The organism is Citrobacter sp. ANG330 (genome assembly GCF_047467925.1).
GTDB classification, from domain to species: domain Bacteria; phylum Pseudomonadota; class Gammaproteobacteria; order Enterobacterales; family Enterobacteriaceae; genus Citrobacter_A; species Citrobacter_A amalonaticus_G.
On sequence record NZ_JASJUI010000004.1, the window covers coordinates 230,686 to 288,356 of the forward strand.

A 57,671-nucleotide genomic window follows, 5' to 3' on the forward strand; every position below is an offset into this window, starting at 1 on the left:
CTGGCACGTCATCCGCGGCAGGCCAGGGAGGCAAATCGTCCTGCCGGACATTCAGCACCGCGCGCATCTCGTCTGAAATACTCGCCAGTACGGGAAGTTTATTCTCTGGTTTCATAAAACGCTCCTTGTGAAATCGAACCATTGTAAAAGCTTTCGTCGTGGAAACTGCGATCCGTTCGTCCGTTATTGAAACTCTGTCGTCCTGAGGGGAATGTGCTACCATGCACCGCTCCGTTAGCCACCCGTAAAAACAGCCATGAAATTTCCCGGTAAACGCAAATCCAAACACTATTTTCCTGTCAATGCACGCGATCCGCTGTTGCAACAAATCCAGCCTGAAAACGAAACCAGCGCCGCCTGGGTGGTGGGGATCGATCAAACACTCGTGGATATTGAAGCGAAAGTCGATGACGCATTTGTGCAACGCTATGGACTGAGCGCCGGGCATTCACTGGTGATTGAGGATGATGTGGCGGAGGCGTTGTATCAGGAACTGGTGCGTGAAAATCTGATCACCCATCAGTTTGCCGGTGGCACCATTGGTAACACCATGCACAACTACTCCGTGCTGGCCGATGACCGTTCGGTGTTGCTGGGCGTGATGTGCAGCAACATCGAAATTGGTAGCTATGCCTACCGCTATCTGTGCAACACCTCCAGTCGGACCGACCTCAACTATCTGCAGGGCGTCGACGGGCCAATAGGCCGCTGCTTTACTCTGATAGGCGAATCCGGTGAGCGTACCTTCGCCATCAGCCCCGGGCACATGAATCAACTGCGCGCAGAAAGCATTCCGGAGGCGGTGATCGCCGGGGCATCGGCGCTGGTGCTGACCTCGTATCTGGTGCGCTGTAAGCCGGGCGAACCGATGCCGGAAGCCACCATGAAGGCTATTGAGTATGCGAAAAAACACAATGTGCCGGTGGTGCTGACGCTCGGAACCAAATTTGTCATCGCCGATAACCCACAGTGGTGGCAGGATTTCCTCAAAGAGAACGTTTCAATCCTGGCGATGAATGAAGAAGAGGCTGAAGCGCTGACCGGGGAAAACGATCCGCTGCTGGCGTCTGACAGAGCGCTGGACTGGGTTGATCTGGTGCTTTGTACCGCCGGACCGGTAGGGCTGTACATGGCGGGCTTTACCGAAGAGGAAGCCAAACGCAAAACCCAGCATCCGCTGCTGCCTGGTGCGATTGCTGAATTTAACCAGTATGAGTTCAGCCGCGCGATGCGCCATAAAGACTGTTGCAATCCACTACGCGTCTATTCTCATATCGCGCCGTATATGGGTGGCCCGGAAAAGATCATGAACACCAACGGCGCAGGCGATGGTGCGCTGGCGGCGCTTCTGCACGATATTACCGCCAACAGTTACCATCGCTCGAACGTGCCGAATTCCAGTAAGCATAAGTTCACCTGGCTGACCTATTCATCGCTCGCTCAGGTGTGTAAATATGCGAACCGTGTGAGTTATCAGGTGCTGAATCAGCACTCACCGCGGCTGACGCGTGGGTTGCCTGAGCGTGAAGATAGCCTCGAAGAGTCGTACTGGGATCGTTAAGTCCTCATGCCGGATGGCGGTGTAAACGCCTTACCCGGCCTACCGTTGCCGTTATCGGTGTCATCACGTAGGCCTGATAAGCGAAGCGCCATCAGGCAAAAATCCTCATGCTGGATGGCGGTGTAAACGCCTTATCCGGCCTACCGTTGCCGTTATCTGTGTCATTACGTAGGCCTGATAAGCGAAGCGCCATCAGGCAAAATCCTCATACCGGATGGCGGCGAAAACACCTTATCCGGCCTACCGTTGCCGTTATCTGTGTCATTATGTAGGCCTGATAAGCGAAGCGCCATCAGGCAAAAATCCTCATGCCGGATGGCGGCGTAAACGCCTTATCCGGCCTACCGTTGCCGTTATCGGTGTCATCACGTAGGCCTGATAAGCGAAGCGCCATCAGGCAAGAATCCTCATGCCGGATGGCGGCGAAAACGCCTTATCCGGTCTACCGTTGCCGTTATCGGTGTCATCACGTAGGCCTGATAAGCGAAGCGCCATCAGGCAAAAATCCTCATGCCGGATGGCGGCGTAAACGCCTTATCCGGCCTACAGACAGGACTCACCGTGCTGGGTAACGATGATCACCCCGTAACCACGTCACCCGCGGGAGGTGTTTCCAGCAGTTCCAGCATCGTTCGGGCGATTTCGCGCTCGCCCATCACGACCTGATTCGCTCCGCGTTCGGTAATGTATTCCACTTCATCGTCATAATGGGCACGGGCGATAATTTCAATATTCGGGCATTTTTCACGGGCAGAAGCGACAATTTCGCCAGCCTCATAGCCATTCGGGATCGTGAGGATTAGCCAGCGTGCGCACTCAAGATGTGCCAGAGTCATAATCTCTTCATTGGCGGCATTTCCCAGCACCGCGCGGATCCCGCGCTCGCGTAGCTCATCAACCCGGGTACGTGATGTTTCAATCACCACCAGTGGAATGCCCGCCTTCATCAGCTTCTCACCAAGCAAACTGCCGACGCGGCCAAAGCCGACCAGCAGCGCATGATTGCAGATATCCACCGGAATTTGCTTCTCTTCTTCGATAGCCTCTTCCAGCGTCTGCTCTTCCAGCGTCTCGGTTTTTGCCAGATATTTTTCCAGCAGCGCAAACAGCACCGGGTTGAGCATTATCGACAGGATCGCTCCTGCCAGCACCAGATTCTGCCCTTCCTGCGGCAGCAGGTTCAGCGCCATCCCCAGACCAGCGAGAATAAAGGCGAATTCACCAATCTGCGCCAGGCTGGCGGCGATGGTCAGCGCGGTACGCGGCGAGTGGCCAAACAGACGCACCAGGAAAAAGGCGGCGACCGACTTACCAAAGATAATGATGGCAAGCGTTGCCAGTACGGCCAGCGGTTGTTGGATCAGAATCAGCGGATCAAACAGCATACCGACGGAGACAAAGAACAGGACGGCAAACGCGTCGCGCAGCGGCAGGGTATCGTGGGCCGCGCGGTGACTCAGTTCTGATTCATTCAGCACCATACCGGCAAAGAACGCGCCCAGCGCGAAGGAAACATCAAACAGTTCAACGGCACCAAAAGCAATGCCCAGCGCCAGCGCCAGCACGGAAAGAGTAAACAGCTCGCGCGAGCCGGTTGCCGCGCTACGCGCCATAATCCACGGCACCAGACGGCGCCCCACCAACATCATGATAGCGATAAAGGCGATAACTTTACCGATGGTCATGCCCATGTCGACCGCCAGCGAGGCGAAGCCGACGTCACCTTTTTCCACCATTCCGGCAACGGCGGGTAGCAGCACCAGCGTCAGGACCATTACCAGATCTTCAACAATCAGCCAGCCGATGGCTATCTGCCCTCGCTGACTGTCGACAAGCTGCCGTTCCTCAAGCGCACGCAGCAGCACCACGGTACTGGCGGTTGAAAGACATAAACCAAAGACGATGCCGGTCATCAACGACCAACCCAGCACGGCGGAAAGCGCCATACCCAACAGCGTCGCCACGGCTATCTGGGCGATCGCGCCGGGAATGGCGATTGACTTTACCGCCATCAAATCCTTCAGTGAAAAGTGCAGACCGACACCGAACATCAGCAAAATAACGCCAAGTTCAGCGAGTTCCGGTGCCAGTTTAGTATCAGCGACAAAGCCTGGCGTAAAAGGACCAGCCAGAACGCCCGCTAACAGATATCCCACCAGAGGAGAAATACGCAGTTTGTTGGCAAGCATGCCGAGTATAAAAGCGAGCACAAGGCCGCCAACAATGGTGGTGATAAGCGGGGTGGCGTGATGCATTCCGTCTCCTTTGGTAGCTGATTTCCACGATTTCAGGTAATAGTTTATGACAATTTTGATTATTATGTTTATGAATAATTGTTGAATTTTGAATAAAACTGCAATTCGAGGCGAAAAAGGCACGGATCGGAAAACGTGTGGGCTGGAGAGAGAGCAAAGGCTTATGGCAGCAGGCTGTGAGGGCGGCTAAAGTTTAGCTTTAGCCGCAAGAAATTCAGGATTTATGCCGGTTATCAGGCAGGAATATGGTCAGTATCCCAAGAAGTGGCAGGAAAGCACAGATTTTATAGACTAACTCGATACTGGTATGGTCTGCGATCAGACCTAATACCGCTGCTCCCAGACCACCCATTCCGAAGGCGAAACCAAAAAACAGACCAGAAACCATGCCGATACGACCCGGGAGTAGCTCCTGTGCATACACCAGAATGGCGGAAAACGCAGAGGCGAGGATAAAACCAATGATCACCGTTAAAATGCCGGTCCAGTGCAGCGTGGCATAAGGCAAAACTAGCGTAAACGGCGCAACACCGAGGATAGAGCCCCAAATTACATATTTTCTGCCAATCTTATCGCCTAAAGGCCCGCCGATTACCGTTCCTGCCGCTACTGCAAACAGGAAGGCAAAGAGGTGAAACTGGGCGTTTTGTACCGATAATCCGAATTTTTGCATCAGATAAAAGGTGTAATAGCTGCTGATACTCGCCATATAGAAGTATTTGGAGAAAATCAGAATTAGCAGGACGCTGACGGCGAGGATCACCTTATTGCGCGGCAGTGGATTGATAACCGTTGCTTTTGGTTTTCCCTTGCTCATGCGCTGCTGCGCAGCATACCAGCGGCTGATCTGCGCCAGCACGACAATGGCCAGTAGCGCGGCGAGGACAAACCAGGCCACATTGCCTTTACCGTAAGGGGCGATAATCACCGCCGCCAGCAACGGGCCAAGGGAGCTGCCGAAGTTACCGCCTACCTGGAAGATGGACTGGGCAAGACCGTGACGTCCACCCGAGGCCATACGCGCCACGCGAGAGGATTCCGGGTGAAATACTGAAGAGCCGGTGCCGACCAACGCGGCGGCCAGCAGCACGGTGGCAAAACTGCCCGCCATTGCCAGCAGCACCAGACCGCTCAGCGTAAAGCACATGCCAATCGGCAGTGACCACGGCATTGGGTATTTGTCGGTCCAGTAGCCAACCACCGGCTGCAGCAGCGAAGAGGCCAACTGGAAGGTCAGGGTGATCATCCCTATCTGCATAAAGGTCAGTGAGAATTCGGACTGTAAGAGCGGATAGATCGCCAGAATTAACGACTGAATCATGTCATTAAGCAGGTGAGAAAGACTGATCGCGCCTAAAATGCCGAACGACGTACGGGCTTTAGCCACTGGCGCGGACGCACCAGGTGCTGGCTGGGTTTGTTCACTCATTGCCATAAAAAGTCACTTCTGTCTGATTTGCGATGTATGCGCTTTAGCCTTCACGCTACCCGGATGCAGCGTGAATACGGTTGCGCACAGGGGAATATCGTCATTGTGATTATTACCTGACTAACATACCTGCGGACACGGTTTGAAGGAAGTCTCAATTCTGAAAACTTATTCGACTATTATTTCAGATAATTGTAATTTCAGCCGAGTGAAGGAATCAGGGAGAGAAACATGAAATTTTTGAAACGGGGTGTGGCGCTGGCACTGTTCGCCGCATTCACGCTGGCAAGTCAGCCTGCTCAGGCTTACGAAAAAGATAAAACCTATAAAATCACCATTCTCCATACCAACGATCATCATGGCCATTTCTGGCGCAGCGAATACGGTGAGTACGGTCTGTCGGCACAAAAAACGCTGGTGGACGGGATTCGTCGGGAGGTGGCTGCCGAAGGCGGGAGCGTCCTGCTGCTGTCGGGCGGCGATATCAACACCGGCGTACCCGAATCGGATCTACAGGATGCTGAACCTGACTTTCGTGGGATGAACCTGATCGGTTATGACGCAATGGCGGTCGGCAACCACGAATTTGATAATCCGCTCACCGTGCTGCGCCAGCAGGAAAAATGGGCGAAGTTCCCGTTTCTCTCAGCCAACATCTACCAGAAAAGCACCGGCGAACGCCTGTTTAAACCCTGGGCGATTTTCAAACGCCAGGATTTGAAAATCGCGGTCATCGGTCTGACCACCGATGACACGGCGAAAATCGGCAACCCTGAATTTTTCACTGATATCGAATTCCGCAAGCCAGCGGAAGAGGCAAAGGTGGTCATTCAGGAACTGCAAATGAATGAAAAGCCCGACATCATGATTGCGACCACTCATATGGGCCATTATGACAACGGCAACCACGGTTCAAATGCGCCGGGCGATGTCGAAATGGCGCGGAGTCTGCCAGCGGGTGCGCTGGCGATGATTGTGGGTGGTCACTCACAGGACCCGGTGTGCATGGCTGCGGAAAACAAAAAGCAGGTCGATTACGTTCCCGGTACACCTTGCGCGCCGGACAAACAGAACGGCATCTGGATTGTTCAGGCTCACGAATGGGGGAAATACGTGGGCCGCGCGGACTTTGAGTTCCGCAACGGCGAGATGAAAATGGTCAACTACCAGCTCATTCCGGTAAACCTGAAGAAGAAAGTGACCTGGGAAGACGGGAAAAGTGAGCGCGTACTTTACACCCCGGAAATCGCTGAAAATGCGCAGATGCTCTCGCTGCTGTCACCGTTCCAGAATAAAGGTAAAGCCCAACTGGATGTGAAAATCGGTACGGTGAACGAACGTCTGGAGGGGGATCGCAGCAAAGTTCGTTTCGAACAAACCAATATGGGACACCTGATTCTGGCGGCGCAAATGGCGCGTACCGGTGCGGATTTCGGCGTCATGAGCGGCGGCGGCATTCGTGACTCGATTGACGGCGGGGATATCACCTATAAAAGCGTGCTGAAGGTTCAGCCGTTTGGCAACGTTGTCGTCTATGCCGATATGAACGGTCAGGACGTGACGGACTACCTGACCGCTGTAGCACAGATGAAACCGGACTCCGGCGCCTATCCGCAGTTTGCCAACGTCAGTTTTGTCGCGAAAGACGGTAAGCTCAACGCTCTGAAAATTAACGGCGAACCGGTTGACCCGGCGAAAACCTACCGTATGGCGACGCTCAGTTTTAACGCCACCGGCGGCGACGGCTATCCGCGCATTGATAACAAACCGGGGTACGTCAATACCGGTTTTATCGATGCGGAGGTGCTGAAGGAATACATCCAAAAAAACTCACCGCTGGATGCGAACGCGTATGCGCCGAAGGGGGAAGTCAGCTGGCAGTAACCAGGCGGAGTGCCGGATGGTGGTGCGGGCACCTTATCCGGCCGACAGGTCAGTACGGTTTCCAGGCCGGATAAGACGCGTTCGTCGCCATCCGGCACAAATACGCATTTAGTCCCGGCGGGCGATATCGGCGAATTTCGCGCCCAGAATAGTGGCCAAATCGCCTGCCGCCAGTTCAATGTCCAGTCCGCGTTTACCGCCAGAGATAAAAATGGTGTCAAACGTCCGGGCTGGCGCATCGATCAGCGTCGGCAACCGTTTTTTCTGCCCCAGCGGACTGATCCCACCGACCAGATAACCGGTTGTGCGTTGCGCAACCAGCGGATCGGCCATATCAACCTTTTTTGCGCCCAGCTCCCTGGCGACTTTTTTCAGATCCAGTTGCCCGGCTACGGGGGTGACCGCAACCGCCAGATGTTTCATATCGCCATTCACGGCAACCAGCAGCGTTTTGTACACCTGATCGGCATTTAACCCTAACTTGCGCACTACCTCATCACCGAAGTTGGTCTCGGCGGGGTCGTGGTCGTAGGTATGGATCCTGAACGAAATATTATTTTTTTCGAGTAATTTAACGGCGGGTGTCATAACTATTTTTCCTGGCTAAACCAAATGACAAGTCAAGCGTATCTCTGACGAAGGTTCGAAATATAGTACCATCTTGCGCAATTATGTTGGCAGGATGCAGAGTTTGAGCGACAATCGACATACACCGTCGCATTAAGCGACGGGATAATAATAATGATGAAATTCCTCTTTGACGGGCCAATAGAAATATTGGCCACTTTTTTTATCGCATCAGCTCCACTAAATTCCCTTCTCCATAAAGGTGCAGTGCACCGACGGCGACTACATAGCGCCCCGCCGGCAGCGCCGACAAACGTTCCCGCCAGGCGATATTGCGCTGATGCATCAGCACATCGTACAGCGACTGACTGAAGGTGTTCGGCAGAGTCAGGTGATTGTCGTACGGCGGGGAGTCAAGCCACCAGCTCATCATCTGTTGCAACAGACGGGCATTGGTATGCCAGTGCGTTAGCGTATCCTCCAGCAGCGCCAGGCCGTTATCCGGCAACTCACACAACAGTGCAATCTGGCTGGCAGCACCTTCCAGTTCAATCACCGGTTTTGCTGCCTTTTTAGCGGCCTGCAACAGTTGATAATCAATACCGTACTCCGGGCGTAACCCCAACTGCTGCGCCTGAGTCGCCTGTAATACCATTGCGATTTGCCACAGCGGTTGCGTAGAGAACAGGGAAGGAGAGATCCCCAGTTCATCGGTCGCGCTATACAGATTGCGCAACTGCGCCTCGCTGATGCGTTCTTCCAGCGCGGCAAATTCGGGTAGGTCGGCAAAAGGGCTGTCATTGCCGGAGACGTCGGCTTCAACAATTAACGCATCGGCGTTGTGAAGCTTTTTGAGCAGCCTGGCAGGAAGAGGGGACATGTCGCGGCTGCCCATATGAATGCTGCCAATCAGATGGAAATGGCGGTGGCCGGGCAATGAAACATCAATGGCGGGCCAGGCATAGCGATTGCCGGATAACCCAGCGAAGAACGTTTTTACCTGGTAAAACAGATCCATGCGGCCTCCCTAAGTCATTCCCCATGCTAGCGCGTGGTCCGGGAGTGCGCAATGTGTGAATTGCCGGATGGTGGCGCTAAAGCGCCTCATCCGGCCTTGCCGTTTCACATTCACGCAGTAGGCCGGATAAGCGTCAGCGCCATCCGGCATCGCTTACTCTTTCGGTTTAAAACGCAGCAGTCGGTTCGCGTTGCTCACCACGGTAATGGAGGAGAGCGCCATTGCCGCGCCAGCTACCACCGGGTTGAGCAGCGTTCCGGTGAACGGCCACAGGATGCCCGCCGCAACCGGGATCCCGATGCTGTTGTAAATAAACGCTCCGAGCAGGTTCTGCTTCATATTACGCAGCGTCGCGCGGGAGATGGACAGCGCATCCGCTACGCCCATCAGACTGTGACGCATTAGCGTGATCGCCGCGGTTTCAATCGCCACGTCGCTGCCACCGCCCATCGCAATCCCAACATCCGCCTGTGCCAGCGCGGGAGCGTCGTTGATGCCGTCACCGACCATCGCCACCTGGCGGCCCTGACTTTGCAGACGCTTAATGGCATCGGCCTTACCGTCCGGCAGAACGCCGGCAATGACCTCATCAATCCCCGCTTCTTTGGCGATCGCATTAGCGGTTGTGGGGTTATCACCGGTTAGCATCACCAGACGATAGCCAGCGCGGTGCAACCGCTGAAGGGCTGCCACGCTGTCGCTACGCAAAGGATCGCGCACGGCCAGCAGTGCCGCTGCTTTGCCATCAATTGCCAGTAGCACCGGTGTAGCGCCCTGAGAGGCCTGGGCAGACATCTCGGCTTCCAGTTCGCGGGTATCCACCTGCTGTTCGTTCAGCAGAGCCTGATTACCTAACAGCAGCGTGTGACCTTGCGCTTCGCCGCTAACGCCTAATCCCCGCAGAGTACGGAAACCATTAACCTGCGGCAGTGCCACGTCACCGGCTTTGTCGAGAATTGCCCGTGCCAGCGGGTGGCTGGAACCTTGCTCAAGCGCGGCGGCGAGGCGTAACGCCTGTGCCTCGTCGATATCGCCAACGGTCTTAACCGCCACCACCTGCGGTTTACCTTCGGTCAACGTCCCGGTTTTATCAAAGACGACCGTGTCGAGTGTGCTGGCGCGTTGCAGCGCATCGGCATCGCGTACCAGTACACCAAACTCTGCGGCACGTCCGACGCCGGAAATGATCGACATCGGTGTCGCCAGACCCAGCGCACACGGACAGGCAATAATCAGTACCGTGGTTGCAATCACCAGGGTATAGACAATTTGTGGAGCCGGGCCGAAGAAGTACCAGATGCCCGCGCTGATCAGCGCAATCACGACCACAACCGGAACAAACACCGCGGAAATTTTATCGGCCATCTGACCGATTTCCGGCTTACTGCTCTGCGCCTGGCGCACCATACGGATAATGCGCGACAGGGTAGTGTGGCTGCCTACCGCGCTGGCGCGGAACAGCACGCTGCCATCCTGCACGACGGTCCCGGCATGCACGCTGTCGCCTTCCCCTTTTTGTTGCGGGATAGGTTCACCGGTGAGCATTGCTTCATCAAGCCAGGCTTCACCCTGGGTGATTTCACCGTCAACCGGGACGCGGTCGCCGGTGGTCAGACGCAACAGCATACCTGGCTGAACCTCTGCCAGCGGTACGCTTTTTTCACCGTCTTCTGTCACCACTCGCGCCGTTGGCGGCGTGAGATCGAGTAATTTTTCCAGCGCCTTAGACGAACGCTGACGCGCGCGGGCTTCCAGCATGTGTCCGAGGTTAATCAGACCAATGATCATCGCGCTGGCTTCATAATAAAGATGACGCGCTTCCATCGGGAACCACTGCGGCCACAGGTTAACGCTCATTGAGTACAACCAGGCGACGCCGGTCCCCAACGCGACCAGGGTGTCCATGGTGGCAGTGCCATTCATCAGGCTTTTCCACGCGCTGCGGTAAAAATGTCCACCGGCAAACACCATCACGGCGAGCGTCGCCAGACCAATCGCCAGCCACAGACTGCGGTTGTCGGCGGTCACCATCATGTTATCGCCCATCATTCCCCAGACCATCACCGGCACACCCACCAGCAGGGCGACAATCGCCTGCCAGCGGAAACGTTTCATCGTGGCGATGGCGGTTTCCTGCTGACGCTCCCGGCGTTTGATATCATCTTCAATCGCCTCCGCGCCATAGCCGGCTTTTTCCACCGCCTGGACTAAATCGGCGGCGGACGCACTGCCCATCACCAGCGCAGTACGTTCCGCGAGGTTTACCCGTGCCTGTGTGACCCCCGGGACGCTTTGCAGCGCATTCTGTACCCGGGAAACACAGCTGGCGCAGCTCATGCCGCTTAGCAGCAGCTGTTGGCTCTCATCTTCAACCGTTGCTGCCGGAAGCTCAGGAGGGACCGCTGCCAGCGCTTCCGACGGGATTGATGACTCCGTCAGCGGTTTAGCCTTTGGGTGGCTTAACTCTGCGCCGTAACCGGCTTGTTTGATGGTGTCGATAAGCGCTTCGGCGCTGGCAGTACCGGTGACATGCGCTTCGGTAATGGTGACTTCTGCTTGTTCAACGTCCGGGCGCTGTTCAAGACTCTCTTTTACGCGTTTGACGCAGTGACCGCAGGACAGGCCGTCCAGAGTCAGGTCGATAGTTTGAGACATCACTCCACTCCTTTATAACAGGGATTAACTGACTGTGATAAAGGTTAAACCTTCCAGCAAGGGGAAGGTCAAGTGTTTAAATTGCTGATTGACAGGAATTTAAAATTAGCGTCCATACTTCGACAAAAGTGTCCATATTACAATGACAAAGCTGTGAGCCGATGCGTAAGTCACAACAGTGATGATTCACCATTGATGAAAGAGATGTTAACATCCACAAAAGTAATGAGATTAAACAAGAAAAATAATGAAATATATACTTGAATATGGATTCTATCTTAGCATATTAATTGTGACCGTCTATATTACATCGAGGTCTTTGGGTATTAAACCGCAAAAGCATAAGTATGCTGCTCTTGATGGTTTGCGCGGAATTTGCGCTGCTATGGTTGCCGTCTTTCATTTATATTGGCGTGCTGGCGGGGAATCTGATTTCTATTGGTCTCTTGATTATATTGCTAGTAATATTAAAAGATCTATATATTTAACTGGTGAGTTATCTGTCGGTGTGTTTTTTATGCTTTCTGCATTTCTATTTTTTAGAAAAGCACTTGCGGAATCATTTAATGTTAAAGATTTCGCTATTTCACGGTTTATGAGGATATACCCACCAGTAATTGCAACGTTGTTTATAATTTACATTACAACATTTATCATGAGTGTGGGGGGACACACTCCTGTTTGGGAATGGTTTATATCGTCACTTCCTTTTATTTTCAAGGCACCCGGAGCGGATATCAATGGTATGTCTCTTCAGATTGCCACGTCTGGTGTTTTTTGGACATTAGTGTGGGAGTTACGCCTGTACTTTGCGATACCATTTATATATATAATTATGAAAAAAATAAAGTATAAGGAAGTATTTGTCGTTTCTCTAATGGTGCTTGTCTTAGGTTATAAATATCTCATTGGTAATGAGCAGTACTTGAGTTATATCATGTATTTTCTTGCGGGTTTTTTGGTTGCAACAATAAAAACCAACAAAAGGCCGTCAGATCTAATATGCGTATTGTTGCTTTTTTTAGCCTTATATTTTACCAGGCATGCTTATAACACAACAACTCCACTTTATATGTTTGTTGTGTTTTATACAATTAAGTGCGGGTGTGATTACTTTGGATTGCTAACTTCACGTCCCATTACTATGCTTGGAACATGTAGCTTTTCTCTTTATTTAATACACGGGATTACTCAAACAATATCGAAACATTATTTATATAGTTATGGTGATTATATTTGGCAAATTTGCGCCATGGTTACAGCGGGTATAGTTGCGCCTGTTATGTATAAGTATGTTGAGAGTAGAAGCACTGTGTTCAAACGGCGGTACGAACAGGCAGCAAAGCAATAAGCTTTTCCCTTTTGCCCTGTGTTGTGTAGGCATCAGTATGCGGTCAGTATGTTCCGCAAAACGACGCTAGCGGGCGCGGTTTAGCGCTACGCTGCACTGTTTACTGGATGCGGTGAGCTAGACTTCCCTGTGTGGAATGTCCGCATAGTGTCCTTACACTGGGACCAATACGGGTGTTTTGAGGGCGAGTTAAGTTTAAAAATACTGAATTGGCGCAGTGCCTTGCGGTACTGCGCTTCTTGAAAACCTTCCAGCAAGGGGAAGGTCAAGGGATTTATTGTCACCCTGTTTTTTTAATGTTCCAGTGCGATAGCGCAAACATGATCGAGCGTAGAAAGATTGTTGTAAAGTTCCGGTAAGGTCATTTTTTTTCTAATCACGACTTTAAGGTTAACTTCTATTTTTCCCTTTTTGACATCGCGGATGGTGATCGCTTCAATAATGTTTTTTTGCTGATTAATACTTTCTACCAGCGTTTGTAGCCCGGATTTTTCGTCAAGAATAACGCGAATTTTTACTTTACCTGGCAATTGATTTTTGGTTTGTAAAAAGATAACAAAATAGCTGAGTTTTATGGCCAGCAGGAATAAACCCGTGGCAAGCAGAGCATGCATATAAAAACCAGCGCCACTGGTAATTCCCACACCTGCTGAAGCCCAAACGATAGCGGCGGTTGTTAACCCGGATATGGCGTCATCATGGCGATGAAGGATAACTCCCGCACCGAGAAAGCCTACGCCGCTGATAATTTGCGCGGCCAGACGCATCGGATCGCTACGTATATTCATCGAGATTTCCGCGTAATACTCTGCGGACTGAATAGAGACAACTGTGAGAACGCAGCTGGCGACGGAAATAATGACGCACGTTTTAAATCCGACAGGCTTTCCTTTCGATTCCCTTTCCAGACCGATGATCCCACCGAGGATAAAAGCGACGCAAATTTTGCCCAGGGTAATTAACAGAGATTCTCCTTCACCGAATAAGAGGAAGGATAACGTATTCATATTTCCTCCGGAAAAACTCACTCCGAACAGCGTACAACGGTCTCCATTTCTGACCCGTAACGCTATGCGCGGTAGGTATGGATATAGTGCTCAATCAGCGAAAGAAGTCGCGGGTTATCGATGCTTTGCAGAATTTTTATCCGCTTACCTGTTGGTTCCGGGATCCCCACATTAAGGCGCAATGTGTCACGTCCATAGCGACAGGTCATACCGCGCGTAATGCCTTCAAGAGAAACATCCAGATAATCTTCCTCCATCGTGGCAAGAGAGGGTTCCAGTAACCAGGCAACGGTTAACGCGTCGTGGATCCAGCATCCGGGAAGATTGCGGGTTTGCATCGAGTAGGTGATCCACGGGCGAATGGTCTGCGCCAGATAGCGGCTAAGTCCGTTTTCAGCTTTTGCCAGACGATCCAAATCGGCGTGAAGCATTTGGGTTTTTGTTGTCACATCCATCGGCACCAGCGTGACGGGCGCACCGCTGGTGAGCACCGCATGAGCCGCCTCAGGGTCCAGACCAAAATTGGTATCTTTCAGGTAGCCCGGAACATTGAATACGCCGCCCATAACGACGATATTTTTGACCGAGTGAACAATCTCCGGGTAAAGCTGCAGGGCAATAGCCACATTGGTGAGAGGGCCGGTAGCAACCAGTGTGATTTCGCCGGGGTTATGACAGATGAGTTCACCCATTGCCTCAGGCGCATGGGGTTTCACCTTCTGGCACAACGCCGGGGCAGGAACATTCGACCAGAGTTGTCGTAAGCCAGCATAATCAACGCCATGATCCAATTTCTCACGCCACGGTTGCGGATCTTCCCGGAGCGCACGAGAGGCACCACGGTAGAGCGCGACGGGAATACCCAGTTGCGTAATCAGATCATTAGCGACGGCATATCCCACGTCTACCGGCGTATTTCCTGCAACAGTGGTGATCATCTCCAAATCGATTTGCGGAGCGGCAATCGCCAGCGCCAGCGCCAGGCCGTCATCGATATTGGCGCCGGGAATGCCATTGCCCGGATCACAGTCAATAATGATGCGCATCGATTCATTCTTCTGTTGTTTCGGGTTGTACTTTATGTCCCTGGCAGCCACACGATTCTCCTGTTCGTAAATAAAACTCAAATTCAACGCGGCGAACCTCGCCATCCCAATTCTTTAGCATGTCAATGGCTGCACGGGCCATCTTATCGACCGGTTGTCGGACAGCGGTTAAAGAAGGGACGTTGTAAGCCGATTCTTGTGTTGCGTTAAAGCAGACCAGAGCCACATCTTCAGGAACGCGCAACCCGTGTTCCGCCAGCGCGCGTAAACAACCGAGCGCCTGCTGCTCATTCGTCGCGAACAGCGCGCGCGGCGGCTGGCTCTGCAGCATACGTTTTGTCGCCTCGTAACCTCCGGCGCGGGTATAGTTGGTCGAAAAAATCCATGAGGGATTGACCACTAACGATGAGGCTTCCAGCGCCTGCTGCCAGCCCCGGATACGATCCTGCGTATTCAGCATTTCACGTGGACCACAAATGATACCGATGTCGCGGTATCCGTGATCAATAAGATGTTGTGTGACCTGCATCGCCGCCAGTTGTTCATCAACCTGGATAACGCTGACGTTAAGTCCGGGATCCACGCGATCGAGCATGACGCAGGGCGTACCGCTCTCCTGAATCAAATTGATATAAGGATGGCGATCAACGCTGGTGTAGATCAGTCCGTCAACCTGGCGGTGCAGCATATTATTAATCAGTTCACGTTCACGGCAGCTATTGTCGCCAGCATCACCCAGCAGGAGTACTTTGCCATCAGCAAATGCTTCGTGTTGCAGAGCATGAGCCATAGAGGCGATAAACGGGTTCGAGATGTCCGGTGCGACAAGCCCATACGTTTGTGTACTCCCTGAAGCGAGCGCGCGAGCGATGCCATTGGGTCGATAGCCGGTTTTCTTAATGGCCTGCAGGACACGTTGTCGGGTCGCCTCGGCAACGGGACGCGGACCATTATTAATAACGTAACTCACGACAGCGACGGATGTTCCCGCTTCTTTTGCCACGTCAGAACGTGTTACGCGTTGTGAATGTGATTGAGTCACGAGGCACCTACCTGATTGCGTTCAGAGTGATTTTTTCCAGACAGCATAAGGCGTTATGACCCAAAAATCTTGGGTAAAGAACGCGTATCTCACGTTCTGCGGCCTCAAATTGCATCCTCGGGTAAGTTAAGATCCCGCCCGCGGGTCTCTGGAGCAAAGAAAGTGGTTACCAGTCCAATTGCGGCCATCAGGGCAAAGTAAAGCGCGATCGGCCACCAGTGTCCGTAAAACGAGAGCAGTGCAGAGGCGATAAGCGGCGCCGTCCCGCCAGACATAATCGAACCGAGCTCTTTGGCAAACGCCATTTTGGTATAACGATTTGTGACACCGAAAAGCTCAACGCCCCATGCAGCCTGAACACCGAAAATACCCAGTGACGCGATGCCCATCCCGGTAATGATCGTTGGGATAACAATCCACGGCTCACGGGAATCCAGCAGCATAAATGCCGGAAAGGCATACAGGATCAGTAATAAGCAGAACCAACGATAGATGATCCGTCTGCCGAATCGATCGGAAAGCCAGCCCGCCAGAGGAATAATGGCGAATCCCAGAACCGATGCGATAAACACCGCCACGGTCGGCACAGACTTATCCACCATCAGCACTTTAGCGACGTAGCCAATGATAAATCCCTGAGCGAGGTAGGAGGGGCCATTCTCGCCTATGCGTAATCCAACCATGGTCCAGAACGCACGGGTCCGTTTCCAGAAGCTACGTGTGTCATGTTGTTGCTGCGCTTTTCCCTCGCGAAGAACCTTTTCTCGCTCGGCCTGCAGAAGGGCTTTTTGACGTTCAAAGACGGGCGTTTCGCGCATATGGCGACGAATTAATAGCGCTGCGGCGGCAATAAGAATGCTGCAAAGAAAAGGAATACGCCATCCCCAGCTTAATAAGTCATCTTTGTCCATTTGCAGGACGATGAGCCAAACCAGCGAAGCCAGTAATGTTCCGCTGTTCGAGCCCAGCGCGATAATCGAAGAAACCAGCCCACGGCGTTTTACGGGAGCATACTCACCGAGCATCACGGTACCGCCTGAAAGCTCCGCTCCGGCCCCCAGGCCCTGAGAAAATCGAAGAATTACCAGACATACCGGCGCCCAGACGCCAATCTGGGCGTAGCTTGGAATTAAACCGATTAGCATGGTCGACATGCCCATCAATCCAATGGTGATAACCATGACAATCTTGCGGCCATGTTTATCGCCTATCCAGCCGAACAGCAATGCACCGATAGGGCGAGCAATAAACCCAACAGAATAGGCGGCAAAGCTGGAAAGTAACGCCATGACCGGTGTCGCTTCCGGAAAAAAAACATCGCCAAAGATAATGCCTGCGGCAAGGCCGTACAGAGCAAAGTCGGCATACTCCATCGTGGTGCCTAACCAGCAGGAAAAGGTGGCTCGCCAAAACTCGCGGCGTCCCTCGGGGGTTTCCAGCCGCTCCTGAGCGGCCTGTTGGTTATCCGTCAGGGGAACAGAGGATGAATGCGTGTTCATAAGAACTCCTTGAAGTTATCTGTCGACATACGTCACAGGTTGATACGCTTCGTGTTCTACTCGCGTAGATATTATGTTTTTACCGGAGATAAATAAATCTACCCGCGTAGAATGACCAGCTAAAAGAACTGAAATTGCGAAAGCGATCACTTATAACAAGCCATTGTTACAAAAAAAGGTCTCACGGCTTCGATGTTCTTCACTGTTTATGACGTTCGAACGATCGGCGGTTTCGGGGAAAATTTGAACGTGGCAGAGATGTCGCTTATCGCGAATGAAATGAGATGGGGCTGTTGGCATCAACAGGGATGAGGGTGTGCGGTGTCAGCCACAAGTACGTTATAATGACGCCATGCCACAGCTTAAGATGCGGAGGATGTGTGAATATCAGCGATGTTGCTAAAAAAACCGGTTTAACCACAAAAGCGATTCGCTTTTATGAAGAAAAAGGGCTGGTCACGCCGCCGCTGCGTAGCGAAAACGGTTATCGCACTTACGGGCAACAGCATCTCAATGAACTGACGCTACTGCGCCAGGCGCGTCAGGTCGGATTCAACCTTGAAGAGTGTGGCGAGCTGGTGAACCTGTTTAACGATCCAGGACGTCACAGCGCGGATGTCAAAAAGCGGACGCTGGAGAAAGTGGCGGAAATTGAGCGCCATATCAGCGAACTACAGTCAATGCGCGTACAGTTGCTGACGCTGGCGGAGTCATGTCCGGGCGATGACAGCGCGGAATGCCCTATTATCGACAACCTTTCTGGCTGTTGCTACCACAAGGCGCAGGCTTAACGTCTGAGAAAATAAAAAGCGAATGCTCGTGGAGCACTCGCCTGTTGTGCCTAAGCGCCTGGTAGACCCTCACGTCATTTCTGTCATCGGGGAAGGGGTCTGATATAGAGCGTGATACCTTCAACGGCGATCACTTCAACGCGGGTTCCGGCAGGCAGATCTTCAATGGCATTTACCGGCCACGAACTGTCGCCAACTCTGATATGTCCGCGTCCGTTGACCAGATCGGTTTCCAGCACATACCGACGGCCGACCAGTTGCTGGCCGCGCTGGTTGAGCTGACTGTCCGCCGGTTTTTGTTCACGCACACGTTTTGCCAGCCACTTCCACCAGAGCCAGGCGGCAAGCAGCGTTAAGACGGCAAAGATAACGCCCTGCCACTCCCAGTCGACGGGCAACAGCCAGACCAGAATACCGGTAATGACCGCCGCGACCCCGCTCCATAACAGATAACCGTTGCCGCCCAGCATCTCAGCAGCCAGAAGCAGACCGCCGAGGCTGAGCCAGAAAATATGGGGATGCCCCACAATCATCTCGATCATTATTTCTTCCGTTCGCTGGCGCTGTCCTTGATCAGTTCAGTGATCCCGGCAATGGAGCCCATCAGGCTGCTGGCATCCAGTGGCATCATCACCACCTTACTGTTACTGGACGAGCCGATTTGTTGTAGCGCTTCGGTATATTTCTGCGCCACAAAGTAGTTCACTGCCTGAATATCACCGGAGGCGATCGCTTCAGACACCATTTTGGTCGCGCGGGCTTCCGCTTCGGCGGAACGTTCGCGGGCTTCTGCCTGTAAAAAGGCGGACTGACGTTCCCCTTCAGCTTTCAGGATCTGCGACTGTTTTTCCCCTTCCGCCTTGAGGATTTCCGCCTGGCGCACCCCTTCGGCTTCCAGAATATAGGCACGTTTGGTACGTTCCGCTTTCATCTGGGCGTTCATGGAGGAGATCAGTTCAGCCGGTGGGCGAACATCGCGAATTTCGATACGGGTGACTTTAATGCCCCAGGGATTGGTGGCCTCATCGACGATGTGCAGCAGACGCGTGTTGATACTGTCACGCTGGGAGAGCATCTCATCAAGCTCCATCGAACCCAGAACGGTACGGATGTTGGTCATGGTCAGGTTGATGATCGCCAGCTCCAGATTGCTAACCTCATAGGCCGCACGCGGCGCGTCGATCACCTGAATAAAACAGACGGCGTCGATAGTGACGTTGGCGTTATCTTTCGAGATAACTTCCTGTGAAGGAATATCCAGCACCTGTTCCATCATATTGATTTTGCGGCCAACGCGATCCATGAACGGTACGACAAGACTTAAGCCTGGTTGCAGCGTTTTGGTATAGCGACCAAACCGCTCGACCGTCCACTGGTATCCCTGGGGGACAATTTTCACGCCGGCTCCGACGATCACCAGCGCGACAAAAATGAGAATAGGAATAACGATAAGCATTGAAAAACCTCCTGTTGAACTGTCCATGATGTCGTGATTAGCGACGTTACTCTTGAAATTATACCTGATTCATTAAAGAGAGTTCCCCTCCCGTTAATTAGAGGGATACACTATTTTGCGATAAAACGCGAAAACAGGATAGACAATGCGTACAAATAGCATTTTGCTGCAGGTAAACAATGTGGGTTACCAGGTTGGGACCACGAAAATTCTGAATAACATCCGTTTTGACTTACGTCCCGGTGAATTTAAATTAATTACCGGGCCTTCCGGATGCGGGAAAAGCACTTTACTGAAGATTATCGCGTCATTGCTCAGTCCGAATAGCGGTGAGATCCTCTTTGCCGGAGAGAACATCACCACCCTCAACCCAGAGAATTATCGCCAGCAGGTCTCCTATTGCGCCCAGACGCCCGCGCTGTTTGGCGATACCGTCTACGATAATCTGATTTTCCCCTGGCAGATCCGACATCAGCATCCGGAATCCGGGGCCTTTGTGGCTGACCTGGCCCGCTTTCAGTTGCCGGAAACGATACTGACGAAAAATATCAACGAGCTCTCCGGTGGAGAGAAACAGCGTATTTCCCTGATCCGCAATTTACAATTTTTACCGCAGGTCTTACTGCTTGATGAAATCACCAGCGCGCTGGATGAAAGCAATAAGCGCAACGTGAATGAGATTATTCATCACTATGCTCGCGATAAGAAGATTGGCGTACTGTGGGTCACTCACGATAAAGACGAAATTAATCATGCGGATAAAATAATCACCCTGATGCCGCATGCCGGAGAAATGCAGGAAGCGTGCAATGAATGAACATAATATTACCAACGAGTCACTGGCATTAGCGATGATGCTGGTGGTAGTGGCGATGCTGATAAGCCACAAAGAGAAACTGGCGCTGGAGAAAGATATTCTCTGGAGCGTCGCGCGTGCGGTCGTTCAGCTTATTATTGTCGGCTATGTGCTGAAATATATCTTCGCGGTGAATCATGTCGTCCTGACGCTGCTGATGGTACTGTTTATCTGTTTTAACGCCGCGTATAACGCGCAGAAACGCAGTAAATATATTGATAAAGCGTTTCTTTCCTCGTTTATCGCCATTACGACAGGGGCGGGTTTAACGCTGACGGTACTGGTTTTATCCGGGTCGATTGAGTTTATTCCCATGCAGGTCATTCCGATTGCCGGGATGATCGCGGGCAATGCGATGGTGGCTGTCGGGTTGTGCTACAACAATCTCGGTCAGCGTTTCAGCAGTGAACAGCAGCAGATTCAGGAAAAGCTCAGTCTGGGCGCTACGCCGAAAATGGCGTCTGCCGGCTTGATCCGCGACAGCATTCGCGCCTCGCTGATCCCAACGATCGACTCCGCGAAAACGGTTGGACTGGTGAGTTTGCCGGGGATGATGTCAGGGCTGATCTTTGCCGGTATCGATCCGGTCAAAGCGATTAAATATCAGATTATGGTGACCTTTATGTTGCTTTCAACGGCGAGCCTGTCGACCATCATTGCCTGCTATTTAACCTATCGGAAGTTTTATAACTCGCGCCACCAACTGGTGGTGACGCATTTAAGGAAATCGTAACCGGGGCTTGCGTAGGCCCGATAAGCGTAGCGCCATCGGGCAACGTCAATCAGTACAACAGCGCGTAGAGCTGACGGCGATATTTCGATGCCAGCGCATCGCCAGTACCCAGCGCAGCGAGAATTTCCTGGAACGTTTTACGCGCCTGACCGTCGGCGGCGGCGAGATCTTTTTTCAGATGGCTGAACAGCAGTTCCAGCGCTTCTTCGTTACGTCCCACCTGATGCAGTTGCAGTGCCAGCTGCGCTGCCAGTGCGGCATCCTGCGGGTTATCCGCCACCTGTTGCTGCAACTGTTGGATCTCCGGCGTATCCGCTGCTTGTTTCAGTAGTTCAATCTGCGCGACCAGTCCCTGATAGCGGGTATCCTGATCCTGAAGCGGGATAGTTTTTAATACCGCTTCTGCCTCTTCAGAGCGATTGAGGGCAATTTGCGTTTCCGCCAGCAGGAGGCCAATTTCACCGTTCTGCTCAGACAATTGCCAGGCATCTTTCAGCAGTGGCAGGGCTTCAATGTAGTTGCCTTCCTGCATCAGTTGCATGGCTTGCTGCGCTTTCAGTTCTTCTTCACGCGGCAATACTTTGTCGAGCAGGGCGCGAATCGCCTCTTCTGGCTGCGGTCCCTGGAAGCCGTCAACCGGCTGACCATTCTGGAACAGATAGACGGTCGGAATAGCGCGCAGACCAAACTGCGAGGCGATCATCTGCTCAGCATCGCAGTCGAGCTTCGCCAGAATGAACTGGCCGTTGTACTGCGCGGCAAGACTTTCCAGCACTGGCGTCAGTTGCAGGCAGTGCTGGCTGCGTTCAGACCAAAAGTAAAACAGGACCGGCGTGGTCATCGACTGTTCTAAGGTCTGTTGCAGGTTCGATTCGTTAATGTTGACAATATTCTGTGTGGACATGGAGTCACTCTCTTGTGTCGATTTCTTTTTTACATGGGGGCTGAGACGTACGCTTCAACTCATCCGTGCAAAATTTTGTCCATCAGGCGTCCCGGCAGCAGGCGTTTGAGCAGCATAACGGCCCAGGTGACCAGCGTGACCGGATAACGGAGTTTGGGTTTATCGCTGATAAAAGCATGGCGCACTTTGGCGACCACGGCTTCAGGATCGAGCGTAAAACGGGCGGCAATACCGGGGTTTTCCACCGGTTTGTCGCTCTCGGTCTGGTTAACGTTTTCAGTAAAGCGCGTGCGGATGGGGCCTGGTTCAATCAGGCTGACGTTTATTCCGCTGTGGCGCAGCTCCATGCGCAATGCATCTGACCAGGCTTCCAGCGCGTATTTACTGGCCGCATAGGCACCGCGCCCGGGCGTTGAGATAAGCCCCATCACTGAGGAGGTCATCACGATACGACCTTCGCCGTGCGGCAGCATAGCCGGTAAAAGACGCATAGTAAGCTGATGCGCGCCAAAGAAATTGGTGGAAAATTGCTGCTCCATCTGCTCGCGGCTGATGGTGGTAAGCGGACCGTAAACGCCGTATCCGGCATTATTAAAGATCCCGTATAAGCAGTTATCGGTCAGGGCGATCACCTCGTCAGCGGCGCGATCCACGCTTTCGGGCGAGTCGAGATCAATCAACACGCCGGTGAAACCCATGTTATTCATGCGCGTGACGTCGTCGGGTTTGCGGCAGCCGGCGAGAACCTGAAAGCCCTGGCGCTTTAGCTCCAGCGCGCTTTCCAGACCGATTCCGCTGGAACATCCTGTTATTAAGACCGATTTTTGCATAACTTTACCTGTCAGGATCTCCGTTGAATTAAGACTCGTGGTTTACTAAAGGACTCAACTGCTTCGCCATCCAGTCGGCGATAAACGGCTGGGCATCGCGGTTAGGATGAATACCATCATCCTGCATCCATTGCGGTTTTAGATAGACCTCTTCCATAAAAAAGGGTAACAGAGGAATATCAAACTCACTGGCGAGCTTTGGATAGAGCGCGCTAAAGGTTTCATTATACCGACGACCGTAGTTGGCGGGCAGACGAATTTGCATCAGCAACGGTTTGGCGTTTGCCGCCTTAACCGCTTGCACAATGGTGCGCAGCGTCTGTTCGGTCTGTTGTGGCGCAAAGCCGCGCAGTCCATCGTTACCACCCAGCTCAATCAGCACCCAGCTCGGTTGATGCTGTTTTAGCAGTGCAGGCAGACGCGCCAGCGCTTGCCGGGAGGTGTCGCCGCTAATGCTGGCATTCACCACCGTGGTTTTGCTCTGCCATTTATCGTTGAGCAGCGCAGGCCAGGCGGCATTTGCGGACATGCGGTATCCGGCGCTCAGGCTGTCACCGAGGATTAACAACGTGTCAGCCGCAGCGGCCCGACAGGTAAACAGGATCAGGAACAGGAAAGGCAAATGCCAGCGGAAAACATTGTTGAAGTTCATCATCTTAAGAAGTCCGTCGGTCAGGGGGAGCACGAGCTTTCCATCCTTACCGGAGTTGACCTGGTTGTCAAACGCGCCGAGACCATTGCGCTGATTGGCGAGTCGGGTTCAGGTAAATCCACGCTGCTGGCGATCCTCGCCGGACTGGACGATGGTAGCGACGGCGACGTTTATCTGGTCGGTAAACCGTTGCATCAAATGGATGAAGAGGCCAGGGCCCAACTGCGTGCGCAACATGTCGGCTTTGTCTTTCAGTCGTTTATGTTGATTCCCACGCTGAACGCGCTGGAAAACGTCGAACTTCCTGCGCTGCTACGCGGCGAAAACAGCGGACAAAGCAAAGCCGGGGCGAAAGCGCTGCTTGAGCAACTGGGACTGGGTAAGCGTCTGGATCATCTTCCGGCGCAGCTCTCCGGCGGTGAGCAGCAGCGCGTGGCGCTGGCGCGCGCCTTTAACGGTCGTCCGGACGTCCTGTTTGCGGATGAGCCGACGGGGAATCTCGACCGACAGACCGGCGAGAAAATTGCCGATCTGCTCTTTTCTCTTAACCGCGAACACGGCACCACGCTGATTCTGGTGACTCACGATCCGCAACTGGCGGCGCGCTGCAACCGGCGACTGCGTCTGGTGAACGGGCAGTTGCAGGAGGAGGCATGATCGCACGCTGGTTCTGGCGCGAATGGCGTTCGCCGTCGCTGTTGATTGTCTGGCTGGCGTTGAGTCTGGCGGTGGCCTGTGTGCTGGCGCTGGGCAATATCAGCGACCGTATGGAAAAAGGGCTGAGTCAGCAAAGTCGTGAGTTTATGGCGGGTGACCGGGCACTGCGCAGTTCTCGCGAGGTGCCGCAGGCGTGGATTGACGAAGCGCGTCAGCGCGGTCTGAAGGTCGGAGAACAACTGACCTTTGCCACCATGACCTTTGCCGGCGACACGCCACAACTGGCGAATGTCAAAGCGGTTGATGATATCTACCCAATGTACGGTGAACTGGAAACCAACCCGCCAGGGCTCAAGCCACAGCAGGGAACGGTACTGCTGGCGCCGCGACTGATGGCGTTGCTGAACCTGAAAACCGGCGACACCCTTGATGTCGGTGATGCCACGCTGCGCATTGCCGGTGAAGTCGTACAAGAGCCGGACGCCGGTTTTAACCCCTTCCAGATGGCGCCGCGTCTGTTAATGAATACGGCGGATGTCGCGAAAACCGGCGCCGTGCAGCCCGGCAGCCGCGTCACATGGCGTTATAAATTTGGCGGCACGCCGCAACAGCTTGATGGCTATGAAAAGTGGTTGCTACCGCAGCTGAAGCCGGAGCATCGATGGTACGGACTTGAACAGGATGAAGGCGCGCTGGGGAAATCCCTTGAGCGTTCGCAACAATTTCTTCTTCTTTCGGCACTGTTAACATTGCTGCTGGCCGTCGCTGCCGTGGCGGTGGCGATGAATCACTACTGTCGCAGCCGTTACGATCTGGTGGCGATTCTGAAGACGCTCGGCGCGGGCAGGGCGCAACTGCGAAAACTGATTGTCGGGCAGTGGATGATGGTGTTGGCGCTTTCCGCCGTGACGGGCGGGGCAATCGGTCTGCTATTTGAAAAGATGCTGATGGTGCTGCTCAAACCGGTGTTGCCCGCCGCGCTGCCGCCTGCCAGTTTCTGGCCGTGGATCTGGGCGCTGGGCACCATGACGGTGATCTCGTTGTTGGTCGGTTTGCGTCCGTATCGCTTGTTATTAGCCACCCAGCCTCTGCGCGTGTTGCGTCGTGACGTGGTGGCCAACGTCTGGCCGCTGAAATTCTATTTGCCTGTCGTGACCGTGGTGGTGGTGCTGTTACTGGCCGGACTCATGGGTGGAAGTCCGTTGCTGTGGGCAGTGCTGGCAGGTGCAGTGGTACTGGCTCTGCTGTGTGGCGTATTGGGCTGGATGCTGCTGAACGTGCTGCGCGGGATGACGCTGTCGTCGCTGCCGCTGCGCCTCGCGGTCAGTCGCCTGCTACGCCAGCCGTGGTCGACGCTGAGTCAACTGTCAGCGTTTTCGCTGTCGTTTATGCTGCTGGCGCTGCTGCTGGTTTTACGCGGTGACCTGCTGGATCGCTGGCAGCAGCAGCTTCCGCCGGAAAGTCCCAACTATTTTCTGATCAACATTGCCCCGGATCAGGTGCCGCAGGTGAAAGCATTTCTCTCCGAGCATCAGGTGATCCCGGAAGCGTTCTACCCGATTGTGCGGGCGCGGTTAACGGCGATCAATAACACGCCGACCGAAGGCGGGCAGGATGAGTCCCTGAACCGTGAGCTGAATCTGACCTGGCAGGATGCCCGTCCCGACCACAACCCCATCACCGCCGGTAACTGGCCGCCAGAAAAAGGCGAAGTGTCGATGGAAGAGGGGCTGGCAAAACGGCTTAACATCTCGCTCGGCGACAGCGTAACCTTTATGGGCGACACCCAGGAGTTCAGCGCGAAAGTGACCAGTTTGCGCCGGGTCGACTGGGAAAGCCTGCGACCTAACTTTTTCTTTATCTTCCCCTCCGGCGCGCTGGAGGGTCAGCCGCAGAGCTGGCTGACAAGCTTTCGCTGGGAGAACGGCAACGGCATGCTGACGCAACTGAACCGTGAGTTCCCGACGATTAGTCTGTTAGACATCGGCGCGATCCTCAGGCAGGTCGGGCAGGTGCTGGAACAGGTCAGTCGGGCGCTGGAGGTCATGGTCGTTCTGGTGACCGCCTGCGGCATGCTACTGTTACTGGCGCAGGTACAGGTCGGTATGCGTCAGCGTCATCAGGAGCTGGTGGTCTGGCGTACGTTAGGCGCGGGCAAGAAACTTCTGCGCACTACGTTGTGGTGTGAATTTGCCATGCTGGGGCTGGTCTCCGGGCTGGTGGCGGCTATTGGCGCGGAAACGGCGCTGGCGGTGCTGCAAACCCGGGTGTTTGACTTCCCGTGGGAACCTGACTGGCGCTTGTGGATTGTCCTGCCTGTCTGCGGCGCGCTTTTGCTATCCGCTTGCGGCGGCTGGCTTGGCGTTCGTCTGTTGAAAGGGAAAGCACTATTCCGTCAGTTTACTGTTTAACCCCGTGATAATGACGCGCCGGTTTTTATGCTGGCGCGTACTTTCTTAGTAGCATAAATTGATAATCCCTCGCTGTTTAACGGCACAAATCATTAAAAACCCGCCAACACGTCAGTGTTAATACCAGTTAATATTCAATTGCTGAATAGTTAGCAGGAAATCTATCAAGGAAAAATAATGACTATAAAAACAACAGCGCTGGCGGCATCGATCGGCGCAGCAGTGGCATTGACGTCTTTCGCCTCTCAGGCGGAAATCACGATTCTGAAACAAGATCCGCTGGCGGGCAATCCGCTGAGCCGTCTCAACTTTACCGTTGGCGGGAGTATCCGTCCTCAGTTCCAGAATATGACGGGTGACGACGGCGCAAATGGCTATAAGCGTAATGGCTTCGATGGCGGCACCCGTTTCCGCTTCGCGGCAGATTACTATCTGTTTGATGACATCAGTTGGATCAGCTTCTATGAGCTGGGCGTGAACATTCCGGCGCAGTTCAACTGGGACAACCACTACGCAGACGGCGCGCACGATACCACCCGCCGTATGCTGTACACCGGTCTGAAGAGCGATACCTGGGGTACGCTGACCTTCGGTCAACAGAACAGCATTTACTACGATGTGGTCGGTGCGAAAACCGATATCTGGGACTACGACATGATTGGTCAGGCGCCGGGTAACGGGATTAACGGCGACTATGACGGTTCTTACCGTTCACGCAAGATGCTGAAATATAAGAAAACGGTCGGCGATGTTGATCTCTACGCCTCTTATCTGTTCAGCGACGACTACAACCCGAACAACGGCCTGAACTACAAGCGTAAAGGCGGTGGTTCACTGGGCGCGGATTATCATATTACTGACGATCTGAGCTGGGGTACGGCGTGGAACTACACCCGTGCGGAAATGCGCGGTAACGGCAACAAAACGTACGATCAGAACATCGTCGGTACGGCACTGAGCTGGACGCCGGATAACTGGACCTTATCGCTTGGCGGCGGCTGGTATCAGAACTTTATGACCACCAAAAAAGTGTCTGTTAACGACTACTTTGCCGGTGACGCATGGGGGCTGGAATACTTTGCGGGCTATACCTTCCCAATCAACCAGTATGCACTGAAATCCGTTCAGCCGTATTTCATGGGTGATCGCATTGAATACGTGAATGGCCGCAATTACCTGCGTACTGACAACGGCGTGGGTATCAGCTTCCAGCTGGATTACGGTTTCCGTGTTGATTACGAACACGTCTTTACCTCCAGCACTGACAACCTGGGTGATATGAACCTGGTGCGTCTGCGTTACGACTTCTGAGTCTGATGCCAGGCCCGGTGACGCTGACGCTTACCGGGCCTACAAATGATCACTATCCGGCATTTTTCAACCGCGCAACCACGCTTCAACCTCTTCAAACGTCCCGCGGAACACAATTTTCCTGGCTTTCTTTTCCAGTTGATAGCGATACATCGGATCGTAATACTCTTCCAGCAGCGGCACTAACCAACTGAAATGTGCTTCGGTGCTGCCGGTCTGACGCTGTGCCTCCAGCGCCACGTCCAGCCTGGCGGTTAACTCGTTAAACCGCTGCAACCCCAGGCGCCGTTGAATGGCAAAAAGCCCATGATGCAGATAGTTGCTGTATTCCTGCCATCCCGGCTCTTCGCCATAGGCATGGGTGAAATCATGATGCATACGCACAAAATACTCTTCCCGCAGACGCTCAAGACGCCGCTCGAACGGATCGTCAATTACCGCGATAGTGGCCTGCGTCATGCGCTCGCGCAGGCATTCCGGCAGATGGTTAGCGCCAATCATCCGGCCTTCATCTTCCAGTACCCAACGTGAAGCCTGCTTTTTAAGCAGCGTTACCGCCAGCAGATTTTCGAAACTCGCCTGACTGAGCTGGGGTTCCAGCGTGCGACCAAATGAGGAGCCGCGATGGTGCGCCAGACCTTCGAGATCTACTCCGTTTTCCTGCTTTTGCACCAGTTGCGTTTTGCCATTGCCGGTGCAGCCGCCAATCAGCACGATCGGTTTTTGGACCTGTTCTTCTGTGGCAACAATGGCGGCCTGGCGTAGCGCCTTGTAGCCACCCTTGATTAACGGGTAATCCACGCCAGACTCGCGTAACCATTGCTGGACAATGTGCGAACGCTGACCGCCCCGGGCGCAGCACAGATAACCCTGCGGGTGTTGACGGCAGGCTTCGCGCCAGGCATCCAGACGTTGCTGGCGAATCTCGCCGCTGACCCGTTGATGACCGAGTTCAAGTGCGGCCTCCGGTCCCTGACGTTTATAGCAAGTGCCTACGGCGGCGCGTTCCTCATCATTCATTAAGGGCAGGTTTATGGCGCCCGGCATTGCGCCCTGTTGAAATTCAACAGGCGCACGGACATCGATTAAGGGCGTACCGGCGATAAGAATCGCGCGATAGTCCGTTCCATCGTTCATGTGAAATCCTGAAAAGACAAACAGCAATGGACGGGATTTTACGCGCTGAAGGAGAGGGCGGGGAAGCAGAAGTTAAGCTTCTCCGCATGATAAAGCTTATTTGAGCTGCGTTTGCGCCCAGAGGATACCACTGGCGTATTCCGTCGGCAGCAGCGGTGCGAGGGCTTCCAGTGTGGCGCTCAGGCGCGCAGTATCACTGTCGGTCAGGTTCAGGTGACCCACTTTACGTCCCGGACGCACCTCTTTGTCGTACCAGTGCAGGTGCACTAACGGCAGTTTCAGCCAGTCATAATTGAGATCGCTGCCAATCAGGTTCACCATCACCGAGGGGCTATTGACGACAGGTGTTGGCAGCGGCAGACCGGTAATTGCGCGCAGATGCAGCTCAAACTGGCTGATGCTGGCACCGTTTTGCGTCCAGTGACCGCTGTTATGCACGCGGGGTGCCAGTTCGTTGATCAGCAGCCCGTCCGGTGTGACGAAACACTCCATCGCCATCACGCCAACGTAATCCAGTTCCTGCATGATGGCCGAAAGCATCGATTCGGCCTGAGCCTGTTGCTTCGCGTTAGCCTGCGGGAAGGCGACGCTGGTCCGCAGAATGCCGTCCTGATGCAGGTTACGGGTCAACGGATAGAACACGGCGCTGCCATCGTGCGCACGTGCGCCCACAAGTGACACTTCGCCTGAGAAATTGATCCCCTGCTCGACAATGCACTCGCCGTAGTTATCGTCCGGCAGCTGATCGGTTTCATCGGCGCGTAAACGCCACTGACCACGACCGTCATAACCGCCGACGCGACGCTTGACGATCGCCAGTTCGCCTAAACGGGCAAAGAGGGCAGGCCATTCGCTTTTGTCGGCCAGCAATTGCCACGGCGCGGTCGCAAGACCGAGCTTATCAAATAGCTGTTTTTGCGTCAGACGGTCAGCAATGATCGGAAATACGTCGCGGTTAACAAACGCGGGATGACGCGCCAGTTCACGCGTTAACGCGGTTTCCGGCCAACGCTCGATTTCTGCGGTGATCACGCTCTGCTGAACAGGCACGGCGGCGGGTTCTGCATCCAGCCCAACCGGCCAGACGGCGATGCCCAGCGGTTCACCGGCCTGACGCAACATACGTCCTAACTGACCGTTGCCGAGTACGCAAACCTGTTTCATGCCGCACCTCGCGGGTCCGGATTTTCCAGCACTTCATCCGTTTGCGCCTTGCGCCACTCGTTCAGGCGCTGATGTAATGCCTTATCATGCGTCGCCAGAATCTGCGCCGCCAACAGCGCCGCGTTAGCTGCACCCGCTTTACCTATCGCCAGCGTACCGACCGGAATACCGCGCGGCATCTGCACGATAGAGTACAGGCTGTCGACGCCGCTCAGCGCCGCGCTTTGTACCGGAACGCCCAGTACCGGCACCAGCGTTTTCGCCGCAATCATACCTGGAAGATGAGCGGCGCCACCCGCGCCAGCAATGATCACCTGATAACCGTTCTCTTCCGCGCTTTCGGCAAAGCTGAACAGCTTATCGGGGGTGCGGTGGGCAGAAACCACTTCAACGTGGTGCGGAACATCCAGGATTTCGAAAATTTCGGCGGCGAACTGCATGGTAGCCCAGTCGCTTTTGGACCCCATCACGATGGCGACACGCGCCGGATTATTGCGGGAAGACATGCGTCGGAAAACTCCTGTGGTGCGGGACACGCTGCTTTTGAGGCCACAGAGAATAACATGATACGACGGCAAGGAAAACGGTTGCGTAGCTGGATTTTAAGGCTTCCTGCAACGTCAAAAGAGATTTTGCTGGAAACGTACCGGTTCTAACAGAAGTGGATCAACCCCCTCTGTGCCCCCTGATAAAAAGGGACTCAGTGGATCATGCTTTTTGAAATTGCTGTTGGCTTGATTCTGATTGTAAGTCGCGTAGCAATATTGGCATCCATGCAGGCAGGTGTTGTAGGCACCGATGTCTGTACTTTTGACACATCCACAGGCCTCCCGTTGACCTGTATCTTTGTTATTGGGTATTAATAAGCCAAACAAGTCATTAATGAGCGCCTCATCAATACACTTACCGTGCTGAATTCCCTGCCCGGTAAGATTGACTTCTTCTGCACAGGAGTAAATATCCAGTCCGTGTTGCCGGGCAATATCCGCCAGTTTTTGCGACAGCGATAAGCAGAGTTCCTGGTTTTTCGTGATATCGCTGTAAATAAGTGAATCAATCGCCTTCAGGTTTTTTTCCGTCTTTTGATAAAAATCAGCGAAGCTAATCACGACGCGGCGGGTATGACCTTCTAATTCGGTGGCGATTTTACTGAACAACCGGATATGTTCATCAAACGGGAGGAGATTTGAAAACAAAATGGGGTCGTAGCGCCAGATGACTTTTTCAGGGCCTACTTTTGCTGACAGTCGTTTGAATACGTCGAGCGCTTTATGCGGATTTAAGGTTTTAGACTCAATCAGCCGCGGATAACCGGTGAGGGTGAACTGGAAATAAAAACGGTGACCGATGTCAGTGAGCTCATCGATATAGGGAAGCAGTTTCGTGGGGTTGCGTGTCCAGAATACTATCGCATCAACATCTTCTGGCAGCAATGACACCCGAGAAATCTGGTGATAGTTAAAGGGATTCCGGGTTAGCAAAAACCCCTCGCGAATGCGGTTCATTAACCACTCACTGTAGAAAGCGGGTATATCGGTGCGACGGCTGGCACTAATGATCATCGCGAGTATTCCAGTATTTGAAAATTCATGTAACTGTTGGTTAGTACCGGACTATGAACAACTCTACACTCACAGTCATATTTATCTTTGTCTTCACAAAGGCGTATATCTTGTGGGTAGTCGAAAGAACAATCAATTCCTTTTAATCCCTGGCGCTCACGAGTGCCAGAATAAAAGGTATCACCACTTTTGTCAGTGGTTTTAAATCCGGCGGCTAACATTGCCTCATGAAATTGTGAAAAAATATCAACATGATGTTTGTTTAGTTTGTGATCTACAGTTATAAAGGAATTTAGAAAATAAATAGTGTCATTTCTTGTTTTTGCAATTTTAGCAGCAAAAGAGGGAATGTCTATGTTTTCAGCAATGTCACCTAATGATTTCGGGAAGATAAAAACATCGATATCCTTAAGGAAACTCTCTCTAATTGAATCAATTGACTTAGTACGTAAGTATATATTATCTTCGCTTGCTGGCAATAGTGTTCTCGTTTTCCATTGGCAAATATCAAAACCATAATATTCGAAATCAATATTGCCTAAATTATGTAATAATGCAAAGTAGTCAGGGTATAGTCCACAACCAAACGAAGCAATTTCTACACGTTTTGTTTTTTTAAGTGCGAGTCTCTTTGAAAGTTTGTCTGCAAGTATGCAATATTCAAAATAATAAGCGGGGATATATTTTAAGGCATATATTTTTTGATAGATTGCATCATCGTAGTTTTCATTTACAGGCGAAATGTCTGAGTATTCACATAATACACCATCCTGCATGATGCTGGCATGAAAATTATAAACTACGTCATGAATAAAATCACGGTCTATGTTCATAATGATCTCTTGAAAATTATTTTCCCCAGCTTAGCTTTATGAATAAAATGTATTATGATCTAAATCATTAATTTAACGAAAAGTATTTCTAAAACGGAAACGTAACAAGCTCCACATCGTCCGGGGTGACTTTGACCATCGATCCTTCGGTATGCCAGGCTCCTAACACGATGCGAAAGGCGGGTTCGCCATTCGCCGTGAGCGGGTGAACATCAGGACGGTGAGTATGGCCGTGAATCAGCCACTGAACGTGGTGTTTTTCCATCTTTGTGATCACCGCATGTTGGTTGACGTCCATAATTTCCAGCGATTTGCTGCTGTTGGCGGCTTTGCTGTCGGCACGCATTCGGGCGGCCACGCGTTTGCGGATAAACAGCGGCAGGGCGAGAAACAGCGTTTGCAGCCAGCGCTGATGGACTTTTGCGCGAAACGCCTGATAACCCGCGTCATCGGTGCATAGCGTATCACCGTGCATAATAAGCACCGGGCGACCGTACAGTTCGAGCACTTTTTCCTCGGGGAGCAACGTCATGCCGCTTTCGCAGGCGAAGCGTTTGCCAATCAGGAAGTCACGATTACCGTGAATGAAGAAACAGGGGACGCCGGAATCAACAACCGCTTTAATGGCGGCGGCTATTTCATGGTGTAACGGGTTGGGATCGTCATCGCCAATCCAGGCTTCGAACAGGTCGCCCAGGATATACAATGCGTCGGCCTGACGGGCTTCACCCGCTAAAAAGCGCAGAAAACCGGCGGTGATCGCCGGTTCTTCCGTGCAGAGATGAAGATCTGCAATAAACAGTGTCGCCACGATTACTCGCTGACGGTCACGTTTTCGATAATGACGTCTTCTTTCGGTACGTCCTGGTGCATGCCGCTGCGACCGGTGGAAACCCCTTTAATTTTGTCAACCACGTCCATGCCTTCAACCACTTCGGCAAATACACAGTAGCCCCAGCCCTGCATGCTTTCGGCGGAGAAGTTCAGGAAGTCGTTGTCAGCCACGTTGATGAAGAACTGAGCTGTTGCGGAGTGCGGAGCCTGAGTACGCGCCATTGCAAGCGTACCACGGGTGTTTTTCAGACCGTTGTTGGCTTCGTTCTTGATAGCCTCTTTAGTGGCTTTCTGTTTCATGCCAGGTTCAAAACCGCCGCCCTGAATCATAAAACCGTTGATCACACGGTGGAAAATGGTGTTGTTGTAAAAACCTTCGCGGCAGTAGTCCAGGAAGTTTTTAACTGTTTCAGGCGCTTTATCATCAAACGTTTTGATTACGATATCGCCGTGATTAGTGTGGAAAGTAACCATTTTTGCATCCTGTTCCGAGATTGTGGTGCTTTAACCCAGCTAAGGGTCAGAGTTAGGGGTGTGTTATAGCATAACCGCAGGCTGCGATCACCTCGCAAAGTGTGCTGCTTCCGGTCCAAATTATGGTTATTATACAGACTTTATTATCCACACACGTCTTACACGGAATCTTCGATGTTAAAAATCTTTAATACACTGACGCGCCAAAAAGAGGAATTCAAACCTATTCATGCCGGGGAAGTCGGCATGTACGTGTGTGGTATTACCGTTTACGATCTCTGTCACATTGGTCATGGCCGTACGTTTGTGGCGTTTGACGTGGTGGCACGCTATCTGCGCTTCCTGGGCTACAAACTGAAGTACGTGCGTAACATCACCGATATCGACGATAAAATCATTAAGCGTGCGAATGAAAACGGCGAAAGTTTTGTGGCGTTGGTGGATCGTATGATCGCCGAAATGCACAACGATTTTGATGCGCTGAATATTCTGCGTCCGGATCTGGAGCCGCGCGCGACTCACCATATCGCTGAAATCATTGAAATCACGCAACAGCTGATTGCTAAAGGTCACGCCTATGTGGCGGATAACGGCGACGTAATGTTCGATGTCCCGACCGACCCGAACTACGGTCAACTGTCGCGCCAGGATCTGGACCAACTGCAGGCCGGTGCGCGTGTGGATGTGGTCGATGTGAAACGTAACCCGATGGACTTCGTGCTGTGGAAAATGTCCAAAGAGGGCGAGCCGAGCTGGCCATCACCGTGGGGCGCAGGTCGTCCGGGCTGGCACATTGAATGTTCCGCGATGAACTGCAAACAGCTGGGTAATCATTTTGATATCCACGGCGGCGGTTCTGATCTGATGTTCCCGCACCACGAAAACGAAATCGCTCAGTCCACCTGCGCGCACGACGGTGAGTACGTGAACTACTGGATGCACTCCGGGATGGTGATGGTTGACCGTGAGAAGATGTCCAAATCGCTGGGTAACTTCTTTACCGTGCGTGACGTGCTGAAGTATTACGATGCGGAAACGGTGCGCTACTTCCTGATGTCCGGCCACTATCGTAGCCAGTTGAACTACAGCGAAGAGAACCTGAAGCAGGCGCGTTCTGCGCTGGAGCGCCTGTACACTGCGCTGCGCGGGACAGATACGTCGGTCGCGCCAGCCGGTGGCGAGGCATTTGAAGCGCGCTTTGTTGAGGCGATGAATGACGATTTCAACACCCCGGAAGCCTACTCCGTACTGTTTGATATGGCGCGTGAAGTGAACCGTCTGAAGAGCGAAGATATGGCTGCCGCAAACGCAATGGCCTCTCACCTGCGTAAGATTTCAGGTGTGCTGGGACTGCTGGAGCAGGAGCCGGACGCGTTTCTGCAAAGCGGCGCACAGGCGGACGACGGTGAAGTTGCAGAAATAGAGGCGCTGATTCAGGCGCGACTGGATGCCCGTAAAGCAAAAGACTGGGCGGCAGCGGATGCAGCACGTGATCGTCTCAATGAGATGGGCATCGTGCTGGAAGATGGCCCGCAGGGGACCACCTGGCGTCGTAAGTAATTACCTGAATTGCCGGATGGCGGCTCACGCCTTATCCGGCCTACGATGGAATGATCGGTAGGCCTGATAAGCGTAGCGCCATCAGGCACTATTAATGACGTCTGTACCACCAGAGCACACCCATCATCATAACTCCCGGTAGCCATACCCATAATAATTCCGAAAATATCACCTGATGCCCGTACGGTGTGTTATAGCGCGACAGGGCAAACGGCGCGACCTTAATCACCTGCCACGGCGCGAAAAAGCGTTCGTCCGACCACGGCCACAGCCAGCCAACACCTTTACCGCCGGTAGTGATCGAATCCAGCAAACTGTGTGACAGCAGCGAAACCGTCAAAAACAACCAACAGCGCAGTAATCCGGCTTTAAACCATCGTCGCCCCATCCACACGCAGAGCAGCGGAACCACTAATGCGAACAGCAGCGAATGGGTAAATCCGCGGTGTCCGAACACGTTCCCGTAGGTCACGCCGAATTTGAACGAAAGAACGTCGGCGTCCGGCAGCATCGCAAGCGCGATCCCGGCAAAGAGTAAGCGTGGGGGAATCACTTTCAGTCCCAGACCGAGTCCCAGGCAAATCGGGACGGCGGCGTGTGTAATAACGGTAGGCATTGGCATTAACCCTGGCAAATCATAGCAATATAGCAGTGGCAAGCGGGGAGAGGAGGCGGGTGAATTCCGAAATTACGCCGATTCGCGCACGACCAGTTGACCGGAAAGGGTAATGCGCTGGGTTTGCAGATCCGGTTCCTTCAATTTGCGAATCATAAGGAACGCCGCCTGGCGCCCGGTCTCTTCACTGGCAGATGAAACATAGGTCAATGATGGTGACGTCAGATTCACATGGAGCATGTCTTCAAAACCAATCAGGGCGACCTGCTGTGTGAGGAAAACATCTTTCCCAACCGTGCGTCCAACCTGATGAATGCCGGAGATAGAACCAATCATCGCGGCAGGAGAATGACAGAGCAGGGCGGTGAATGTGTTGTTCTTTTCCAGTAACTGACGCGTGGCGAGCCCCGCCGCCAGAGTGTCGTCACTACAGGCCGGCGCGGACTCCTCGCGAAACACCAGGCCGTTTTGTGTCATTGCATTGCGAAAACCCAGCAGCCGTTGTTCACGAATGTGGCAGCCTTCCTGACCGCCGATATAGGCGATGTTACGGTGTCCACGCTCAATGAGATAACGAGCTGCCAGGTTTGCGGCCTGGCGATTATCGCGCATCACCAGATTGCACTTGTCTTCCAGTAACGACTGAGACACCACCACCAGCGGCAGCGGGCAGTGGCGGATTTTTTCCGGCAATGTTGAGGCACGATTATCGGAGGCGAGGTAAATCACCCCGGCAACGCCCTGCTGTTTAAACGACAACAAGCAACGTTCCAGGTGATCGTTATCGTTGAGCGGTTGACCGAGAAAAACCATAAAACCGTGTTTTTCCAGTTCCTGAACAAGGCTTGCCATGACCTTGATGGAAAAGCTGTCGCTGAAATCGCGCAGGATCAGGCCGATCAGATTAGAGGTGTTGGCGCGAAGATTTGCCGCGGCGATGTTATGAACATACCCAAGCGTATTGATAGCAGCATGGACCTTCTCAATGGTTGCCTCTGAGATTTTCCCTTTCTGGCGTAGCACCAGAGAGACGGTTGAAACCGAAACGCCCGCCTGCTTTGCGACATCAATAATGCTGACTTTCTTCAAAATCGCTCCCTGAAAAATACCGGTTATCAGCCTGATACAACAACGTCTCCCAGACTACAGGAGACGTGTCATTCAGACATCTTATTATTTGCCGATCATCGTGGACATGGTCTGGGCGATAAACTGTGCTCTGGCACCGAAAATCACCTGGATACCATTATCCCCGACAAAGACCACGCCGCGCGCGCCGAGACTGTTGAGCCCGTCTTTATCGACCACGTCGCTTTTCGCCACTTCCAGACGCAGACGGGTAATGCAGGAGCCGACGGAGTCGATATTCTGCGCACCGCCCAGCAGTCCAATGATTTCAGTGGCAATCTCTGTATCCGTCTTATCGTTTGCATTAGCGGTCACTTCGGTACGGCCTGGCGTTTTGATATCGAAACGGCGAATGACAAAGCGGAAGGTAAAGTAGTAAATCAGCGCCATTGGCACGCCGATGATAATGGCGTTCAGGAAGTTGGTCTGATAGCCATTGAAGGACGGCAGAATGCCAAACGACAGGTAGTCGATGAAACCGGCGGAAAACGATTTGGCAATATGCGCATGCAGCAGGTACATGGTCATATAGGCCAGACCCGCCATCACGGCGTTGAAGACGTACAGAATTGGCGCCACGAAAATAAAGGTGAACTCAACCGGCTCGGTGATCCCTGTCAGGAAGCAGGTGAGTGCCGCCGAGAACAGAATACCGGCGGCAATTTTCTTATTCTTCGTGTGCGCTTCGTGATACATCGCCAGACAGGCCGCAGGCAGCGCGAACAGCATCAGCGGGAACTCACCCTGCATGAACTTACCGGCGTTCTGATAGGTATCGCTACTGAAGGATTTCACCCCTTCCTCCAGCATTTTGAACCAGATTGTCTGATCGCCGTGGATCACCTGGCCGGCCTGAGTGGTGTAATCCCCAAAGGAATACCAGAAAGAGGGATACCAGATGTGATGTAAACCGAGCGGGATCAGCGCACGTTCAACCAGACCAAAAATAAAGGTTGAGACCGCCTGATTATCGCCGTTAACGACCACTGACAGCGCATCAATACCGGACTGGATATGTTGCCAGACGTAGGGCAGCAGCAGGCCGAGCACAAAGGAGAGAAACGCGGTGGCGATGGCTACAAAACGTTTACCGGAGAAGAAGCCGAGGAATTCCGGCAACTGCATGGTATGAAAGCGGTTGTAACACCAGGCGGCGAGAATACCGCAAATCAGACCGCCAAAGACGCCCATTTGCAGCGTCGGGATTCCGACCACCATCGCGTATTTGCCGCCCTGGGAGGCCATCTCCGGCGTGATACTCAGTACCGTACTGATGGTGATATTAGTGACAAACACGGAGACCGCCGCCGACAGCGCCGCGATACCTGATTCTGACGCGAGACCGACGGCAGAGCCGATAGCAAACAGCATCGGCAGGTTATCAAAGATAACGCCGCCGGCGTTCATCATCAGCGGCAGATGGAATTTATCCCCGAAGGCCAACAGCAGGCCCGCAGCGGGAAGCAGTGAAATTGGCAGCATTAAGGCGCGACCAATCATCGATAATTTCGACAACGATTTAATAAACCCTGATATCAGACTCATGCTGATTTTCCCCCGAGTAGCGTTTTTATTGACGCTGTTATTGTAAGTAGAACGTTATAGTAGAACGTTCTACTTATCGTGATGAAGGCATGAATTTTGCGCAACTGAAATTTCACGCTTCATCAAATGAAATCGCGATTCTTTGAAGTTGATCGATAATTAACCGTGATGGGTGTAAGGGGATGGTGAGAGAAATTGCCGGGTGGCGGCCTCGCCTTACCCGGCCTACAAACGGAGAGAGTACGTAGGCCCGGTAAGCGCAGCGCCACCGGGCATCAGACGGCTCAGGCCGTAACGGTTACGCTCTGGCCTTCAAAGCTCACGGTCTGCCCCGCGACAATCTTGCAGCGCTTGCGCGTTTCCACCGCGCCATCAACCTTTACCTTCCCTTCTGCAATGGCAATTTTCGCCTGAGCGCCGCTTTCACACCAGCCTTCCAGTTTCAGCAGATCGCACAGTTCAACGTGAGGATGCTTGCCTAAAGAAAATGTCGCCATGTTATTTGTCCTGGGGATCGTGATATTCAACGCACGCCTGAAGCGTGTTTTCGATAAGTGTGGCGACCGTCATGGGGCCCACGCCGCCCGGTACGGGCGTAATGTATGAGGCACGCGCAGCGGCGTCGTCAAACACCACATCGCCAACCACTTTGCCATTTTCCAGACGGTTAATGCCGACATCAACCACGATAGCGCCTTCTTTGATCCACTCACCTGGTATAAAGCCCGGTTTACCGACGGCAACGATCAGCAGATCGGCATGCTCAACGTGGTGACGGAGATTTTTAGTGAAGCGGTGGGTTACCGTGGTGGTACAACCCGCCAGCAGCAGCTCCATACTCATCGGGCGGCCCACGATGTTAGAGGCGCCGATCACGACCGCGTTCAGACCGTAGAGGTCAATGTTGTAACGCTCAAGCAGGGTGACAATCCCGCGCGGCGTGCAGGGGCGCAGACGCGGGGCGCGCTGGCACAGGCGACCGACGTTGTACGGATGAAAACCATCCACGTCTTTATCGGGATCAATCCGCTCCAGCACTTTGACATTATCGATGCCCGCCGGAAGCGGCAACTGCACCAGAATACCGTCGATGGTGTTGTCGGCGTTGAGCGTGTCAATCAGCTCAAGCAGCTCCGCCTCGCTGGTGGTTTCCGGCAGGTCATACGAGCGGGAGACGAATCCCACCTCGTCACAGGCTTTACGCTTGCTTGCCACGTAAATCTGCGAAGCCGGGTTGCTGCCTACCAGCACTACCGCCAGGCCAGGAGCGCGACGTCCGGCCTCGATACGCGCCTGAACTTTTTGAGCAACCTCAGAGCGCACCTGCTGCGCAATCGTTTTACCGTCAATAATCTTTGCTGCCATCAGAGAGAGGATTCCATCTGTTACTTCACGTCAAAGGGGATGGCGCTATTTTGTCAGAAGTGAAGGCGGTTGTCAGTTACCGCTTACCATTGGCGCTGTTTTAGATGGCTATCCGAAGGGGATTTGCCCTGCGCAAAGGCGGGATGCTCATAACTCAAGCAGTTGAGAGGAAAGCCATTGACCGTTAAGGTTGTGAACGTATAATACCGACCAGTTTTGTATCACCCGCATTGCAGTTCACTGCTCCCTTAGCTCAGCTGGATAGAGCAACGGCCTTCTAAGCCGTCGGTCACAGGTTCGAATCCTGTAGGGGGCGCCATCCTTGCCTTTCTGGGTAGTGTAGGCCGGATCAGGCATCGCCAGTATCCGGCATATCGATAAATACATTATTCTCGATAAAAGTCTGAAATATCGACCGTATTTTCTTTCACTGATTCCATTGCAGAAATAAACGCATTTTCATGCTCTTCTTCATCCTCCCGTGGTAATGAGTTACCATAGAAACGGCCATTTTTGTGAATAGCCAGAGAATCACTTTTCACCTGACCATTTACAATACCCTGCGCATTAATACTGACTTCTCCACCAATACAGTTGCCATTCAGCACGCCATCAATGGCGATAGCGTAAGCAATAATATCACCTTCCACGTGTCCACTTTTTAAAATATGGACGGTTTTCTCTGAGCGAATAATACCGTCAATACGACCATTGACGTGAATGTCACTGGTAGAGTTCAGTTCGCCCTTAATAATGCAGGTTTCAGGAATAACCGCAACGGAGGGTTCCATCTGCGCACTGTGCGAAGGTTTTACCGTGATTTCTACGTCATCACCGAGGTAGGAGACCTGGGAAGAATTAAGAGAAGATGCAATGTTGATATCTGCATTGGTATCAGCAAAAGTCGCGTTTTGCCCTTTACGTTTAAACATAGTCCGGATCCCCGTCGATGATGAAAATAAATAAACAGCATAAATTAAACCACAGCTTAAAATAATTGCGGCAACAATCTTCCATCGCGACTTCAACGTGATGTAAAAATGTTGATCCCCTACGCCGTAATGGATGATGAGGTAAATCCAGAGCCCCCAAACCAGCCACAGGAGGTTATATTGCATAAGATTTTATGTCATCTCCTGTTTATATTTATAACTGTCCGTGTGTATTTTTACGGTATCAGTCAGAGGCTGATTCCACAATAAAAAATAAACCATGTTTTATTCTGATTGTAATAATTAAAAATTAAACCTTTTAAAAAATATCAACGCCATATTAACAATAGTGAAGGTGAAAGGGGGAACAGATAAGTTCCTGATTGCTTTTTGAAAAATCCGAGATAATTTTTCTGCGAGGTTTCAGAATTTTTGGATAGGCAATTTTTCGGATTATTATTTCCTTTCAGTGACGAATTTTGTGCAGTAGTTTGAATTTTTGGTGATGAGAAACGGCGTGGACAGAGAGATTCATTCGGTAACGGGCAAGGGGGTATCGGACAGAAGAGAGAAGATCGACGGCCAGCCATGCTGCCACAGAAGGGGATTGGCGAAGCGTAGAAAGTGAAATAAATGTAAAAAAGTTGTATCGATGAAAAATAAGTCAAGATAAACCGCTGTTTTTTTTAGGATGAATCTTAGCGCTGGCGGTACTGAAGAGGGAGGTTACGGCACGAGGCGCAGGCCAGTCAGGCCTGCTCTTTCGGCAAACTCAAGGTAAACCGGGTCACATTCGCATCGGAAGTCACCGACACTTTTCCGTGGTGTGCAGTCACAATCGATTTTACGATCGCCAGTCCGATGCCACTGCCTTCGCCTTTGCGCTGGCGGGACGGATCCACGCGATAAAAGCGATCAAACAGTCGTGGCAGATGTTCGGCCGGGATGGGCGTGCCCGGGTTTTCAATGGTGACGTGCGCCAGCTCGTCCACCTCTTTCAACCGGACGGTAATGGTCTCGCCCGGCGGTGTGTAGCGCATTGCATTGGAAAGCAGATTACTGATAGCCCGCCGTAGCATCCCGGGATCGCCGTAAACCAGACACGGGCTTCCTTCAAAATGCAGCCCGATCTCACGCTCTTCCGCCAGCGCCTCAAAAAAGTCGAACACTTTACTGACTTCATCCGCCAGATTGATCGCTTTTTTCTCCGGGATCAGCTGGTTGTTATCGGCCTGCGCCAGAAACAACATATCGCTGACCATTTTCGCCATATGACTGAATTCTTCGAGGTTGGAATAGAGCACCTCTTCCAGCTCCTTCTGGCTACGGGGCTGGCTGAGGACAATCTCCGTTTGCGTCACCAGGTTGGTGACAGGAGTACGGATCTCATGGGCAATGTCCGCTGAAAAATTGGACTGGCGGGTAAAAACGTCTTCGATACGCTCGATCATGTGATTAAACGAGAGCACCAGTCGTTCCAGTTCAATCGGCACCGACTGGGGATCCAGTCGGACGTCGAGATCTTTCGAGGTGATGTTCTGAATCTGTCGGCTGACGCTGCGGATCGGTTCGTGGCCTTTATAAACGGCAAACAGCACGATAAAAATGATCGCCATGCTGATGATCGAGGCGGTCATGATCAGCTTGTTTTTCAGGTCGTTAATATAATGCAGGTGAAAATCGATCGACAGTGCCAGATACAGAGTATAAGACGGTTTACCGTCGATCAGCGGCCCGACCGGCAGGCGGATCATGCGCCAGCTGGAATGGGTGCCGTGGCCTGCCATCTGCATCGAGGGACCGTTAATCAAGTAGACATTGCCGCCCGGAACGGTTTTATCCGGCGTGGCGCGGGCAACAAACTGGCGGATGTCCGGCACATGAGGGGAGTGAAAGAGCGCCTGTTGGTTTGCGCCTTCCAGTGAAATGACGACGTTTGAGTAACCGGCCACCACGTTTTTCAGGATCTCCAGACGGCGGGATTCCGGCTCGTCAGAGGAGCTGAGAATACGTTCCAGAGTGGCGCTGATTTCGGTTAAATCGTTGATGTCCTGTTCAGCAAAATGCACTTTTACCGACTGGATCATGATCCAGGCAAAGGCTATAAAGGAGGCAATGGTCGCGAGGCTGATAAAAAAGGTCAGGCGCGTCGCCAGTGAAAAAGGGCGGGATAATCGCTTACTGACCATCCGGCACCTCAAGCACATATCCCACGCCACGCACGGTCTGAATCAGCTTAGGTTCAAAATCGTTATCAATTTTGCCGCGCAGGCGCTTCACGGCCACGTCGATGGCGTTGGTATCGCTGTCGAAATTCATGTCCCACACCTGAGAAGCAATCAGCGAACGGGGCAATACTTCTCCCTGATGGCGCAGGAAAAACTCCAGCAGGGTAAACTCTTTACTGGTGAGCGTGATGCGGGTGCCGCTACGACTGACTTTGCGGCTCACCAGGTCAACAATCAGATCGGCTACCTGAAACTGGCTTTCGACAATCACCGCCGCCCCCCGGCGCAGCAGCGTTCTGACGCGCGCCAGCAGCTCGGCAAAGGCAAACGGCTTAACCAGATAATCATCCGCCCCTAATTCCAGCCCTTTCACCCGATGTTCAATCGTTCCCAGCGCGGTAAGTAGCAGAATTGGCATCCCTTTACTGGCGGCGCGCAGCATCCGGACGATATCCCAGCCGTTAACATCGGGCAGCATGATGTCAAGGATGAGCAGGTCATAATCGCCGGTCATCGCCAGGTGATAGCCGTTCAGACCGTTGTCGGCAAGATCGACAACAAAGCCAGCTTCCGTCAGCCCTTTGGTCAGATATTCACCGGTTTTTTTCTCATCTTCGACAATCAAAATCTTCAACGCATTCTCCTTCACCACGCGACAGTCATGGGGCCTCTCAATTCTAGAGAAGCCAGATCGGATAGCAATCGCATTCTGGGAAAATGACAGCTTTGTCATTTTGCTGTCACGGGCTGAACAGAGAGCGCCAGGTAAAGTGGCTGATATCAACCCACATGAAAATCAGGCTTATGCGTAATTTTAAGCTTCTCACGCTTTCGATGGCGTTACTGCTGGCAGGATGCTCACTCGCGCCGGACTATCAGCGCCCGGCGCTCCCGGTGCCGCAACAGTTTTCTCTGAGTCACAATCAGTTAGTCACGTCTCCTGTGGGGTATCAGGACAGCGGCTGGCGGCAGTTTTTCGTCGATCCGCAGGTGAAAAAGCTGATTGACGAGGCGCTGCGCAGCAATCGTGATTTACGTATGGCTTCGCTGAAAGTGCAGGAGGCGAGGGCGCAATATCGGGTGACCGACGCCGATCGCTACCCGCAACTGAACGCAGAAAGTAGCGGAAACTGGAGTGGGAAACTCAAGGGTGACACCCGCAGCACGCGGGAATATGAGGCCGGGCTGAATCTGAGCTTTGATCTGGATTTCTTTGGACGGCTGAAAAATATGAGCGAAGCCGATCGACAGCGCTTTTTCGCCAGCGAAGAGGCGCGCCGGTCAGTGCATATCCTGCTGGTATCCAGTGTGGCGCAGAGCGGGTTCAAACAGCGTCTGGCCTATGCGCAGCTGCAGGTGGCGCAAGAAACGCTGAGCAATTACGAACGTGCCTATGCGCTGGTGGAAAAACAACTGGTCACCGGCAGCACCAACGTGCTGGCGCTGGAACAGGCGCGTGGCCTGATTGAAAGCACCCGCAGTGACATCGCAAAGCGTCAGGGAGAACTGGCGCAGGCGAACAACGCGTTGCAGCTGTTGCTGGGGAGCTACGGCACGCTGCCCGACGATACGCGACAGAACGTCGGCGATATCAATGCTGTGACGTTACCGCCGTCGCTTTCATCGCAAATCCTGTTGCAGCGTCCGGACATCATGGAAGCCGAGCATGCGCTGATGGCGGCAAACGCCGATATCGGCGCGGCGCGGGCGGCGTTTTTCCCCTCCATTACGCTGACCAGCGGGATCTCCGGCAGCAGCAGCGATCTCTCCAGTCTGTTTTCGCCGGCAAGCGGCATGTGGAATTTCATTCCAAAAGTGGAGTTACCGATCTTCAACGCCGGGCGAAATCAGGCCAACCTCGATCTGGCTGAAATCCGCCAACAGCAGTCGGTGGTCAATTATGAGCAGAAGATCCAGAACGCCTTTAAAGAGGTTGCCGACGCGCTGGCGCTACGCCAGAGCCTGGCCGATCAGATTCGCGGTCAGCAGCGTTACCTGACCTCGCTACAAATCACTCTTCAGCGTGCCAGAGCGCTCTATCGCCACGGTGCGGTCAGCTATATCGAAGTGCTGGACGCCGAACGTTCGCTCTTTGCGACGCAACAAACCTTGCTTGACCTTAATTACGCCCGACAGGTTAACGAAATTACGCTCTATACCGCGCTTGGCGGTGGTTGGCTGGAATAAACCGAAAGACATCACAGGAGATAGACATGAACACAGTATGTAAAGCGGCGGTATTCGCAATTTTCTCTACGCTGGCAATTAACGCTCAGGCCAATGAACACCATCACGGCGATATGATGAGCGCCATGCCTGCCGCCGAACAAAGCCCGGTGGTCAGCGCCACCGGCGTGGTGAAAGGCATAGACAGAGAAAGCAACAAAGTCACTATTGAACATGGCCCGATCCCCGCGCTGAACTGGCCGGCCATGACCATGCGTTTTACCCTCACACCGCAAACGCAGCTCAACGATATTAAACCCGGTGACAACGTGGCGTTTACGTTTATCCAGCAGGGCAATCTCTCTTTATTGCAGGATATTAAAAGCCAGTAATTCTCTCTTATTTTAACGTTGAGCATGACTTCATGAAAAATATCGCGCTGATTATCGGCAGCATGATGGCGGGCGGCATTATCGCCGTGGGCGGCTACGCGTATTTCGCCGCGGCGCACCCGTCGGCGAATACACCGCCAGCCACGGAAAAAGAAGCCCGCAAGGTGCTGTTCTGGTACGACCCGATGTATCCGAATACCCGCTTCGACAAACCCGGAAAATCGCCCTTTATGGATATGGATCTGGTGCCGAAATATGCCGATGAAGAGTCTGCCAGCGCCGCGGCGCCGGGCGTGCGTATTGATCCCACGCAAACGCAAAACCTCGGCGTGAAAACCGAAGCCGTGCGCCGTGGCCCCCTCACGTTTGCCCAGACGTTCCCGGCCAACGTCAGCTACAACGAATATCAGTTCGTGATTATGCAGGCGCGGGCCGCCGGGTTTGTCGAGAAAGTCTGGCCGCTCACCGTAGGGGATAAGGTGAAAAAAGGCGCACCATTGCTCGAACTCACGATCCCTGACTGGGTGGAAGCGCAGAGTGAATATCTGCTGCTAAAAGAGACTGGCGGCACGGCAACCCAAATTGAGGGGATTCTGGAGCGACTACGGCTGGCCGGAATGCCGGAAGCGGATATTCGGCGTTTGACCGCAACGCGCAAAATTCAGACTCGCTTTACCCTGACTGCCCCTATTGACGGGGTCATTACCGCCTTTGATTTACGCGCGGGCATGAATATCGCCAAAGACAACGTGGTGGCGAAAATTCAGGGTATGGACCCGGTGTGGGTCACTGCCGCCGTGCCTGAATCCATCGCATGGCTGATTAAGGACGCGTCGTCGTTTTCGCTGACCGTTCCGGCGCGTCCGGACAAGTCCTTCACCTTTCGCAAGTGGACACTGTTGCCCAGCGCCGATGCCACCACCCGGACGCTGCAACTGCGCCTGGAAGTTGATAACTCTGACGAAGCGCTGAAACCAGGGATGAACGCTTATCTCAATCTGAAAACAGAAAGTGAGCCAATGCTGCTGATCCCCTCTAAGGCGCTTATCGATACCGGCAGCGAGCAACGGGTGATCACGGTGGACGCTGAAGGACGTTTTGTCCCTAAAGCCGTCTCTGTCTTCCAGGCCTCGCAGGGCGTCACGGCGATCCGTTCCGGGCTGGCTGAAGGTGAGAAGGTGGTTGCCAGCGGCCTGTTCCTGATTGATTCAGAAGCCAACATTTCCGGTGCGTTGGATCGGATGCGCGCACAGCAACCCTCGGCGACGCCCGAGAGTGCGGCCCACGCGCACTGAGGAGAATGCAGATGATTGAATGGATTATTCGTCGCTCGGTCGCCAACCGCTTTCTGGTCATTATTGGCGCGCTCTTTCTCAGCGTCTGGGGGACCTGGACCATCGTTAACACGCCGGTGGATGCGCTGCCCGATCTCTCCGACGTGCAGGTGATCGTCAAAACCAGCTACCCGGGGCAGGCGCCGCAAATTGTCGAGAATCAGGTCACTTATCCGCTGACCACCACCATGCTTTCGGTGCCGGGCGCGAAGACGGTGCGCGGCTTCTCGCAGTTTGGCGACTCGTATGTCTATGTCATTTTTGAAGATGGCACCGATCCGTACTGGGCGCGTTCTCGCGTGCTGGAATATCTCAACCAGGTGCAGGGTAAGCTCCCGGCGGGCGTCAGCGCGGAAATGGGGCCAGACGCCACCGGCGTGGGCTGGATCTTCGAATATGCGCTGGTCGATCGCAGCGGTAAGCACGACCTGGCGGAGCTGCGGTCATTGCAGGACTGGTTTCTGAAATATGAGTTGAAAACCATCCCGAATGTGTCGGAAGTGGCCTCCGTGGGCGGCGTGGTGAAAGAGTATCAGGTGGTGATCGACCCGATGAAACTCGCTCAGTACGGCATTACCCTGTCGGAGGTGAAGGGGGCACTGGATACCTCTAACCAGGAGGCAGGCGGCTCGTCGGTGGAACTGTCGGAAGCGGAATACATGGTGCGCGCCAGCGGTTACCTGCAAACGCTGGATGATTTCAATCACATCGTTCTGAAGTCAGGGGAAAACGGCGTGCCGGTCTACCTGCGCGATGTGGCGAGAGTGCAGACAGGCCCGGAAATGCGCCGGGGGATTGCTGAACTCAACGGCGATGGCGAAGTGGCTGGCGGGGTGGTTATCTTGCGTTCCGGTAAAAACGCGCGTGAGGTGATCTCGGCGGTCAAAAGTAAACTTGAGACGCTGAAAAGTAGTCTGCCGGAAGGCGTGGAAGTGCTGACCACCTACGATCGCAGCCAGTTGATTGACCGCGCCATCGATAACCTCAGCTATAAGCTACTGGAAGAGTTTATCGTCGTGGCGCTGGTCTGTGCGCTGTTTCTCTGGCATGTGCGTTCCGCGCTGGTGGCAATTATTTCGCTGCCGCTGGGGCTGTGTATCGCCTTTATCGTGATGCATTTCCAGGGGCTGAACGCCAACATTATGTCGCTTGGCGGGATCGCTATCGCCGTAGGGGCGATGGTGGATGCCGCCATTGTGATGATCGAAAACGCCCATAAACGACTGGAAGAGTGGGAACACCAGCATCCGGGCGAAGCACTTGATAACGAAACGCGCTGGAAGGTGATAACCAATGCGTCCGTTGAGGTCGGTCCGGCGCTGTTCATCAGTTTGCTGATCATCACGCTCTCTTTTATTCCTATCTTTACCCTGGAAGGACAGGAAGGGCGTCTGTTCGGACCGCTGGCGTTTACCAAAACGTATGCGATGGCAGGGGCGGCATTTCTGGCGATCGTGGTGATCCCGATCCTGATGGGGCTGTGGATCCGCGGGAAAATTCCGGCGGAAAACAGCAATCCGCTCAACCGCTTTTTGATCCGTATTTACCACCCGCTGTTGCTGAAAGTATTGCACTGGCCGAAGACCACGCTGCTGGTGGCGGTGCTCTCGATCCTGACCGTTGCCTGGCCGCTGAGTAAAGTGGGGGGCGAGTTCTTACCGCAGATTAACGAAGGCGATCTACTGTACATGCCGTCCACGCTGCCGGGGATTTCGGCGGCAGAAGCGGCAAGCATGCTGCAGAAAACCGATAAGCTGATCATGACCGTACCGGAAGTCGCCCGGGTCTTTGGTAAAACTGGGAAAGCGGAGACCGCGACGGACTCGGCACCGCTGGAAATGGTGGAAACCACCATTCAGCTTAAGCCGCAGGATCAGTGGCGTCCTGGGATGACAATGGACAAAATCATTGAGGAACTGGACAACACCGTCCGTCTGCCGGGGCTGGCAAACCTGTGGGTGCCGCCGATTCGTAACCGTATTGATATGCTTTCTACCGGGATTAAGAGTCCGATTGGGATTAAAGTTTCGGGTAACGTGCTGGCCGATATCGACGCGCTGGCCGAGCAGATTGAAGAGGTTGCCCGAACCGTTCCCGGCGTAACATCCGCGCTTGCTGAGCGTCTGCAAGGTGGTCGTTATCTCAACATCGATATTAATCGTGAGAAAGCAGCCCGCTATGGCATGACGGTGGGTGACGTGCAGTTGTTTATTACCTCTGCCGTCGGTGGGGCGATGGTGGGGGAGACCGTTGAGGGGATTGCCCGCTATCCTGTGAACCTGCGTTATCCGCAGAGCTATCGCGACAGCCCGCAGGCGCTGCGCCAGTTACCGATCCTGACGCCAATGAAGCAACAAATTACGCTGGGGGATGTGGCCACAGTCAACATCACGCCGGGGCCCTCGATGCTAAAAACGGAAAACGCGCGGCCCACCAGTTGGATCTACATTGATGCGCGCGACAGAGATATGGTTTCCGTGGTCAACGATCTGAAAAAGGCGATTGCCGATAATGTCCAGTTGAAGTCCGGCACCAGCGTCGCGTTTTCTGGTCAATTTGAGTTGCTGGAGCGGGCAAACCATAAGCTGAAGCTGATGGTGCCCATGACGCTGATGATTATCTTTGTTCTGCTGTATCTGGCATTCCGCCGGGTCGGCGAGGCGTTGCTTATCATCACCAGCGTGCCGTTTGCATTAGTGGGGGGGATCTGGTTCCTGTACTGGATGGGATTCCATCTGTCGGTGGCGACGGGGACCGGGTTTATCGCGCTGGCGGGCGTGGCGGCAGAGTTTGGCGTGGTGATGCTGATGTATCTGCGCCATGCCATTGAGGCCGATCCTTCACTGGACAACCCGCAGACGTTCAGCGCAGAGAAACTGGATGAGGCGCTGTATCACGGGGCGGTGCTACGGGTACGGCCCAAAGCGATGACCGTGGCGGTGATAATTGCCGGTCTGTTGCCCATTTTGTGGGGAACAGGAGCGGGTTCGGAAGTGATGAGCCGGATTGCTGCACCCATGATCGGCGGTATGATCACGGCTCCGCTGTTGTCACTGTTTATTATCCCTGCGGCTTATAAGTTAATGTGGATGCATCGTCAGCGTAAAATATCCCATTAATGCCATCATTATCCGGTCTGCGACAATAGACCAGACCGGATAACATTATGCTGAAAGTATAAATTTTCTTCTTTCTGACATATTCAGCAATACTGTAAAATCTATTTTCTGCTGATGACGTTTATCCCTTCCTGAATCCCCATTGTTGTCATATTAACACGTCTAATACTTTATTTTACCGTTGCTTCTCAGCAGGTTGTGTATAAAAAATGACAAACTGTCATCCTAATATTGCAAATAGTGTAAACATCGACGTTATCTTTCATAATCGTACAGTTAATCGCATTTGATTCCATTTTATTATCAAGTTTTCGTTAAGTTCGGCATTTTTACGCATAACGCGGGCCATTTTTACACTTCACTGAATGTTTTTACATATCAATTAATCAATAAAAATAGCTAAAAACTTAATATCATGCGAAATATCTGAAAGGTAATCCCTTATGGTAATCAAAAACCCTAAGTCGGAGTCAGTGTTAACCTTTTAACATCAAACACAAATGAGAAGTATCTGGAATACAAAAATAAGGATTTTACTATGGGATTTGGGATGGCAAAGGACAATAAATTTGAGATCGTGGCCATTATTCGTGAAGAACTTCTCAAAAAGACTAAGGTAGAACTGAAATTTAAAGAAACCAGCGTGGTCACGCTATTAGAAAAGGTCGACTTCGACTACTTTGTGATTGCTAACAATCGCGACATCCCTCTCTCTTCCATCCAGTCTTTTATCTTGCACAGTGACAGTGGCATTCTCAAGTTTAATGCCAGATTCAGTCAGTCGCTGACCGATAAAGTGGGGTGCGGGCTGGCGTATCGCATCCCGGAGGTGATCGTGTTGGTTCAGCGCCGCCAGCACCAGCGCTTCTCCTTTTTAAAGGGATATCACTTTTATTGTTCTGGTCGCTATAAAAATGGAGAAAATTACACGCTGCAGATTAAAAACATCTCTCGCGGCGGATGTGCATTAATTTCACAAAAAATAAACACGCGCTTTCTTTATAAAAATGCATTGATCAAAGGGGCAACCCTCAATTTTGAACAGTTTGGCCGTCTGCAGTGTGATCTTCGGGTTGTCAATGTCGTGGATATCAATGAGTTTGATGAAAATAATCAACTTTATTCCTGTCAGCAGATCTCCTGTCAGTTCGAATTTAAACATTCCCGCGATGTGTTGGATGTCGAAAAAGTGATTATTCATTTTTTAATGGATAATAAATTAAAAAGTTTATAAAGGAAGGTGAACTTTATGTTGATGTATGGAAATGATGATTTTGTCGGCAACAGTGTCTCAACGTATTTAAAAAGTAAAAATGCCGAGATAACAAATGTGCCCTGGCAGGTGATGGTGGATCACTCCGCACGTTATCGCCAGCGGATGATGATTTTTAATATCATCAGCCATGAACAGTCTTATGCCGATTTTGTCAGTTATTTAAATAAGAACCGTTTTAAAGTGTACGATAATGCGGTGGTAGTGATTGCCGATAGCCGTCTGGCGAAATTGTGTATTGAGCTGCTGTATGTCGAGAAGGCTATTGTGCTGACGGATAAATCACCGCTGCGTGATTTTGGGCGACTGACGACCCTGACGGGAGGGTGCTGGAATCCGCGTTTATTTCGTTCACAAAAACGGCTGAGCGATCGCGAACAGCAAGTCCTCAGTTTGCTGGTGAGCGGGTATTCGCCAAACGAGATTTCAGATCTGATAAGGGTAAGTTATAAAACGGTCCAGACCCATAAAATGCGCATTATCGCCAGGCTGGGTCTGGCCCATTCAGCCGAACTGAACAAACTGATTGTCAGATTCAACCATCCGTTATCCTTTTTATCCTGAGTTTGTCGTTAGCCTGATGGCGCTTCGCTTATCAGGCCTACAGCTGTCCTGAACAACGTAGGCCGGGTGAGGTCGCGTCACCCGGCCTGCTCCTCTCAGAGGTTGTCAGAACGACTTTTTAAAGCCAATTGAGGCATTGACCGGCGCTTCCACCTTCGATTTATGCCCGCCGTTGTTAAACTGCGTCCCCAGTTCGCCGTACACCTGCAGGTCGCGGTCGATGTTCCAGCTCAGGCCCGCGGCCACTTCGGTGCTGGAATACTGCTGCGAGGATTCCAGTGTCGTCGTTGCGACGGCATTGCTGAAGCGGGTTTTGTCTTTCGAGCCCAGGCCCTGCCACAGGTTGACGCGGCCATATGGCTGAACTTTACCGTGACGGGTGTCATAGTCAGCTTTCAGTCGCAGCCCGACACGGGCGGTAAAGGCATCGGCAGTATCGAGTCTGACCTTCGTCTTCGTCGCGCCGCCCAGCGTGCTGTCATCAAAATCGCTGTACTGATAGATCAGCTGCGCCTGCGGTTCCAGACTCCATGCGCTTGCCCCTAAGCGGAACGCTTTACCGATCTCCGTCGAGGCGGTCAGCGTATGGCCTTTCACCGTATGGGAGCCATTGTTTCCGGATGCCGACAGACGAGCGTCATGGTTACCGTATTGCAGGACGTTATCCACATACATGCCATCGGTGGAGAACCAGGTGGCGTAACCGCCCAGGTAAAACGCGTTGTCATCAATGTTACCGCCTTTACCCGCGCTGCCGGATTTGCTGCCTTTGACGCTGCTGTCGATATCCAGAATGCTGGTGTATACACCGGTTTTCCAACTGGCATTCGCGTAAAGGTCAATTCCCGCCTGAATCCCCGTCGTATGGCTGGTGGTCTGCGTGCCCGTGACATCATCCAGTTTGGTTTTGCCGGAGTAGCCAATCATTCTCGCCCATGCGCGGTTATCTTCATCAAGACCCGGTCGTGCGTCGTCCCCCATGCGCTGGTGCATATTACCTAACAGGCTCAGATCGCCCTGACGCACCACGCTGGCGAGACCGGAGTAGAGCATGGTTTCCGGACGGTACGCGCTGCGCAGATACCAGTTTTCGCCCTGGCCTTTCGCGTTGCCGGCATACAACTGGTATTCAAACGCCCCGGCAGACATCCGGTTATTCGCCAGATAGAAGCCGTCACGCGTGGATTGCGCCGTGGTGGTGGCACCGTTCTTCGCCGTCACCACTTCGATCCCATCGCCCGCCGTCGGCGCGCCCAGCCCGGAACCGTCTACCTTCAGCAGCGTGCTGCCGCTGACCTTACCGCCATCGATCACCAGTCGGTCCGCAATACCCTGACCGCTGCTGTTCTGCGCCGCGGCTAATTCAAGCGTCCCGTTTTTGCCGCTGTAATCGCCTTTCACCGTCAACGCGGAACCGATCGCCGCCCCCGTCAGCGACACGCTACCGCCGTTGGTTAATCCGGCGACCGTCTGGTCGTAGCCTTGTGTTTTCAGCGCAGTGTTGCTCGCCACTGTGTGATGAGACGCTGCGCTCAACGTATTGGTGCCGCCGGCCTGCAGAACCCCATTGGCGATAAGCGTTGCGCCTTTGTAGCTGTTCGCGCCTTCCAGCGTGGTGATGCCGCTGCCGGTGTGGTGGAGCTGTCCTTCGCCGCTGATATTGCCGCTCAGTGTGTAGCTGTTACAGCGTTTCACATCCAGTATGCCGTCAGCGATGATATCGCCCTGTACGCTGCCGATCTCACCGCCGTTACCCAACTGCAACGTACCCTGCACGACGTGGGTGCCGCCGGTGTAGGTAGTGTCGAGCGTAAGCATGAGCGTACCCTGACCAGTTTTCGTCAACTGGCCGCTGCCTTCAACCTCGGTCAACAGTTCAACGTTGAAGCCGTTGGTGTCGAAGGTCCCGCCGCCGGATTCCAGCGTCACCTGGCGGGCGGTATTAAACGCATCGCCATACTTCAGCGTGCCGCCGTTAAAGGTGATCCCGGTATTGGCTGCGCCGAGGTTTTTATCGCCGGAAACCTGCAGTGTCCCTGCCGTAATCGTTGTTCCGCCGCGGTAGCTGTTCTCGCCGGTCAGGATCAGCGTGCCGAGGTCGCTCTTATTGACGCCACCGGAACCGCGGATCTCGCTGTCGATGGTGGCGATATACCCTACGCCATCGACGGTGCCGTCGCCGACGCGAATCAGCGTATTGGCGGTGTCGGTAGTGATGGCATCACCCGCTACGCGGTAGCCATCGGTGGCAAACTGCGCTCCGCTGATGATCACATCCCCGAGGCTGTTATCCACGGTGACATTGCCTGCCACCCCCTGGAAGACGGCGAACGCGGCATCGGTGAACGGGGCATTCAGCGCGCCTTCCGGCGTGGATTCATCGGTGGTCCAGTTGTCGTTGCCGTGGCTCGATTGCCAGATGCCGTCGCCGCCGTTAATGACGCCGTTGTTTTTCAGTTCGCCATTCTCACCGCCGGCGCCGTCCCAGAAGCGCAGGGTCAGGCCGCCGTGGTTCACCAGGTTGACCTGATGGTTAACCGATGTCTGCACGTACAAGCTGTCCGCCGCCGTTGGGGCATTGGCAATGTCCATCACGTTGTTGGTCAGCGTGCCGGAGTAGTTAATGACGCGATAGACGCCGACGTCAAAGCTGCCACCGGGCGAGGTTTCAATGTTGAGCTTTCCGTCGAGCACCAGATCGCCGTTGACGTTAATCAGGTCGTTGAAGGCACCTCCCGGGGTATACGCCTGACCAAACTGATAATCCAGTTGCGACAGATCATTGAGCGTCAGCGCGCCGGTGGTCAGTTTGCCGACGCTGTTAAGTGTGGAACCAGCGGTAATATGTCCGTTATCTGCCACGTTCACCGCGCCGCCAATAATGCCGTTGCCGCCCAGCGTCGCGCCTGCTTTGACCGTTACGTCTCCGGTCGCCGCCGCCTGATTACCATTGACCAACAGTACGCCCTCATCGACCGATGTGGTGCCGGTCCAGGTATTGTCGCCGGTTAAGGTCAGTGTCCCGTCGCCGATTTTCACCAGATTGCCGCTGTCACCGCTGATGATGCCGCTGATGGTGTCGTCGAGACCAAGATTACCGAGGGAGAGGGTTTTGTCGCCCAACTCAACGTTACCCGCGCCGGACAGCGAACCGATGGATGTCGCGCTGTCGACATGGCTGATATCCACTCTACCGCTAGAGAGGTTTTTCACCGTGGTCATTTCCGCCAGTGCGCGATCGGCAAAGGACATCAGCCCGCTATTGGTGACCGTTGCGCTGCCGCCGCTGGCATCCTCTTCCAGCGCTAAGATGCTCTCATCTGACACGTTAATCGAGGATTGTCCTGCCGTCGCATTGCCTGCAATCAGCGCCTTCGCGGTGCCGTTCAGATTCAGCGTCGCGTCGGCGGCAGTGACCGTGTCTTTTAACGTTAACAGGCTGTCGGTAATCTCCATCGTCAGAGATTGCAAACGGGTTGCCGCGCCGCTGATGTTCAGCGTCGCGCCTTTCGTTACGCTCACCGTGCTGCTGGCGTTACTACCAAATGTTCCCGTCTGACTGGCATTTACCGTGACGTTGTGAGTTTGTCCGGTACCTTCAATCAGCGTCGTGCCCTGATAGCTGTTAGCCCGATCGAGCGACAGCGTGCTGGCCGCATCATGGGTACTACTGGTGACTTTCAGGTTACCCGCGCCCGTGATATCGCCGACCGGAGAGAAGTGGTGCGAATTCAGATCGAACACCGCAGCCGCGCCAGACGTCCCCAGGGTGAGGGTGCGCTGAGTGGTGAAATCCGCGCCCAGCTGGAGCGTTGAACCGTTGTTGATCGTGACGCCAGTTCCGGACTGGCCCAGGTTGTTATCCGCCGAGATTTGCAGCGTACCGCCGTCAATGCGCGTGCCGCCATGATAGGTGTTATCACCGCTCAGGATCAGACGCCCCTGGTCAGTCTTGACCACCGTCAGGCTATCCGCGCTGTCACCTTCGCGGATCGTCGATTCGATCGTTGCGGTGAAATTCTCGCCTGCGCCACCGGCACCGACGCGTAGCATCAGCTCATTGCTGCCCGCGGTGGTCTCCCACGCGTTCAGCGCATCGCCTTTGATGACATAGCCGTCCGCGTCAAACTGCGCGCCGGAAAACTGAACATTGCCCGCGCTCTGATCGACCTCGACCGTACCGGCGTTGCCGGTAAAGACCGCGAAGGCTTTTTGCGCCCACGGCGCGTTGCCGATACCGTCCTGCTGCGTCCAGTTGTTATCGCCGTGGCTGCCAATGGCCATCCATTTGCCATCGCCACCGTCAATTTTACCGTTGCCTTCAATTCCGGTTTTACCGTGGTTTTCGCCCGTCTGCGCGCCGTCCCAGAACTGCAGCGTGACGCCGTTGGCGTTGACCAGGTTGACCTGATTCGCCAGCACCGTCTGGACGAAAATATTGCTCTTATCCTGACCCGCCGGAACGTCACCCAACTCCAGTGTCTGGTTGTCGAGCGTGCCGCCGTAGTTATAAAGACGATAGACGCCTGGGCCAAACGTACCGCCTGCGCTTTGGCTGACGTTCAGCGTGCCGTCGAGCAACAGATTGCCGGCGACATCCACCAGATCGTTTTGCGCGCCACCGGGCACGAAGGCTTGTCCCAGTTCAAACGCGGAGGTGGTTTTGCTACCCAGTTGCAGGCTCCCGTTGATCTTCAGCGTCCCCGCGCCGCCGTCGCCTGCGCTAAGGGTGGTGGCGTCATTCATCACGACGTCGCCGCCGAGGGTGCCGGTACCGCCCAGGGTCGCAATGCCGTTCACGGTTGTCATGCCCGTCGCGGCAGACTGATCGCCATTGACCAGCAGTGTGCCGTTGTCAACGGTGGTTTCGCCTTTATAGCGGTTAGCGCCCGTTAAACGGGTGATGCCTTTACCGATTTGCTCCAGCGCGCCGATACCGGAAATCACTCCGTTAAGCAGGACGTTGTTGTTGCGATTCACGGTCAGAATACCGTCATCAACGATCTGCGAAACCGGGTTGATACCGCCCGTTGTACCGCCCTGACCGAGATGTAAAATCCCGCCCTGATTGATCGTCGTGGATCCGCTGTAGCTGTTGTCGGTGGTGAACACCGTCGTGCCGCCCGCTGCCCGGATAAAGTTGCCGCTACCGCTGATAGTGCCCTGATAAATCTGGCTGTCAGCGCCATTGCCCTGGGTATCAAAGATAATGTTGCTGGCCTTACCGTTGATGGTACTGGTGGTGATGCTGTAGTTGCCAATCGTTGCACCGGTATTACTGGCATCCCGATGGTCGCCCGTGCGCAGCGTCGCGCCGTCGTTCACAGCCAGGGTGCCGTCAGCCAGCGTCAGGCTGTCCACGATGCGCATGTCCGCCTGCGCGCCCGTCAGCGTTAAGGTATTCCAGCCGCTGCCGATGTGGGTTCCCAGACTGAGGTCATCCCCCAGCAGCGTACCGATATTACCCTTGGTGTTTGTGAAGGTGAGGGCGTTACCCGTACCGGCGAGCGTGGTGATGTGACGCGTATTT

Annotated in this window: 47 protein-coding genes and 1 tRNA gene (2 of these 48 only partly in view); 17 read left to right on the forward strand and 31 right to left on the reverse strand. The window is 53.4% G+C overall.

The genetic code is table 11. The annotated features are described in order from the left end of the window. Positions 1–115, reverse strand: partial view of an acetyl esterase gene (gene aes / locus QNN88_RS11890; protein WP_414240401.1) — the 5' end (the start) only. It extends 848 nt beyond the left edge of the window; 115 of the gene's 963 nt are visible here — the first part of the coding sequence; the start codon lies at positions 113–115; its stop codon lies beyond the left edge, outside the window. A 141-nt stretch (positions 116–256) separates the two neighbouring features. Between aes and gsk the strand changes: the two genes are divergently transcribed. Further along, the gene (gene gsk, locus QNN88_RS11895; protein WP_414240402.1) at positions 257–1,561 is read left to right on the forward strand and encodes an inosine/guanosine kinase; all 1,305 of its coding nucleotides are present in this window, start codon (positions 257–259) and stop codon (positions 1,559–1,561) included. A 578-nt stretch (positions 1,562–2,139) separates the two neighbouring features. Here gsk and ybaL read toward each other — a convergent pair. Further along, entirely contained in the window at positions 2,140–3,816 is a 1,677-nt protein-coding gene (gene ybaL / locus QNN88_RS11900; protein WP_414240403.1) for a YbaL family putative K(+) efflux transporter, read from the reverse strand. Positions 3,817–4,030: 214 nt separating this feature from the next. Continuing rightward, positions 4,031–5,251, reverse strand: a complete 1,221-nt coding sequence (gene fsr, locus QNN88_RS11905) for a fosmidomycin MFS transporter (RefSeq protein ID WP_414240404.1) — start codon at positions 5,249–5,251, stop codon at positions 4,031–4,033. Positions 5,252–5,476: 225 nt separating this feature from the next. Between fsr and ushA the strand changes: the two genes are divergently transcribed. Beyond that, positions 5,477–7,129 (forward strand): bifunctional UDP-sugar hydrolase/5'-nucleotidase UshA, encoded by a 1,653-nt coding sequence (gene ushA, locus QNN88_RS11910; protein WP_414240405.1) that lies wholly within the window; start codon positions 5,477–5,479, stop codon positions 7,127–7,129. Positions 7,130–7,237: 108 nt separating this feature from the next. Here ushA and ybaK read toward each other — a convergent pair whose 3' ends face one another. The 3 genes from ybaK to copA all read right to left on the reverse strand — a co-directional run bounded on the left by ybaK (position 7,238) and on the right by copA (position 11,369). Then, on the reverse strand, positions 7,238–7,717 hold the full coding sequence (gene ybaK, locus QNN88_RS11915) for a Cys-tRNA(Pro)/Cys-tRNA(Cys) deacylase YbaK (protein ID WP_414240406.1): 480 nt from the start codon (positions 7,715–7,717) through the stop codon (positions 7,238–7,240). Between the two features lie 202 nt (positions 7,718–7,919). Further along, the gene (locus tag QNN88_RS11920) at positions 7,920–8,714 is read right to left on the reverse strand and encodes a TraB/GumN family protein (RefSeq protein ID WP_414240407.1); all 795 of its coding nucleotides are present in this window, start codon (positions 8,712–8,714) and stop codon (positions 7,920–7,922) included. Positions 8,715–8,867: 153 nt separating this feature from the next. Then, positions 8,868–11,369, reverse strand: coding sequence for a copper-exporting P-type ATPase CopA (copA, locus tag QNN88_RS11925; protein WP_414240408.1), 2,502 nt, complete (start codon positions 11,367–11,369; stop codon positions 8,868–8,870). Positions 11,370–11,616: 247 nt separating this feature from the next. On the opposite strand from copA, the gene QNN88_RS11930 reads away from it, so the two are divergent. Next, positions 11,617–12,720, forward strand: a complete 1,104-nt coding sequence (locus QNN88_RS11930) for an acyltransferase family protein (RefSeq protein ID WP_414240409.1) — start codon at positions 11,617–11,619, stop codon at positions 12,718–12,720. Between the two features lie 293 nt (positions 12,721–13,013). Here QNN88_RS11930 and QNN88_RS11935 read toward each other — a convergent pair whose 3' ends face one another. From QNN88_RS11935 to QNN88_RS11950, 4 genes are all read right to left on the reverse strand, one after another. Then, the gene (locus tag QNN88_RS11935; protein WP_414240410.1) at positions 13,014–13,727 is read right to left on the reverse strand and encodes an MgtC/SapB family protein; all 714 of its coding nucleotides are present in this window, start codon (positions 13,725–13,727) and stop codon (positions 13,014–13,016) included. A 62-nt stretch (positions 13,728–13,789) separates the two neighbouring features. Next, entirely contained in the window at positions 13,790–14,773 is a 984-nt protein-coding gene (locus QNN88_RS11940; RefSeq protein ID WP_414240550.1) for a nucleoside hydrolase, read from the reverse strand. 4 nt (positions 14,774–14,777) lie between these two features. Then, the gene (locus QNN88_RS11945) at positions 14,778–15,815 is read right to left on the reverse strand and encodes a LacI family DNA-binding transcriptional regulator (RefSeq protein WP_414240411.1); all 1,038 of its coding nucleotides are present in this window, start codon (positions 15,813–15,815) and stop codon (positions 14,778–14,780) included. Positions 15,816–15,919: 104 nt separating this feature from the next. After that, positions 15,920–17,314 carry an MFS transporter gene (locus QNN88_RS11950; protein WP_414240412.1) on the reverse strand — a complete coding sequence of 465 codons (1,395 nt, stop codon included), beginning with the start codon at positions 17,312–17,314 and terminating at the stop codon, positions 15,920–15,922. Positions 17,315–17,694: 380 nt separating this feature from the next. On the opposite strand from QNN88_RS11950, the gene cueR reads away from it, so the two are divergent. Beyond that, a complete protein-coding gene (gene cueR / locus QNN88_RS11955) occupies positions 17,695–18,105 on the forward strand; it encodes a Cu(I)-responsive transcriptional regulator (protein ID WP_414240413.1) in 411 nt (136 codons plus the stop codon). Between the two features lie 83 nt (positions 18,106–18,188). On the opposite strand, the gene QNN88_RS11960 is transcribed toward cueR, so the two are convergent. Continuing rightward, a complete protein-coding gene (locus tag QNN88_RS11960; RefSeq protein WP_414240414.1) occupies positions 18,189–18,647 on the reverse strand; it encodes an NfeD family protein in 459 nt (152 codons plus the stop codon). Next, positions 18,647–19,561 carry an SPFH domain-containing protein gene (locus QNN88_RS11965; protein ID WP_414240415.1) on the reverse strand — a complete coding sequence of 305 codons (915 nt, stop codon included), beginning with the start codon at positions 19,559–19,561 and terminating at the stop codon, positions 18,647–18,649. The genes QNN88_RS11960 and QNN88_RS11965 overlap by 1 nt, the downstream gene beginning before the upstream one ends. A gap of 145 nt (positions 19,562–19,706) precedes the next feature. Between QNN88_RS11965 and fetA the strand changes: the two genes are divergently transcribed. Together fetA and fetB are read left to right on the forward strand one after the other, a co-directional pair. Then, a complete protein-coding gene (gene fetA / locus QNN88_RS11970; RefSeq protein ID WP_414240416.1) occupies positions 19,707–20,378 on the forward strand; it encodes an iron efflux ABC transporter ATP-binding subunit FetA in 672 nt (223 codons plus the stop codon). After that, positions 20,371–21,150: an iron efflux ABC transporter permease subunit FetB gene (gene fetB / locus QNN88_RS11975; protein ID WP_414240417.1), complete on the forward strand. Its 780-nt coding sequence runs from the start codon at positions 20,371–20,373 to the stop codon at positions 21,148–21,150. The genes fetA and fetB overlap by 8 nt, the downstream gene beginning before the upstream one ends. Positions 21,151–21,199: 49 nt before the next feature. Here fetB and QNN88_RS11980 read toward each other — a convergent pair whose 3' ends face one another. The 3 genes from QNN88_RS11980 to tesA are packed head-to-tail and all read right to left on the reverse strand — an operon-like array spanning position 21,200 to position 23,539. Further along, positions 21,200–22,054 carry a co-chaperone YbbN gene (locus QNN88_RS11980; RefSeq protein WP_414240418.1) on the reverse strand — a complete coding sequence of 285 codons (855 nt, stop codon included), beginning with the start codon at positions 22,052–22,054 and terminating at the stop codon, positions 21,200–21,202. A gap of 59 nt (positions 22,055–22,113) precedes the next feature. Then, on the reverse strand, positions 22,114–22,884 hold the full coding sequence (locus QNN88_RS11985) for an SDR family oxidoreductase (protein ID WP_414240419.1): 771 nt from the start codon (positions 22,882–22,884) through the stop codon (positions 22,114–22,116). 28 nt (positions 22,885–22,912) lie between these two features. After that, entirely contained in the window at positions 22,913–23,539 is a 627-nt protein-coding gene (tesA, locus tag QNN88_RS11990; RefSeq protein WP_414240420.1) for a multifunctional acyl-CoA thioesterase I/protease I/lysophospholipase L1, read from the reverse strand. Between tesA and ybbA the strand changes: the two genes are divergently transcribed. From ybbA to QNN88_RS12005, 3 genes are all read left to right on the forward strand, one after another. Further along, entirely contained in the window at positions 23,507–24,193 is a 687-nt protein-coding gene (gene ybbA, locus QNN88_RS11995; RefSeq protein ID WP_414240421.1) for a putative ABC transporter ATP-binding protein YbbA, read from the forward strand. The genes tesA and ybbA overlap by 33 nt on opposite strands. Further along, the gene (ybbP, locus tag QNN88_RS12000; protein WP_414240422.1) at positions 24,190–26,604 is read left to right on the forward strand and encodes a putative ABC transporter permease subunit YbbP; all 2,415 of its coding nucleotides are present in this window, start codon (positions 24,190–24,192) and stop codon (positions 26,602–26,604) included. The genes ybbA and ybbP overlap by 4 nt, the downstream gene beginning before the upstream one ends. 177 nt (positions 26,605–26,781) lie before the next feature. Further along, positions 26,782–27,915, forward strand: coding sequence for a porin (locus QNN88_RS12005; RefSeq protein WP_414240423.1), 1,134 nt, complete (start codon positions 26,782–26,784; stop codon positions 27,913–27,915). A gap of 66 nt (positions 27,916–27,981) precedes the next feature. Here the strand turns inward: QNN88_RS12005 and mnmH are convergent, their stop codons facing one another. The 7 genes from mnmH to ppiB form a co-directional block, all read right to left on the reverse strand. Then, complete coding sequence (gene mnmH, locus QNN88_RS12010; protein WP_414240424.1) at positions 27,982–29,052, reverse strand: tRNA 2-selenouridine(34) synthase MnmH; 1,071 nt, start codon at positions 29,050–29,052, stop codon at positions 27,982–27,984. A 96-nt stretch (positions 29,053–29,148) separates the two neighbouring features. Next, entirely contained in the window at positions 29,149–30,216 is a 1,068-nt protein-coding gene (gene purK, locus QNN88_RS12015; RefSeq protein ID WP_414240425.1) for a 5-(carboxyamino)imidazole ribonucleotide synthase, read from the reverse strand. Further along, the gene (gene purE / locus QNN88_RS12020; protein ID WP_414240426.1) at positions 30,213–30,722 is read right to left on the reverse strand and encodes a 5-(carboxyamino)imidazole ribonucleotide mutase; all 510 of its coding nucleotides are present in this window, start codon (positions 30,720–30,722) and stop codon (positions 30,213–30,215) included. Before purE ends, purK begins: the two co-directional genes overlap by 4 nt. A gap of 114 nt (positions 30,723–30,836) precedes the next feature. Then, a complete protein-coding gene (locus tag QNN88_RS12025; protein WP_414240427.1) occupies positions 30,837–31,778 on the reverse strand; it encodes a DUF1848 domain-containing protein in 942 nt (313 codons plus the stop codon). Further along, positions 31,775–32,611 (reverse strand): hypothetical protein, encoded by an 837-nt coding sequence (locus tag QNN88_RS12030; RefSeq protein WP_414240428.1) that lies wholly within the window; start codon positions 32,609–32,611, stop codon positions 31,775–31,777. Before QNN88_RS12030 ends, QNN88_RS12025 begins: the two co-directional genes overlap by 4 nt. Before the next feature lie 88 nt (positions 32,612–32,699). Next, positions 32,700–33,422 carry a UDP-2,3-diacylglucosamine diphosphatase gene (gene lpxH, locus QNN88_RS12035; protein ID WP_414240429.1) on the reverse strand — a complete coding sequence of 241 codons (723 nt, stop codon included), beginning with the start codon at positions 33,420–33,422 and terminating at the stop codon, positions 32,700–32,702. Between the two features lie 2 nt (positions 33,423–33,424). Beyond that, positions 33,425–33,919 carry a peptidylprolyl isomerase B gene (ppiB, locus tag QNN88_RS12040; protein ID WP_061076698.1) on the reverse strand — a complete coding sequence of 165 codons (495 nt, stop codon included), beginning with the start codon at positions 33,917–33,919 and terminating at the stop codon, positions 33,425–33,427. Positions 33,920–34,093: 174 nt separating this feature from the next. Between ppiB and cysS the strand changes: the two genes are divergently transcribed. After that, positions 34,094–35,479: a cysteine--tRNA ligase gene (cysS, locus tag QNN88_RS12045; RefSeq protein ID WP_414240430.1), complete on the forward strand. Its 1,386-nt coding sequence runs from the start codon at positions 34,094–34,096 to the stop codon at positions 35,477–35,479. A 91-nt stretch (positions 35,480–35,570) separates the two neighbouring features. Here cysS and QNN88_RS12050 read toward each other — a convergent pair whose 3' ends face one another. The 5 genes from QNN88_RS12050 to folD form a co-directional block, all read right to left on the reverse strand. Beyond that, positions 35,571–36,095, reverse strand: coding sequence for a metal-dependent hydrolase (locus QNN88_RS12050; RefSeq protein WP_414240431.1), 525 nt, complete (start codon positions 36,093–36,095; stop codon positions 35,571–35,573). A gap of 72 nt (positions 36,096–36,167) precedes the next feature. Beyond that, positions 36,168–37,184, reverse strand: a complete 1,017-nt coding sequence (gene malI, locus QNN88_RS12055) for a Mal regulon transcriptional regulator MalI (protein ID WP_414240432.1) — start codon at positions 37,182–37,184, stop codon at positions 36,168–36,170. A gap of 84 nt (positions 37,185–37,268) precedes the next feature. Further along, complete coding sequence (locus QNN88_RS12060) at positions 37,269–38,768, reverse strand: PTS transporter subunit EIIC (RefSeq protein WP_414240433.1); 1,500 nt, start codon at positions 38,766–38,768, stop codon at positions 37,269–37,271. Between the two features lie 284 nt (positions 38,769–39,052). After that, positions 39,053–39,265 (reverse strand): ribosome-associated protein YbcJ, encoded by a 213-nt coding sequence (ybcJ, locus tag QNN88_RS12065; RefSeq protein WP_414240434.1) that lies wholly within the window; start codon positions 39,263–39,265, stop codon positions 39,053–39,055. 1 nt (position 39,266) lies between these two features. Further along, on the reverse strand, positions 39,267–40,133 hold the full coding sequence (gene folD, locus QNN88_RS12070; RefSeq protein ID WP_414240435.1) for a bifunctional methylenetetrahydrofolate dehydrogenase/methenyltetrahydrofolate cyclohydrolase FolD: 867 nt from the start codon (positions 40,131–40,133) through the stop codon (positions 39,267–39,269). Positions 40,134–40,375: 242 nt separating this feature from the next. Here folD and QNN88_RS12075 point away from each other — a divergent pair. Next, positions 40,376–40,452 (forward strand) — tRNA-Arg (locus tag QNN88_RS12075). A 67-nt stretch (positions 40,453–40,519) separates the two neighbouring features. On the opposite strand, the gene QNN88_RS12080 is transcribed toward QNN88_RS12075, so the two are convergent. The 3 genes from QNN88_RS12080 to cusR form a co-directional block, all read right to left on the reverse strand. After that, a complete protein-coding gene (locus QNN88_RS12080; protein WP_414240436.1) occupies positions 40,520–41,251 on the reverse strand; it encodes a bactofilin family protein in 732 nt (243 codons plus the stop codon). A 563-nt stretch (positions 41,252–41,814) separates the two neighbouring features. Next, complete coding sequence (locus tag QNN88_RS12085) at positions 41,815–43,254, reverse strand: Cu(+)/Ag(+) sensor histidine kinase (protein ID WP_414240437.1); 1,440 nt, start codon at positions 43,252–43,254, stop codon at positions 41,815–41,817. Continuing rightward, positions 43,244–43,927, reverse strand: coding sequence for a copper response regulator transcription factor CusR (cusR, locus tag QNN88_RS12090; RefSeq protein WP_414240438.1), 684 nt, complete (start codon positions 43,925–43,927; stop codon positions 43,244–43,246). The genes QNN88_RS12085 and cusR overlap by 11 nt, the downstream gene beginning before the upstream one ends. A gap of 170 nt (positions 43,928–44,097) precedes the next feature. Between cusR and QNN88_RS12095 the strand changes: the two genes are divergently transcribed. The 6 genes from QNN88_RS12095 to QNN88_RS12120 all read left to right on the forward strand — a co-directional run bounded on the left by QNN88_RS12095 (position 44,098) and on the right by QNN88_RS12120 (position 52,141). Further along, positions 44,098–45,480, forward strand: coding sequence for a Cu(I)/Ag(I) efflux RND transporter outer membrane protein (locus tag QNN88_RS12095; protein WP_414240439.1), 1,383 nt, complete (start codon positions 44,098–44,100; stop codon positions 45,478–45,480). Positions 45,481–45,506: 26 nt separating this feature from the next. Beyond that, positions 45,507–45,851 carry a cation efflux system protein CusF gene (cusF, locus tag QNN88_RS12100; RefSeq protein ID WP_414240440.1) on the forward strand — a complete coding sequence of 115 codons (345 nt, stop codon included), beginning with the start codon at positions 45,507–45,509 and terminating at the stop codon, positions 45,849–45,851. Positions 45,852–45,883: 32 nt separating this feature from the next. Then, a complete protein-coding gene (locus QNN88_RS12105; RefSeq protein WP_414240441.1) occupies positions 45,884–47,146 on the forward strand; it encodes an efflux RND transporter periplasmic adaptor subunit in 1,263 nt (420 codons plus the stop codon). Positions 47,147–47,157: 11 nt separating this feature from the next. Then, entirely contained in the window at positions 47,158–50,304 is a 3,147-nt protein-coding gene (locus QNN88_RS12110) for a CusA/CzcA family heavy metal efflux RND transporter (protein WP_414240442.1), read from the forward strand. A 538-nt stretch (positions 50,305–50,842) separates the two neighbouring features. Continuing rightward, positions 50,843–51,538: a flagellar brake protein gene (locus tag QNN88_RS12115; protein WP_414240443.1), complete on the forward strand. Its 696-nt coding sequence runs from the start codon at positions 50,843–50,845 to the stop codon at positions 51,536–51,538. Between the two features lie 15 nt (positions 51,539–51,553). Further along, positions 51,554–52,141, forward strand: coding sequence for a response regulator transcription factor (locus QNN88_RS12120; protein WP_414240444.1), 588 nt, complete (start codon positions 51,554–51,556; stop codon positions 52,139–52,141). 105 nt (positions 52,142–52,246) lie between these two features. Here the strand turns inward: QNN88_RS12120 and QNN88_RS12125 are convergent, their stop codons facing one another. Next, positions 52,247–57,671, reverse strand: partial view of an autotransporter outer membrane beta-barrel domain-containing protein gene (locus QNN88_RS12125; protein ID WP_414240445.1) — the 3' portion only. 3,899 nt of this gene lie beyond the right edge of the window; 5,425 of the gene's 9,324 nt are visible here — the last part of the coding sequence; its start codon lies beyond the right edge, outside the window; the stop codon is at positions 52,247–52,249.

What these genes read in the sequence shown, in the direction of transcription:
- gsk (WP_414240402.1), top strand. Translation starts at nt 257, where the DNA reads ATGAAATTTCCCGGTAAACGCAAATCCAAACACTATTTTCCTGTCAAT.
- ybaL (WP_414240403.1), bottom strand. Translation starts at nt 3,816, where the DNA reads ATGCATCACGCCACCCCGCTTATCACCACCATTGTTGGCGGCCTTGTG.
- fsr (WP_414240404.1), bottom strand. Translation starts at nt 5,251, where the DNA reads ATGGCAATGAGTGAACAAACCCAGCCAGCACCTGGTGCGTCCGCGCCA.
- ushA (WP_414240405.1), top strand. Translation starts at nt 5,477, where the DNA reads ATGAAATTTTTGAAACGGGGTGTGGCGCTGGCACTGTTCGCCGCATTC.
- ybaK (WP_414240406.1), bottom strand. Translation starts at nt 7,717, where the DNA reads ATGACACCCGCCGTTAAATTACTCGAAAAAAATAATATTTCGTTCAGG.
- QNN88_RS11920 (WP_414240407.1), bottom strand. Translation starts at nt 8,714, where the DNA reads ATGGATCTGTTTTACCAGGTAAAAACGTTCTTCGCTGGGTTATCCGGC.
- copA (WP_414240408.1), bottom strand. Translation starts at nt 11,369, where the DNA reads ATGTCTCAAACTATCGACCTGACTCTGGACGGCCTGTCCTGCGGTCAC.
- QNN88_RS11930 (WP_414240409.1), top strand. Translation starts at nt 11,617, where the DNA reads ATGAAATATATACTTGAATATGGATTCTATCTTAGCATATTAATTGTG.
- QNN88_RS11935 (WP_414240410.1), bottom strand. Translation starts at nt 13,727, where the DNA reads ATGAATACGTTATCCTTCCTCTTATTCGGTGAAGGAGAATCTCTGTTA.
- QNN88_RS11940 (WP_414240550.1), bottom strand. Translation starts at nt 14,773, where the DNA reads ATGCGCATCATTATTGACTGTGATCCGGGCAATGGCATTCCCGGCGCC.
- QNN88_RS11950 (WP_414240412.1), bottom strand. Translation starts at nt 17,314, where the DNA reads ATGAACACGCATTCATCCTCTGTTCCCCTGACGGATAACCAACAGGCC.
- QNN88_RS11960 (WP_414240414.1), bottom strand. Translation starts at nt 18,647, where the DNA reads ATGATCGAGATGATTGTGGGGCATCCCCATATTTTCTGGCTCAGCCTC.
- QNN88_RS11965 (WP_414240415.1), bottom strand. Translation starts at nt 19,561, where the DNA reads ATGCTTATCGTTATTCCTATTCTCATTTTTGTCGCGCTGGTGATCGTC.
- fetA (WP_414240416.1), top strand. Translation starts at nt 19,707, where the DNA reads ATGCGTACAAATAGCATTTTGCTGCAGGTAAACAATGTGGGTTACCAG.
- fetB (WP_414240417.1), top strand. Translation starts at nt 20,371, where the DNA reads ATGAATGAACATAATATTACCAACGAGTCACTGGCATTAGCGATGATG.
- QNN88_RS11980 (WP_414240418.1), bottom strand. Translation starts at nt 22,054, where the DNA reads ATGTCCACACAGAATATTGTCAACATTAACGAATCGAACCTGCAACAG.
- QNN88_RS11985 (WP_414240419.1), bottom strand. Translation starts at nt 22,884, where the DNA reads ATGCAAAAATCGGTCTTAATAACAGGATGTTCCAGCGGAATCGGTCTG.
- ybbA (WP_414240421.1), top strand. Translation starts at nt 23,507, where the DNA reads ATGCCAGCGGAAAACATTGTTGAAGTTCATCATCTTAAGAAGTCCGTC.
- tesA (WP_414240420.1), bottom strand. Translation starts at nt 23,539, where the DNA reads ATGATGAACTTCAACAATGTTTTCCGCTGGCATTTGCCTTTCCTGTTC.
- ybbP (WP_414240422.1), top strand. Translation starts at nt 24,190, where the DNA reads ATGATCGCACGCTGGTTCTGGCGCGAATGGCGTTCGCCGTCGCTGTTG.
- QNN88_RS12005 (WP_414240423.1), top strand. Translation starts at nt 26,782, where the DNA reads ATGACTATAAAAACAACAGCGCTGGCGGCATCGATCGGCGCAGCAGTG.
- mnmH (WP_414240424.1), bottom strand. Translation starts at nt 29,052, where the DNA reads ATGAACGATGGAACGGACTATCGCGCGATTCTTATCGCCGGTACGCCC.
- purK (WP_414240425.1), bottom strand. Translation starts at nt 30,216, where the DNA reads ATGAAACAGGTTTGCGTACTCGGCAACGGTCAGTTAGGACGTATGTTG.
- purE (WP_414240426.1), bottom strand. Translation starts at nt 30,722, where the DNA reads ATGTCTTCCCGCAATAATCCGGCGCGTGTCGCCATCGTGATGGGGTCC.
- QNN88_RS12025 (WP_414240427.1), bottom strand. Translation starts at nt 31,778, where the DNA reads ATGATCATTAGTGCCAGCCGTCGCACCGATATACCCGCTTTCTACAGT.
- QNN88_RS12030 (WP_414240428.1), bottom strand. Translation starts at nt 32,611, where the DNA reads ATGAACATAGACCGTGATTTTATTCATGACGTAGTTTATAATTTTCAT.
- ppiB (WP_061076698.1), bottom strand. Translation starts at nt 33,919, where the DNA reads ATGGTTACTTTCCACACTAATCACGGCGATATCGTAATCAAAACGTTT.
- cysS (WP_414240430.1), top strand. Translation starts at nt 34,094, where the DNA reads ATGTTAAAAATCTTTAATACACTGACGCGCCAAAAAGAGGAATTCAAA.
- QNN88_RS12050 (WP_414240431.1), bottom strand. Translation starts at nt 36,095, where the DNA reads ATGCCTACCGTTATTACACACGCCGCCGTCCCGATTTGCCTGGGACTC.
- QNN88_RS12060 (WP_414240433.1), bottom strand. Translation starts at nt 38,768, where the DNA reads ATGAGTCTGATATCAGGGTTTATTAAATCGTTGTCGAAATTATCGATG.
- ybcJ (WP_414240434.1), bottom strand. Translation starts at nt 39,265, where the DNA reads ATGGCGACATTTTCTTTAGGCAAGCATCCTCACGTTGAACTGTGCGAT.
- folD (WP_414240435.1), bottom strand. Translation starts at nt 40,133, where the DNA reads ATGGCAGCAAAGATTATTGACGGTAAAACGATTGCGCAGCAGGTGCGC.
- QNN88_RS12080 (WP_414240436.1), bottom strand. Translation starts at nt 41,251, where the DNA reads ATGCAATATAACCTCCTGTGGCTGGTTTGGGGGCTCTGGATTTACCTC.
- QNN88_RS12085 (WP_414240437.1), bottom strand. Translation starts at nt 43,254, where the DNA reads ATGGTCAGTAAGCGATTATCCCGCCCTTTTTCACTGGCGACGCGCCTG.
- QNN88_RS12095 (WP_414240439.1), top strand. Translation starts at nt 44,098, where the DNA reads ATGCGTAATTTTAAGCTTCTCACGCTTTCGATGGCGTTACTGCTGGCA.
- cusF (WP_414240440.1), top strand. Translation starts at nt 45,507, where the DNA reads ATGAACACAGTATGTAAAGCGGCGGTATTCGCAATTTTCTCTACGCTG.
- QNN88_RS12105 (WP_414240441.1), top strand. Translation starts at nt 45,884, where the DNA reads ATGAAAAATATCGCGCTGATTATCGGCAGCATGATGGCGGGCGGCATT.
- QNN88_RS12110 (WP_414240442.1), top strand. Translation starts at nt 47,158, where the DNA reads ATGATTGAATGGATTATTCGTCGCTCGGTCGCCAACCGCTTTCTGGTC.
- QNN88_RS12115 (WP_414240443.1), top strand. Translation starts at nt 50,843, where the DNA reads ATGGGATTTGGGATGGCAAAGGACAATAAATTTGAGATCGTGGCCATT.
- QNN88_RS12120 (WP_414240444.1), top strand. Translation starts at nt 51,554, where the DNA reads ATGTTGATGTATGGAAATGATGATTTTGTCGGCAACAGTGTCTCAACG.